This window comes from Paraburkholderia sp. A3BS-1L, from assembly GCF_051125215.1.
Taxonomy (GTDB): domain Bacteria; phylum Pseudomonadota; class Gammaproteobacteria; order Burkholderiales; family Burkholderiaceae; genus Paraburkholderia.
In genome coordinates, this window is the sequence record NZ_CP120443.1 from 1,083,669 (window position 1) to 1,141,339 (window position 57,671).

Genomic DNA, 57,671 nt, shown 5'->3' on the forward strand with positions numbered 1-57,671 from the left:
TTGGCGTCTTGCAGCACGCGTTCGCGGGGCAGAAGCACGCGGACAACTTCCTCGTGTCGACCCCCTACTCCGTGCCGGGCCCTGGCGGCGCGCTGTTTGGCAACAACGCTTCCACCACGGCCAACCAGCTGGCTGTGCAGGTCGGCATCCGCCACCTCTTCTAACGTTTCGCGGCGCGCCGGTGCGCGCGGGCCGGTGCATGCGAGCACGCGTGGCCAGGTGGGAACCTTGACGCGTGCGCCTCTGCTTGGTTATTGCGTGGCTGGGATTTATGCATGAAAATCGACCTATAATTCCACATAGGTTTCCGTGGTATACAAATAGCTCAGCGACAACCGTCAAGCTGGCAGGGCCAGCGGGATTGCCGGAGCTTATGGAGACATCTAGATGAGAGAACTTACTGCCCAGGAAGTGAGTGCGAGGTCGGGCAGCGGCTGGTATCGCAGCTGGTTTTTGCTGGTGCTGGTGCTGATCTATGCGTCGAGCTTCGTTGATCGCATCATCGTGGCGGTCGTTGGGCAGGCCGTGAAGACCGAGATGAGCCTCAGCGATCTCCAGGTCGGCCTGCTCGGCGGCCTGGCTTTCTCCATTTTTTATTCGGTGCTCGGCCTGCCAATCGCGCGTCTGGCTGACAAATTCAACCGCGTCGTACTGATCTCGATCTCGATCATCGCCTGGTCGGCGATGACTGCGCTCTGCGGCACGGCAGGCGCCTTCTGGCAGCTGATGTTGTACCGCCTCGGCGTGGGGATCGGCGAAGCGGGCAGCACACCGACCTCGCATTCGCTGATCGCGGACCAGTTTGGACCGCGCCGCCGGGCAAGCGCGCTCGCGATCTATGCGCTGGGCCCGCCCATTGGCGTGCTGGCCGGCGCGCTTGGCGGCGGCTGGATGGTGCAGCATCTCGGCTGGCGTCCGGTGTTCTATGTGGTGGGGCTGCCGGGTCTCGTGCTGGGTCTGCTGGCGTGGCTCACGCTGCGCGAGCCCAAGCGCGGCGGCGCTGATGGTGTTGCTGCCGATACGAGTACCAGTGCTCCACCGATGGGTCAGGTGTTCAAGCTGCTGATCTCCAGCCGCGCCTTCGTGCAGATGCTGCTCGGTACGGTGATCGGTGCATTTGCGCAGTACGGCATCAACCTGTTCATCCCGATGTATTTCATCCGCGCCTACGACATGAGCTTTGCTCAGGCCGGCCTGATTTTCGGTCTGGTGCTCGGCGTGGGCGGGATCATCGGCAATACTCTCGGCGGCGTGTCCGCGGACTGGGCCAGCGCCAAGGACCGCCGCTGGTATGCGCGGATCCCGGCGATCGGCACCGCGCTGGGTTTCCCGGCGCTGGCGCTGGCGTTTATCTCGAACCAGTGGCAGGTGAGCGTCGCTCTGCTATTCGTCGGTACGATCGCGCTCAACCTGTGGAACGGTCCGACCTTTGCCGTGGTGCAAAGCATTGTCGAGCCGCGCATGCGCGCTACCGCGTCGGCAATTGTCTTCCTGCTGATGAACCTGATTGGACAGGGCCTGGGTACGCCGGTGGTCGGTTTCCTGAGCGACCGTATTGCTTCGCACCTGTTCACGCAGGGCAATTTCCATGAGGTGTGCACTGTGCCGAAGGGGGTGCATGGTGCCGCGGCCACGTTGCAGGGTCCGCTCGCGATGGCCTGTCACGACGCCTCGGCTAATGGTGTGCGCTATGCCATGCTGGCGGTGACCGTGGTGCTGCTCTGGTCGGCCGTGCATTACTTCTGCGCGCAGCGTCATCTGAAGAACAGCTAAGCTTTCTCGGCGAGCATTGCCCGACGGCGTCGTGTCCAGGCACGACGCCGTTTTGCATGTTCGATCGGATGGCACTCAACATCTGGTATACCAATGGAGTATCATAGGAGTGCACGCTCGCGTGCGCATTATCTCGTTCAACTTCTCATGTTTGTGATTCTCATTCGATGAATCAGGTCCCGAAATTGAGCCGATCGGCCGAAATCAAGGCGCTTCTCGAAGCGGAAATCGAGCGCGGTGAACTGGTCCCGGGCGCGACGCTTGACGAGCGGGCGCTGGCGGCGCGCTTCAATGTGTCGCGCACGCCGATCCGCGAGGCGCTGCAGCAGCTCGCTGCCCAGCAGTACGTGCAGATCGTGCCGCGGCAGGGTGTATTCGTGAACAAAATGTCGGTGCCGCAGCTGCGTGACGTGCTCGAGCTGCTCAGCGAGCTGGAGATCGTGTCGGCGCGCCTGGCAGCGCGGCGCATGAATGACGCGCAGCGAGCAGCACTGCAAAAGGCCGTTGACCAGGGCGTGGCCGCATTGCAGGAAAATGATGCGCGAGGTTTCGCGCGCGCCAACTCGGCATTCCACGAAGTCATCTGCAATGCTTGCCATAACGATTACCTGGCCGATCAGATTCGCTCGATCCGCCGGTTGATTTCACGTTACAGGCCCAAGCCGTTTCTGGCGCCAAGCCGGCGCGAGAAGGCAATTGCCGATCACCAGAAGCTGGCGCAAGCGTTGCTGTCGGGCGACGAAGCCGCCGCCGGGGCGGCCATGGCTGAACATTCCCCGGGCGGCGATTCGGGCTTCTCGGAGTTCCTCGCCACGCTGCCGCCCGAATACTTCGCAGGCGCGCCCGCTTCGGGCCGCGATGACGCGGTTTCATCGACGGAACCTGTCTTCGAAGACGAGTGAGCGGCAGGCCCCAGGACGACAAAGCCCCCGCAAACGGGGAGGGCTTTAGCAGATGGGTGACGCCGGCTGCCCGGCGCACCCTTTACCGCGGGGTCAAAGATCGGCAAATCTGCCGTTGCTGGACGCGAGCTTCTCGAGCAGCGGCGCCGGCTTCCACCAGTAACCGTACTCTTCGTACAGACGCAAAACGTCCTGATAGATATTGGCGAGGCCGATCTGGTCGGCGTAGTACATCGGTCCGCCGCGCTTGGCGGGGAACCCGTAGCCGGTCACGTACACGATGTCGATATCGCTCGCGCGCAGCGCGATGCCTTGCTCGAGCAGCTTTGCGCCTTCGTTGATCATGCCGTACATGCAGCGCTTGATGATCTCGTCCGGTGAGATCGGGCGACGCGCGATCCCCATGCGCGCCGATTCCTCGACGATATATTGCTCGACTTCCGGATCGCGATGCGGCGTGCGCTCGCCCGCTTCATAGCGATACCAGCCCTTGCCGCTCTTCTGCCCGAGGCGCCCCCTCTCGACGAGCTTCATGATGAGATCGTTCCAGCGGCGGTCGTTTGCACGCGTGGCCATCTGCGCCTTGCGCGTCTGATAACCGACGTCGTTACCGGCCATGTCGTGCACCGCGAAGACGCCCATTGCGTAGCCGAAATCCTTGAGCGCGGCATCGACCTCGTGCGGCAGTGCGCCGTCTTCGACGAGAAAATGCGCTTCGCGGTTGTAATTGCGGAACAGCGCGTTGCCGATGAAGCCCGGATAGACGCGCGCATAGACTGACACCTTGCCCATGCGGCGGCCCAGTTCCATGAGCGTGGCCACGGCGTCGTCGGAGGTCTGGTCCGCACGCACGACTTCGAGCAGGCGCATCACGTGCGCAGGGCTGAAGAAGTGCGCGCCGACCACGTCTTGCGGGCGCTTCGTGACAGCCGCGATATCGTTGATGTCGAGGCCCGACGTATTGGTTGCAAGGATTGCGCCGGGCCTCGCGTGCAGGTCGAGCTCGCGGAAGATGCCTTGCTTGAGGCCGAGATCCTCGAACACGGCTTCGATGATGATGTCGGCGCCCTTGACGTCGGCAATCGAGGTCGAGCCCGTGATGAGCCCGAGGCGCTCGTCGCGCGTGGCAACGTCCAGCTTGCCGCGCTTGATGCTGCCGTCGTAGTTGTCGCGAATGCGCGCAAGACCGCGCGTGAGGCCATCGTCGTTGGCGTCGATCAGCGTGACCGGAATGCCGGCGGCGACGAGTGCCATGGCGATGCCGCCGCCCATCGTGCCGGCGCCGATCACGGCGGTGCGGCTGATGTCGCGCGGCTTGACGCCGGCGGGAACGGGGATCTGCGCAGCGGCTTGTTCGGCGGCTTTCACATGGGCCAGTGCCGCGGCTTCCTGCGGCGTGAGTTCTGCGGGGATACTCATGCAGGCTTTACTCCGGTTTGACGAGTTTGGCGTTACCGTCCACGAAATTCTGCAGACGGGCGGCGGTTTCGGGCGAACGCATCATGTTCGAACTCATGTACTCGAGGAACAGGCCGTCCTCGTGCGAGAGATCGTTGACACGCGGCAGCAGGTTCGTGATGCGCCAGTTGGTATCCGGCACGTTCTGCGCGATCTTCGCCGCGAGTTCCTTTGCCTTCTCGAGTGCGCCGCCTTCCGGTGTCAGGTAGGTGATGATGTGCTCGCGCTGGCCTTCCTCGGCGTTCAGCAGGCGGCCCGTGAGCATCATGTCGGCCATCAGGGTGTAGCCGACAACGCGCTGGATGCGAACCGTGCCGCCGCCGCCCACGAAGATGCCGCGCTGGCCCTCGGGCAGGCCGAAGAAGCAGGTCTTGTCGCCGACGCGTACATGAGCGGCGGTCGCCAGCTCAAGACCGCCGCCGACGACGGCCCCGTGCAGCGCTGCAACGAATGGAATCGGGCCGCGTGCGATGAGATCGAACACTTCGTGCCACGAGTGACGGCGGCGCTTTTTCGGTGGCGCGGCCTGCCCGGTGGCTCGCGACAGGGCCTCGCGCAGGTCGAGTCCGGCCGAGAAGTTTCCGCCATGGCCGTAGATGACACCGCACATGGCTTCGTCGCCGGCGCGGTTGACAGCGTCGCGCAACTGCGCAATCACGTCTTCGTTGATCGCATTGCGCTTGTCGGGACGATTCAGGCCGATCAACGCCACTGCGCCGTCGAGTTCATAGGTAACCAGAGTTTCGCTCATACGGCGCTCCGTTGGATATAAGTCCGATAATGGTCAGTCATGCTGATTGATGGGCTGAAAATGCAGTCACAGGTCGAGCACGAGGCGTTTGCTGTTGCAGCGCGAAACGCAGACCTGCATGACCTTGCCGGCGCGCTTGTCGGTGTCCGACAGGTAGGTGTCGCGATGGTCGACCTCGCCGCTGCAGACCTGGGTGGAGCACAGGCCGCAATAACCGGCGCGGCAGTCGTACATGACATCGACGCCGTTATCGAGCAATGTGTCGAGTACCGATTTGTCGGCCGGCACGCTCAGTACCTTGCCGGAGGACTTCAGCTCGACCTCGAAGGCGGTGTCGCCCTCCTGCGGTGCGGCTTCGCTAAAAAGTTCGTAATGGAGGTCGCACTCGTGCCAGCCGCGATGGCGTGCAGCGGCGAGTACCGCGTCGATCATGCCGGCCGGCCCGCACACGTAGATCGGCTGATTGACTTGCGCGTCATCGAGTAGCGTGTCGATCGACAGGCGCGTGGTGCCCTCGTCATCGGCATGCACTACGAGGCGCTTGCCCGCGAAGGCGCGCAGTTCTTCGACGAACGGCAGCGCGTCGCGCGTGCGCCCCGAAAAATGCAGCGTGTAGTCGCGGTTCTGCGCGCTCAGTTCCGCTGCCATGGCCGCCATCGGCGTGATGCCGATGCCGCCGGCAATCAGGATGACTGAAGGCGGCGCGGCGAGCGGGAAGTGGTTGACGGGTGAGCGCACCGTGAGCGTGGTGCCGGTCCGCAGCGTGTGCATGAAGCGCGAACCGCCGCGACCCTCGTCCTCGCGCCGGATGCCGAGACGGTAGGCGTGCACGCCAGAGCGCGTATCTTGCTGCGGATCCGTGTTGATCAGCGAATACGAACGCCACTGCGCGACGCCGCTGTCAGCGGCCGGAATCTCAACCTGGATATGCGCGCCCGGCTCGAAGCCCGGCAGCAACGCGCCGTCCTCGGCCTCGAGCGTGAAGGACTTGATCAGCGAGGTGGGCGCGTCAACCGACGCGATACGCAGCTTGAGAGTAGGTGCGAGCATGGTGGTCATGGCAATGGCTCTTACTGTGTATCGGTCAGGGTGCGCCAGTCGTCGCCTGCCTGCAGCACGCCGCCGAACGAGACGGCCTTCGAGTAATCGAGTTGCGGGCTGTCGGCTAGCGTCGGCGTCTTGCCGGCCATGAACTCGCGCACGGCCTTCAGCAGCAGCGCACGCACGCGCAGCACGGCACCGTCGGCCGAGCAAAGTTGCTCCTGGGTGCGGTCGTAGATCGGGCCTTGGCCGAGGAACATCGCGAAGTCTTCCGTGCCGAGGTGCTGATAAAAGCCGGTCGCGTGACCGCGTTTCATCAGGTCGCGGTTCTGGCCGAACGCTTGCTCGCGCGGGCCCGGCGGCAGCGGCGGGAAGTTCCAGACGTCCGGTGTGGCCGACATGATGGTCATGCCGAGCGGACGGTGCGGGTTGTACTGGATGAACCACGCGCGGTGCGTGAGGTCATCGACCGGTGTCGAGAAGAACACCGTCGTCGGGCCCTTCGCGTCGGGCGGGCAGATGATGCCGTACCAGGGCATCACGAAGTTGTTCACGCGCGCATAGACCTTCTCGTCCGGCATGTCGCGCAGGGCCGCGTAGCGATAGCCGTACGGGCGATCCTCGAATTCGAAGCGCGGCGCGAGCGCTTTCGTCATGATCATGCGTTCGTTGCCGCCGCCCGCGGTAATCTGCGTGGTCGACTCGTGCAGCACGCCGACGTGCGACGAATCCATCGAGGCCTCGACCGCCTGCACCCAGTTCGTCGGCACTTCGACGCTCGTCACCGAGCGGTGTTCGGGCGCGAGGTCCATGAACGGCAGTTCCGGAAACGGCGGCAGGGTTTCGCCCTTGCCGAGCCACACCCAGACCACGCCGCCGCGTTCCATGACGCGATACTGGCTCGTCTTCACGCGTTTGCAGAACTGCTCCTGGTCGCCGACCTGGTTCGGCGCCTCGACCACGGCCCCCGATGCATCGACTTTCCAGCCGTGGAAGATGCAGCGCAGGCCGTTGTTTTCGTTGCGCGCCATCATCAGCGAAGTGCGGCGGTGCGGGCACAGTTCGTCGACGACGCCGACATGGCCGTCGGTGGCGCGGAACGCCACGTAGCTGCTGCCGAGCAGGCGCACCAGCACCGGCGCGCCGTCCGCTTCCAGCGTGGCCGAGGGCACGGCGGGCATCCAGTAATGCTGGCGGATCATCTCGCCCATCGGCGCGCCGTTCTCGACGCGCGTGAGCAGTTCGTTGTCTTCGCGGCTCATTGCCATGATGAGTACTCCTCGCGTTGCGCGCGTCAGGACTTGTAGTTACGGAACGCACGTGTGTACACGCGCGTGCAGTTGCATTCGAAGATGTTCTTGCGCTGCGCTTCGGTCAGCCATTCGATGCTCTCGATCACCGGTTTCATATCGTCGTAGTCTCGGCCCAGGACCGGATCTCGCGCGCTGCCGGTGCCAGGCTTCTCGGTGCCGAACATGACGTTGTCCGTGCCGGCGACCTTGAGCAGCAGTTCGATCGAATCCTTCGAGTAGTTGCAGGTGTCGAAGTAGAGCTTCTTCAACTGATCGTCGAACGACACGGGGCTGTTGCGGCGTGCCGCCCACGCACGGAAACGGCCCATCTGGTAGGGGATGGCGCCGCCGCCGTGCGCGACCACGATCTTCAGGCTCGGATACTTCTCGAATACTTTCGATTCGAGCAGCGAAATGACGGCGATGTTCTCTTCGTTGATGAACTTCAGCGTGTACGACTCGCGCGGGTTGCAACTGCCGGCCGAGTGGATCAGCGCGGGCACGTCGAGTTCGGTCATCGCGTCATACAGCGGGTACCAGAACGGGTCGCCAAGGCCAGCCGGGGCCGGGCCTTCGCCTTCGGTCGGGTCCGGGTTCAGCAGGGTGCCCACGAAGCCGAGTTCGTTGACGCAGCGCTTGAGTTCGGCGACGCAGTGCTCGGCCGGCGACTCGTTCATGAATTGCGGCAGGCCGGCCACGCCACGGAAGCGGTCCGGGAACATGTCGACGAAGCGCTTGATCAGGTCGTTGCAGTGACGCGTCCAAAGTTGAGTCACGCGCGACGGCTTGATGGAGTGCATCTGCAGGTACGGGCGCGGCGAGATGAACTGCACGTCGGTGCCGACTGCATCCATGCTGCGCACGAGTTCCTCGGCCTGCTGGCGCACCGACTCGTCCGGGATGTTCGGGTTGGCCGACGGGTTCGCGCGGCCGCCGACCAGCTCCGCCATGTAGCGGAAGCTTTGCGGTGGCATGACGACGTGGGCGTGGGAATCGATGATCATGGTTGAGCCTCAGTTCGGTTCGGAGTGTTAAGTTCGGCGGTGAGCCAAAAGGGCTTGCGGCGCTTACGCGATCACCGCAAGGGTTTCGAGCTGGATGACCATGCCGTGCTGCAGGTCGTACACGGTCACATGGCGTGCCGGGCGATGCGCGGCATCGGGCCACAAGGCAAGCCACTGCGCGTCGATGTATTCGCGCACCGAGTCGTCCTTGACGTAGACAGCGAGTTTCACCACGTGGTCCAGCGCGGCCCCGCCTGCCGCGAGGAAGCGCCTGACGTTCTCGAACGCGAGACGCACCTGTTCTGCCGGGGTCTCGGCGAGCTTGCCGGTGGCGGGATCCTTGCCGGCGATCGCCGACGAGCACAGCACGTTGCCGATTCGCGAACCGACCGGAATCGGTACCTTGTGCGCGAGGCCTGGAACGTCGATGGATTGGGGCATGTCTCCTCCGTGGATTCGTTGAGATGGCACGGCGTGTCAGTCTTCGCCGGGATCGAAGAAGTGGCGCGGCACGGCCGCGAGGAATTCGGAGAAACCGGTGGTGCCGGCCGGGACGTGCTTCATCATGGCTTCGGCTGCCTGGGCTTCGTGGCCGTCCTGGATGGCGCGCGCGATTTCGAAGTGCTCCTGCAGCGAACGCGTGATCTGGCTGCGGTTGCGCAGGTCTGCCACGCGATAACGTGCCGAACGGCGGCGAGCGGTGCGGATCTGAGCGGCCAGGTACTGGTTGCGACTGCCTTCGTAAATCAGCTCGTGAAACTGCGTATTGGCTAGCGCATACTGGGACGCATCCCCCGCCACGGCGGCCTGCTGGCAAACCACCAGCATCTGGTCCAGCTGTTCGCGCAGCTCGTCGCTGGCGCGGCGCGCTGCGAAACGGGCACACAGTGCCTCGAGTTCGCCGATGTATTCCAGCATGGCGCGCACCTTGGCAATCGACAGTCGCGCCACCGTGATGCCCTGACGCGGCGAAACCACCACCAGCTCGCGCGCGACCAGATGCTGAAGCGCCTCGCGTACCGGCGTGCGAGACACATTGAAGCGGGCGGCCAGCGCACGCTCGTCGATCGGTGCGCCCGGGGCGAGTTCACCCAGCTCGATAGCGGCCTCCAGGGTGGCGCGAATATCGCTCGCGCGACTGGCACTACTGCGCGCGGGAGTTTCGCTGCGCTTAAGAGTGGGGTCGGCTGCAAGTTTCATTGAGGCGTGGCTGCACAGGTGTTTCGGGTGATAAAAATATACCACAAGCGTTTCATGGCATTCAATTAAGGGTTTGCATTGACGCTCGAGCCGTGCCGCTCCGCACGCTGGGAAAAGACTGAAAAACTATTATTATTCAATGTGATGTGAGAGTTTATCAGGGCTTTTGAGGCGGCTTATAGGGGAAATACCAGGGGTAGTTTTGTATGTCTGGTGTGTTGAAACAGGCGTCAGTGTATGCCAGAATCCGTACAACTACAGCGGTTCTGGTATGCCAGAGCCGGGTTCAGTCAACATCACAGGTCAGATCAGATGAGCAAAAGCCTTTTAGATGTAGCCGGCGTGCAGCCTGTCGAGCGTGTGCTCAAGCCGAAGTCGATTGCGATCGTCGGGGCATCCGCCGACCCGCGTGCTTTCGGTAACTTCGTGCTGCAGAACCTCGAGCGTTTCGGTTACGCGGGCGATATCCACCTCGTGTCGCGCAGCAGCCAGGAAATCAACGGCCGTGCCTGCGTGGACAGCGTCGAGGCGCTGCCTCAAGGCATCGATCTGGCGGTCCTGTGCATTCCGGAGTCCGGCGTGCTCGATACGGTGCGCACGCTCGGCAGGCTGAAGGCCGGCGCCGCCGTGATCTTCGCTTCGGGCTATGCCGAGGCCGGCGACGAAGGTCGCGCGAAGCAGGAGGCGCTCGCACGCGTCGCCGCGGAAGGCGGCGTCGCGTTGATCGGCCCGAATTGCATGGGTTTCACGAACTTCGAGGCCGGTGTGCCAGTGACCTTCGAAGCCGTGGCACCGTACCCGGGCGGCGGCCGCCGCGGCGTGGGTGTGGTGGCGCAAAGCGGTGCGATGGCCGCGAACCTGCGCGACGCCTTTATGGGCCGTGGCCAGCCGATGACGGCAACGGTCTCCACCGGTAACGAGGCAAGCCTCGGTATCGAAGACTATTTGGCATGGTTCATCGCCGATCCGCAAACGAGTGCAATAGCGGTCTACGCTGAACAGATCCGCCGTCCGCAGACGTTCCTGCAACTGGCACGCGAAGCGCGCGCCGCCGGCAAGCCGATCGTGATGCTGATGCCGGGCAAGAGCGCGCGTGCCCGTGAGGCCGCGCAGTCGCACACCGGCGCACTGGCCGGCGACCATGCGAGCGCGAGCGTGCTGCTGGCGCGTGAAGGCGTGGTGGTGGTCGATTCGCTGGACGAGCTATTCGACACCACGACGATCCTCGCGCGCTTCCCGGTGCCGCCAGCGGCCGGCACGGCCGTCATGACGGCTTCCGGCGCGGTCAAGAACATCACGCTCGATTTCGCCGAGGACATCGGCCTGACGCTGCCGCGCCTGACCGACCCGACCCTCCAGAAACTGACCGGGCTGCTGCCCGACTACGCCGTGGCCGACAATCCGCTCGACTACACGACGATCGGCGTGCGCAACCCGGGACTGATCGGCGAGCTGATCGACGCGGTGCTGGCCGATCCGAACATCGGCTCGCTGGTGCTCTCGATCATGGGCGGCCCGTCGATCGCACAGCGCGACAAGGCCGACCACCTCGTGCCAGCGCTTGCGCGCGCAACCAAGCCCGCGGTGCTCACGGTGATGGGCGACAACAACAAGCTCGAAGACTTCTTCACGGAAGCGATTGCCGCGAGCGGCGTGCCGTTGTTCCGTTCGCCGGACCGCGCCCTGCGTGCCTGCGCCCGCGTGGCCGCGTACGGCGAATCGCTGGCGCGCGCCGCACGTGCCCGCACCGATGCGCCGAAGGCCATCCCGCTGCCGGGCGCCGTGCCGCCGAACGGCATCTTCGCTGAATACCAGGGCAAGGGCTGGCTCGCTTCGGCAGGCCTGCCGGTGCCGAAGGGCGGCCTCGCGAGGTCGTTCGACGAAGCACTCAGGATCGCTGACGAAATCGGCTACCCGGTGGTGCTCAAGGCCCAGTCGAGCGAACTGCCGCACAAGAGCGACGTGGGTGGCGTGGTGGTCGGCCTCGCCGACGCAACGGCGTTGCGCACCGGCTGGGACAAACTGCACGCGAGCGTGAAGTCGCACCGTCCTGAACTGGTGCTCGACGGCACGCTGGTCGAGGCGATGGGCCCGCGCGGACTGGAACTCGTGGTAGGTGCCAGGCGTGACGCCGACTGGGGGCCGGTCGTGCTGGTCGGTCTTGGCGGCATCTTCATCGAAGTCCTGAAGGACGTGCGCCTCGTGCCCGCCGACATGGCAGAACAGGACATCGTCGTCGAACTGGGTCGACTCAAGGCCGCGGCGATGCTCGACGGCGTGCGCGGCGCGGCAGGCGTGGACACGAAGGCGGTGGCGAAGGCCGTGGCGGCGATCGCCGACCAGATGCGTGCCAACCCCGAAATCACGGAAATCGACGTCAACCCGCTGGTCGCCTATCCGGACCGCGTTCTGGCGCTCGACGCCCTTGTGATCTGCGGCGCCCAGGGCCCAGCCCATCACTGAGCCCCGGGTCAGAGGAGACATATCGAATGAAACTGGAATTCTCTGCCGAGGACCAGGCATTTCGCGCCGAAGTGCGCGAATTCGTGAAGCAGAACCTGTCGCCGCGCCTGAAGCGCAAGGCCGAACTCGGCCTGCGTATCGAGCGTGAAGATTACGTCGAGTGGTACACAAAACTCTACGAGAAGGGCTGGATCGCGCCGTCATGGAAGAAGGAAGATGGCGGTCCGGGCTGGACGCACGTGCAGCGCTACATCTTCGATGAGGAAACGTTGCTCGGCGGTGCGCCGCGCATCGTGGCGAGCGGCATCAACATGCTTGGCCCCGTGCTGAATACCTTTGGCACACCTGAGCAAAAAGCGAGGTACATCCCGAAGATCCTGCGCAGCGAAACCTGGTGGGCGCAAGGATTCTCGGAGCCGGGCGCGGGCTCGGACCTCGCCGCAGTGCGCACGACGGCAGTGCTTGCCACGGACGATGAAGGCGAGCATTTCGTCGTGAACGGCCACAAGGTCTGGACCTCCTATGCTCACTGGTGCGACATGATGTTCGCACTCGTGCGCACCGATCCGGCAGCAAAGCCTCAGGAAGGCATTTCGTTCCTGCTGATCGACATGCATGCGCCGGGGGTGGAAGTCCGCCCGATCAGGATGCTCGAAGGCGGCGCCGACCTCAACGAGGTCTACCTCGACAACGTGCGCGTGCCGAAGGAAAACCTCGTCGGTGAACTGAACAAGGGCTGGACCTACGGGAAGTACCTGCTCGGCCATGAGCGTACCGGCATCGCCGGTATCGGTTCGTGCAAGCAGCAACTCGCGCGCGCCCGGCACCTCGCAAAGCAGCAGGGCCTCGAAAACGATCCGCTCCTGCAGGCGCGGATCAGCCGCTTCGAGATCGAACTGATGGCCCTCGAATTCACTGGCCTGCGCATGCTGAGCGCGAATCAGGCGAGCCGCGTGCCGTCGGTCGAGGCACCGATGCTCAAGGTACGCGGGACCGAGTTGCGCCAGGGCATCTATGCACTCCTGACTGAAATCGCCGGCCCGTTCAGCGTGCCGTTCGACGAGCAGGCCATGCTCGATGTGGCCGGCTACGAAGGTCCGAGCCCGGACGAACTGATCGCGGTAGCGGCGAACTATTTCGACGCGCGCAAGGTGTCGATCTACGGCGGCACAAACGAAGTGCAGCGCAATCTGATCAGCCGCGCGTTCTTCAATGCTTGAGGCGGAAAAAAGAACATGGATTTTTCTCTGACTGAAGATCACGTCACGCTGCAGGATGCCGTGCGCCGCTTCTGCGAAGGCGAATATCCCGCACACCAGCGTGGCAACGCCGAGGACAAGGAGCTCGCCGCAAAGCGCCGCCAGGGTCTTGCCGAAATGGGCATTACCGGCCTCGTGATCGATTCCGGTCATGGCGGCGGCGGCTATGGCGCGGTGGAAACCATGCTGGTCGCGCAGCAGCTCGGCCGTGCGCTGGGCGGTGCGGGCTGGCTCGCGAGCGGCCTGCCGGCCGCGGCGCTGATCGGCTCGGCCGGCAGCGAGGAGCAGAAGGCGAGGTGGCTCGAAGCCGCGGCAACCGGCGAGAAGGTGCTGGCGCTCGCCGTCAGCGAAGCCGACGCGCGTTACGACATCACGCGGCTGGCCGTGCCTGCCGCCGAAACCGGTGACGGCTGGAAAATCACGGGCACCAAGATCATCGTGTTCGACGCCGCGACCGCCGATGCCTTCGTGGTGGCGGCGCGTACCTCGGGCCAGCGTGGCGACAGGCAAGGCCTGTCGCTCTTCCTCGTGGATGCGAAAGCCGCGGGCGTCAGCCTGCGCAACTTCGAGACGATCGATGCGCGCGAAGCCGCTCACGTCACATTCGACAACGTGGTCGTGAGCAAGGCCGATCTGATCGGCGCCGCCGGTGCGGCCCACGACCTTATCGACGCCGCACTCGACCGCGCGAACGCTGCGCTGGTGGCGGAATCGGTCGGCGCGCTCGAGGCATTGCTCGAACACACGGCCGAACACCTGACGACCCGTACGCAGTTCGGCGCGCCGCTCGCGAAATTCCAGTCGCTGCAGCACCGCGTGGCCGACATGCTGATCTCGCTCGAACAGAGCAAGTCGATGGCCTGCGCCGCCGCGATGGCCGTGGACGAGAACGATCCCGAACGCCGCCGCCGCTTCGTGTCGGCTGCGAAGGCGTACGTCGGCGATGCGTGCCGCACGGCTGGCGAATGGGGCATCCAGCTGCACGGCGGCATGGGCATGACCGAAGAGTGCCGCGTCGGCCACTACGCGAAACGCATGTTCGCGATCAACATGACCTACGGCGACGCGACATGGCATCTGCAGCGCTTCACGGCGCAGCGTCTCGCACAGGAGAAAGCTGAATGAGCTTGAACGGAGCAGCCTATATCGTCGGCGCCTACGAGCATCCGACGCGCAAGGCCAACGATCTTTCGGTGCTGCGTCTGCACGCCGACGTCGCGAAGGGCGCGCTCGAGGATGCGGGCCTGACGAAGGACGACATCGACGGCTACTTCTGCGCCGGTGACGCACCCGGCCTCGGCACCACGACGGTCGCCGAATATCTGGGCCTCGAGCTGCGCCATGTCGATTCGACCGAGTGCGGCGGGTCCGCGCCGATCCTGCACGTCGCGCACGCCGCTGAAGCGATCAAGGCCGGCCGCTGCAACGTGGCGCTGATCACGCTCGCGGGCCGTCCGCGTGCCGCGGGCGCCGCGCTGTCGCTGAAGGCGCCGGATCCCGACGCGCCCGAAGTGCAGTTCGAGCTGCCCTTCGGCCCTGCCACGCAGAACCTGTACGGCATGGTTGCGAAACGGCACATGTACGAGTTCGGCACCACGAGCGAGCAGCTCGCGTGGATCAAGGTGGCGGCGTCGCACCACGCGCAGCACAACCCGAACGCGATGCTGCGCAATGTCGTGACTGTCGAGGATGTCGTCAATTCGCCGATGGTCGCCGATCCGCTGCACCGCCTCGACTGCTGCGTGATGAGCGATGGCGGCGGCGCGCTGATCGTCGCGCGCCCGGAAATCGCGAAGCAGCTCAAGCGCCCGCTCGTCAAGGTGCGTGGTACGGGTGAAGCACCCAAGCATGCGGCAGGCGGCAAGATCGATCTCACATGGTCGGCGGCGGAATGGTCGGGTGCGGCTGCGTTCGCCGAGGCTGACCTCACGCCCCAGGACATCCGGTATGCGTCGTTGTACGACAGCTTCACGATCACGGTGCTGATGCAGCTCGAAGATCTCGGTTTCTGCAAAAAGGGCGAGGGCGGCAGGTTCGTGATGGATGGCAACCTGATCTCCGGCGTTGGCAAGCTGCCGTTCAACACCGATGGCGGTGGATTGTGCAACAACCATCCGGCCAACCGCGGCGGCGTCACCAAGGTGATCGAAGCCGTGCGCCAGCTGCGCGGCGAGGCGCATCCCGCCGTGCAGGTGAAGAACTGCGATATCGCGCTTGCGAATGGGATCGGCGGCGCGCTCGCGTCGCGTCATACCGCGGGCACGCTGATCCTGGAACGGGAGTAACCATGAGCACGAATCAAGCGATGGCTGGTGCAAGCGCTCCGGACGCCAAACCGGCTACGAAGCCAATCGGCCCGCGCCGCATTCCCGCGCCGCGCGTGCTGCCCGAGGCAATGCCGTTCTGGGAGGCGGCCAAAGACGGGCGTCTGCTCGTGAAGCGCTGCGAGGACTGCGGCGAGACGCACTACTACCCGCGCGACATCTGCCCGCACTGTATGAGCGCGAATACGGAGTGGCTCGATACGAAGGGCCTGGGCACGGTCTATTCGTTCAGCACGATGGGCAAGGACGAGGCGCGTTACACGCTGGCCTTCGTGAGCCTCGACGAGGGCGTGACGATGTTGACCAACCTCGTCGATTGCGACCCGGCCGCGGTGTCGATCGGCCAGCGCGTCAAGGTGGTGTTCAAGCCCAGCGAGGGCGCTTATCCGGTGCCGATGTTCGCGCCGATTTGAAGGAGATTGAGCATGTCTGCGGATTTCAAGCAACAGCATGGCTGGCACGATGCGAAGAAGGGGCCGCTGTCGCGCTTCACGATCCTCGATGCCTCGCGCGTGCGCGCGGGCCCTGCGGCCATGCGCGTGTTCGCGGATATGGGCGCGCGCGTGATCAAGCTGGAGATCCCGCCTGGGGCGCCAGGCGGTGACGACATGATCGGCGGGCGTGACCACAATCGCGCCGACTACGAGAACCTGCATCGCAACAAGGAAAGCCTGACGCTGAACATGAAGGACCCAGCCGGTCTCGCGATCCTGCAAGAACTCGTCAAGCGTGCCGACGTGTTTATCGAGAACTTCCGCCCGGACGTCAAGGAGCGCCTCGGCATTGGCTATGAAGCGCTGCGCGCCGTCAATCCGCGTATCGTGTACGCGAGCATCTCGGGCTTCGGCCAGGATGGCCCGTATGCGAAGTGGCCGGGTTTCGACTCGATCGCGCAGGGCATGGGCGGCCTCATGAGCCTGACCGGCAAGCCGGGCGAAGGCCCGATGCGCGTTGGCATTCCGCTTGCCGACCTGTGCGCGGGGCACTTCTGCGCCCAGGCGATCCTGGTCGCGCTGCTGGAGCGCGAAGTGTCGGGCGAAGGCCAATGGGTGCAGACCTCGCTGCTCGAGGCACAGATCGCGATGCTCGACTTCCAGGCCGCGCAATGGCTGGTGGACCGGAAGGTGCCGGAGCAGGTCGGCAACGAGCATCCGCTCACGGTGCCGACCGGCGTGTTCCCGACGAAGGATGGCTACCTGAACCTGGCCGCAATCGGCAATTCGATGTTTGCGCGCCTGTGCGAGGCGCTCGGCCTGCAGCACCTCATTGGCCAGCCCGGCTACGAATCGGACCCGGCGCGCGTAGAAAACCGCGATGCGGTCAACAAGACGGTGGGCGAGGTGTTCCTCACGCGCACCACGCGCGAGTGGACCGAGTTGCTGATCAAGGTCGGCGTGCCGTGCGGCCCGATCTACCAGGTCAACGAAGTATTCGACGATCCTCAGGTCAAGCATCTTGGCATCGCCTGGCCCGCCAACGTGCCGGGCAGGGGCGAAGTTTCGTTCGTTGGCACGCCGTTCCGTCTTTCACGATACCCGCGCGCCGAGACACCGCGCCTGGCCCCTGAGCAAGGCGAGCATACGCAGGCGATTCTGAACGAACTGGGTTATACGAATCAGCAGATTGAGCAGTGGCGCTCGGCCTTCGTGGTCTGACGCACCTTAATGGAAGGCATGGGAGAGAGACGAAATGGCACGACTGGTCGCCGGATTCGGTTCATCGCACAGCATCATGCTGGTTTGCCAGCGCGAGGACTGGCAGCACGGTTTCAAGCAGGTCGATCCGAAGAATCCGCATTACTTCGATCGACTCGGCAACCCCACGACCTATGAAGCGCTGCTCAAGATCGCGCCGCCGGATGCCGAGGCGATGGTGACGTCCGGGAAGATGGGCGAGCGTTACGATCAGGCCGAAGCGGCCATGGACGAATTGCGCGAGCGTATCCGCGCGGCGAAGCTCGACGTGCTGCTCGTGGTCGGCGATGACCAGACGGAGCTCTTTCGCACCACCAACAATCCGGCCTTCGCGATCTACTACGGCGAGACGATCCGCAACGCAAAGCGCGTGTCGAGCCCGAACGAAAGCTGGTACGCGAAGGCACGCACGATGCGCCAGGAGCCGGATGCCGACGTGCACTATCCGGTCAAGGCCGACATGGCCCGGTGGCTGATCCGCGAACTGTGCAACCGCGATTTCGACATTGCGGCAATGGACGGTCTCGAGCGCGACCAGTACGAGGGCCACGCGTTCTCGTTCATTCATCGGCGCTACCTGCAGGATATCGACCTGCCGGTGATTCCGGTCATCGTCAACACCTTTGATCCGCCGAACCAGCCCACGCCGCGCCGTTGCATCCAGCTCGGCCGCGCGCTGCGCGAGCTCATCGAGTCCTATCCGGAAGATCTGCGCGTGGGCGTGCTCGCGTCGGGAGGCCTCTCGCACTTCGTGGTGGACGAGGAGCTCGACAACGACATCATCGACGCGATCCGCCGCAAGGACAGCGACTGGCTGGCCGGGCTCGATCCGAAGCAGCTGCAGGCCGGCAGCTCGGAAATCCGCAACTGGATCATCGGCGTCGAGGCGCTCAAGGCGCTCGATCTCGAATGGGTCCGCTATGTGCCCGGCTACCGCACGGCGGCCCTGACCGGCACGGGCCTCGCGTTCGCGGCCTGGCGCACACTCGACTGAATGCGGTAGTCCCTTCCGCGTGGGGCGGGACGCATGCATGACACTTCACGTTTCTATCAGGAAAGCACAACACATCATGGCTGACCAAAACGTACAGCGCCTGCGCCGGCTCGATTGCTGCGCCGTGTCGGACGCACTCGACAAACTCAAGCTGAACGGCGTGGTGAGCGGTCTGCCGCAACGCGCCGGCTCGGGCCGCATCGCGGGCCGCGCGATCACGGTCAAGCTCGGCACGGGCGAAGCGCCCCCGGGACCGCCCGTGCACCTCGGCTGCACCGCGGTGGAGCAGGCCGATGCCGAGAGCGTGATCGTCGTCGAGCAGAAGAGCGGCGTGGAAGCGGGTTGCTGGGGCGGCTTGCTGTCGCTCGCCGCCAGGGTGCGCGGCGTGGCGGGCGTGGTGGCCGACGGCCCGGTGCGCGATATCGATGAGGCCATTGGCTACGAGCTGCCGGTGTTCAGCCGCGCGACCACGGCCCGGACCGCGCGTGCGCGCGTGGTCGAGAAGGGCACCAATGTGCCGGTGCAGATCGGCGATGTGACGGTGAACGCGGGCGACTACGTGGTGGCCGACAACAGCGCGGTGATCTTCATTCGCGCCGCCGACATCGAAGCCGTGCTCGAGACCGCCGAAATGATCGTCAACAAGGAAGCCGCAATGGCCAAGGCGATTCTGGCCGGCATGCCGGTCGGCCAGGTGATGGGCGGCAGCTACGAGCACATGCTCAAGTAAGCGCTAGCCTCCGGACATATTCAGCAAACACGCAGGAATCCGAACCATGACGAACCATGACAAGAATGTCGAGCGTGCAGCGAAGCTCGATACCGCGACGCTCTCCGACGCCCTCGACAAGCTCGGTATCGCCGGCCAGTGTTACAAGATCAAGCCCAGAAGCACCGGGTTCCGCACCGCGGGCCGTGCGTTCACGATCAAGTACGGCCCGGCCGCGAACCCGCCGGGCACCGTCGGCGACTTCATCGACGACGTGCCGGTCGGCAGCATGATCGTGCTCGACAACAACGGCCGTGAGGATGCCACGGTGTGGGGCGACATCATGACAGAGATCGCGCACCGCCGCGGCATCGCCGGCACCGTGATCAACGGCGTGTGCCGCGACGTTGCGCTGTGCCTGAAGCTTGGCTATCCGGTCTTCAGCCGCGATCACTGGATGCGCACCGGCAAGGATCGCGTGCAGGTGGAGGCGACGAACGTGCCCGTCAATATCGGCGACGCGCGCGTGCAACCCGGCGATATTCTGCGCGGCGATGCCGACGGTGTCATCGCGATCCCGAAAGAGCACGAAGACGCGGTGCTCGACGTGGCCGAAACCATTCATCGTGCCGAGGAAGCGATTCGCGAAGCGTGCCGCGGCGGGATGCGTCTGGATGAAGCGCGCAAGCAGTTCAAGTACCACCAGTTGCAGACGCGGGAGCAATGACGATGAAAGAACACAATCCGGCCACTACGGTACGCACGACGTTCGAGCGCGTGGAGACGAGCGTCGTCGAAGCCGCGCGCAGGCTGCCCGCGGCAACGCTGCACGAGGCGGGCGGCAAGATCGGCGCGTTGCCCTGGTCCATCAAGCCCATCGCGCCCCGGTTCAGGATTTGCGGCACCGCCATCACGGTGCATTCGCCGGGCGGCGACAACCTCTGGCTGCATCGTGCGCTCGTGCTCGCGCAGCCCGGCGACGTGCTCGTGGTGTACACCAATGGCGTCTACGAGCACGGCTATTGGGGCGAGGTCATGACGACGGCCGCCAGGGAGCGTGGACTGGCCGGCCTTGTGATCGACGGCGGCGTGCGCGATGCCGACCTGCTCGAGGAGATCGGCTTTCCGGTGTTCGCACGGGGCCTGTCGATCCGGGGCACGGGCAAGGACTATGGCGCGATCGGCTGGATCAACGAACCGGTGATGATCGGCAACGTCACGATCAGCGCGGGCGATCTGATCGTCGGCGACCGCGATGGCGTGGTTGCGATTCCGCGCGCGCGCGCCTCGGACGTGGTGGAGAAGGCTGTAAAGCGCGAAGCGGACGAGGCTGCCATCTGCAAGCGCATCGAAGCGGGCGAGACCACCATGCAGATCTACGACTTTCACTGAGCCGACGATGACCTCGAAACCTGCCGCACATTCGCCCGGCCTGGCGCCGTCACTCGACGTCGCCGGCGCGATCGCGACCATCACGCTGCGCCGTCCGGATATGGCGAACCGGCTCGAACTGGAAGATCTGGAGACCTTGGGGGGCTTCATTCGCGACGTCAACGCGCGACGCGAGGTGCTCGTGCTGCGACTGTGCGCGCAAGGGCGGCACTTTTGCGCAGGCTTCAACATCGGCAGCGTGGCCGACGGCAATGCGGGCGCGAGCTTCGAGGAACTCGCAAACGAGCTGGAGCGTGCACGTCCGGTGACGATCGCGGCGATCAACGGGGGCGTCTACGGTGGCGCGACTGATCTCGCGCTTGCCTGCGATTTTCGCATCGGCGTGGAGCCGACCCAGATGTTCGTGCCGGCCGCGCGGCTTGGCTTGCTGTTCTATCGCGGCGGCTTGCAGCGATATGTGTCGCGGCTCGGGTTGAATGTGGCGAAGAAGCTGCTGCTCACGGCCGCTACGTTCGACGCGGCGCAGATGCTGGCGTGTGGCTTCCTCGACACGGTCGTGGCGCCGGAGGCGCTGCATCAGGAAGTGGAGCGCCTGAGCGGCGAGCTGGCCGGCATGGCGCCGCTTGCGCTGCTCGGCATGAAGAAACATCTGAACCGCATCGCCAGCGGTACGTTCGACGAAAGCGAGTTTCGGCGCGACGTTTCCCAGTCGGATGCGTCGCATGACTTGCGCGAAGGTGCGCTCGCGTGGAAAGAAAAGCGCAAGCCCGCGTTCCGCGGCGCATAGAGCCGGATTCGATGAAGCGCGACAGCGGCTGCACAGGCGCTTCGAGATGGAGAGAGGCAATCAATGGAAATCGATCACAACCGGGTTCACGAACGGCTCTTCGGCCCGGAGGGGGCGCCGCCACCGGTGACGCAAGCGCTTGGCGGCAGGGTTGCCTCGCTGAGCGATAGGGCGCTCGAGTCCGAGTATGTCGGCGCGCCGGCGTTCCTGAATCCGGCCGGTCACATACAGGGTGGCATTCTGTCCGCGATGCTTGACGACGTGACTGCGTTGCTCGTTGTGTCCACCCTCAGTGAGGGTGAGCAGTGCGCCACCCTGAGTCTGAATACGTCGTTCTTGCGGCCGGCCAAGGTGGGCAAGCTGCTTGGACGCTCGACGCTCGTTCGCCGGGGGCGCGGCGTGTGCAACGTGTCCGGCGAGCTGTGGCAGGACGACAAGCTCGTGGCGACGGCATCGGCGGTGTGCGCGATCGTGCAGCACGACGAATCAAGGTAACTGCGCGCCGCAAGCCGGGCAGCACTTCGCACTGAAACGACATTGGCTTCTCGCTTGCCTTTATCGCCAACACCTCGCGGCCCGGTTCGTCGCGTGGCGCGAATTTGCCCGGGATGTCGATGCATGGATTGCGTTGACATCCCGGGCATGGCGCTCAGACCTTGGCTATATGGAGGAAGTTGGTCGTGCCGACCACACCAAAAGGCATCCCGGAGGCGATGACGACGAAACTGCCCGCCTGCGCGAAGGCTTCGCGTCGAGCGATCGCGCAGGCTTTGTCCACCATGTCAGGCACGTCGCTGATGCTTTCGTCGGCGTTCACGGGATGCACGCCCCAGACGAGCGCCATACGGCGCGCGGTGGCGAGTTCCGGAGTGATGCTCAGCACCGGCACCGCCGGCCGCTCCCGGGCTGCGCGCAGGCTGGTGTAACCCGATCGCGTGTAGGTGGCTATCGCCGCCACCGGCAGCAGCTTCGCGGTCTGCTGGAGGGCCAGGCAGATCGCGTCAGCGACAGCGGCCTGCGGCGCGGTGTGAGATGCGTCGATCGCGCTGCGATAGTCCGGATCGGATTCCACCTCGGCGATGATGCGGTCCATCATCGCCACCGCCTCGCGCGGGTATTTGCCGGAGGCGGACTCGGCCGACAGCATCACGGCGTCCGCGCCGTCGTACACGGCGTTGGCCACGTCCGAGGCTTCGGCCCGAGTCGGAACCGGCGCGGCGATCATCGATTCGAGCATCTGGGTCGCAACGACGACCGGCTTGCCGGCGGCCCGGCAGGCTCTGACGATCTGCTTCTGGATCCGCGGCACTTGTTCGGCCGGCAGTTCGACCCCCAGGTCGCCGCGCGCGACCATGATCGCATCCGCCGCATCGACGATCGCATCGAGCGAGTCGATCGCGGCCGGCTTCTCCAGTTTGGCCAGCACGGCTGCGCGCCCCTGGACGATCGCCTTGACCTCGTGCACGTCCTCGGCTCTTTGCACAAACGACAGCGCGACCCAATCGACGCCCAGTGTCAGGCCGAACTCGAGGTCGGCGCGATCCTTGGGTGTCATGGCCGGAATGGGCAGCAGCACCGAGGGCACGTTCACACCCTTGCGATCCGATATCGTGCCGCCGGTGATGACCTGCGTGTCGGCGAAGTCCGGTCCGAAGCGCAGTACCTTCAGGCGCACCTTGCCGTCGTCGACCAGCAATTCCGTGCCGGTTTCGAGTGCCGCGAAGATTTCCGGATGGAGCAGCGGCGCACGCGTGGCGTCGCCCGGGGTGGGGTCCAAATCGACGCGAAACGCCGCTCCGGCTTGCAGCGTGACCGGACCATCGGCGAGCGTGCCGATGCGCAGCTTCGGGCCCTGCAGATCGAGCAGCACAGCGATGGGCCGCCCCGTATCGCGCTCGACACGGCGGATGATCTCCATGCGCTCCTGATGTTGCGCATGCGTGCCATGGCTGAAGTTGAGCCGGAACACGTCGGCGCCGGCATCGAACAGGGCGCGCACGGTGCTCAGGTCGGAACTCGATGGTCCCAGTGTGGCGACGATCTTGGCATTACGTTTTCGACGCGTCATGTTCGCTCCGCTTAAAAGATGAAGTCGGTGTTGATGAACTTCGATTGATGCTCACGAACAATGGTGTTGAGGAGTGTCTTGTTCGACTCGGTCAGTTTGGCCGCGATCATCGAGCGGATTGAGAACGCACGCAGCGCGTCGCTGACCGAAAGCGTGCCTTCGGCCGAATCCTTGCGCCCGGCGAACGGGAACACGTCCGGCCCGCGCTGGCACTGGCAGTTGATATTCACGCGGCAGACCTGGTTGACGAGCGGATCCACCAGCGCACCGATCTGCGCGGTGTCGGTGCCGAAAATGCTCACCTGCTGACCGTGATCCGAGGTGATCACGTAGTCGAGGGCCTGGTCCACCGAGTCGAAGCTCATCACCGGCACGACAGGACCGAACTGTTCCTCCCGGTACAGCTTCATGCCTTCGCGCACGGGGTAGACGACAGCGGGGTCGAACAGCGTGCTGCAGAATTCACCGCCGCCCTCGTTGACGACGCGCGCGCCTTTTGCCACGGCGTCTTCGATCGCCTCCGTCATGTAGGCCGTGCGGTGCGGCCCCGGCAAGGGCGTGATATGCACGCCGGCTTCCCAGGGCATGCCCATCTTGAGCCGCGCGAGTTCGGCGGTGAAGCGCCCGAGAAACGCATCGACGACGCTGCTGTGCACGATCAGCATTTTGAGGGCTGTGCAGCGCTGTCCGTTGAACGACAGGGCGCCGAGCAGACATTCCTTGACGGCGAGATCGAGGTCGGCGTCGGGCAGCACGATGGCCGCGTTTTTCGCGTCGAGGCCCAGCACTGCGCGCAGACGGTGCGACTTGGGGTGCTGCTTCTTCAAATGGTCCGCCACGCGGCTCGAGCCAATCAATGCCAGAACGTTGATCTTGCCCGAGGCCAGCATGCGCGGCACCACCAACTGGCCCGGTGCGTAGATGGTGTTGACCACACCGGGCGGAAACGCGTCGCGAAAGACTTCGAGCAGCGGCTCGAACAGCAGCGTGCCGTATTGCGGCGGCTTTAGAACCACGGTATTGCCCATGAGCAACGCGGGGATCAGGGTGCAGAACGTCTCGTTGAGCGGATAGTTGTACGGCCCCATGCACAGAACGACACCTAGCGGCGTGCGCCGAACCTGGCCAATGGTTCCCTCGACGACCATGAATCGCGAATGGTCATTTTCCACGCCCTTCAGCGTCTCGATCGTGGCCTGGATGTATTCGATGGTGCGATCGAACTCCTTGCGCGAGTCGATCAGGCTCTTGCCGATCTCCCACATGAGCAGGTTGACGATCTGCTGGCGGCGCTCGACCATGCCTTTCACGAACGCCTGCATGCAGGCGATGCGGCCGGCGACCGTCATCGTCGGCCATTGACCCCGGCCATTGTCGTACGCGGCGACAGCGGCATCCAGGGCGGCGTCGCTCTGTGCCTCGCCCATCAACGGGTAACTACCGATCTCGACCTGGCTGACATCGCGGGTCGCCGCATCGCGTATGCAAACCGGCGAGCGTACAGTTTTACAGGGGCCATCCCATGTCAGGATCTGCCCGCCAATCAGGAAGCCGCGCTGATGAACGGGAGCGGCAAGCCGATGTTCTGATGGAATTTCGTCGACGGTGGGGAAATACCGGGCGAGTCGCGGATGGTGATCGGTCGTCATGGGCGCTCCGAAGGCAGTGGGGACATTGGCTGACAAATTAAGTAGTACTTCACATGACAATCGAGCTTGCCCCTGAATCATGACAGGGGCAACACCGAATAAAGCCACTCAATGCGGCGACGACCAGCCCTTGTAGCTGCCGATGTTGTCGCGCGTGATGAGCTGCGGCGTCATCTGGATCAGCGGATTGGCGGGCCTCTTGCCGTTCATGATGTCGTAGCCCACCTGCACGGCCGTCTGCGCCATCTTCCACGGATCCTGGCTTGCCGAGGCCTGCACCAGCGTGCTGGTCTTGAGCGCCGTTTCGATATCGGGCGCGCCGTCCACCGAGGTGATCACGATGTTGCTGCGATTGAGCTGCTTGGCGGCCAGATCGCTGCCCACGGCCTGCGGATCGTTGATGGTGAACACGCCGGCCACTTGCGGGAAGCGCGTGAGATAGCCCTGCATGGTGTTCATGCCGCCTTCGCGCGAACCCTTGCCGTCCTGGTCGTCGGAGAGGATCTTGATGCCCGGCGACTTCGCGAGCACCTGCTTGCAGCCGTTCACGCGGTCGATCACGGCCGAGACCTGCGGGCCGTTCTCGATGATCACGTTGCCCTTGCCGTTGATCTTCTTCGCCAGATATTCACACGAGATCTGGCCAGCCTTCACGTTGTCGGTCTGCACGGTGGCGTCGGCGCCCGCGGCAGCCACGTCCACCGCCACCACCACGATGCCCGCGGCGCGCGCCTTCTTCACGGCCGGCTCGATCGCCTTCGGATCGGAGGCGTTCAGCAGGATCATGTCGACGTGCGCCGAGATGAAGTTGTCGATCTGCGTGAACTGCTTGTTCAGGTCATAGTCGGCGGACACGGCGGTGACTTTCGCATTCGGATTGAGCTGCCTGGCCTTGGCTTCGGCACCCTGCACGATCGTGACGAAGTAAGGATTGCCAAGCGAGCCCACGGTGATGCCGATCGACTTCAGTTGCTTGTCGGCGGCATGCGCGCCCTGCAGCGCGAAACCGAGCGCGAGTGCGGCAGCGGCGCGAACAGCGAAAGCAGCCTTTTTCTTGAACATAACGTTGTCTCCAGAGGGGTCCGGTTGGTGTGTGTCATGCAGGGCGGGGGCAGGAGGACCGCCTGCTCCCGCTTTCAAAGCCGGTTCAAGGCCGGTCAAGCGGTTCAGGTGCGCGCCGAGCCGCGCTGGCGGTAACGGTCGAGCGCCACGGCACCGACGATCACGAGGCCCTTGATGATGTATTGCCAGATGTCCGAGACGCCCAGCAGCACGAGGCCGTTCGAGAGCACCGCGATGATGAGCGCGCCGATCAGCGTGCCGACGATCGAGCCCACGCCGCCCACGAAGCTCGTGCCGCCCAGGATCACCGCCGCGATGGCGTCGAGTTCGTACGACTGGCCGAGCTGCAGGCCGTTCGCGGCATAGAGGCGCGCGGCCGACATCACCGCGCCCAGGCCCGCGAGCAGGCCCGAGACCGCATAGACGAACATCTCGATGCCCCACACCTTGATGCCCGAGAGGCGCGCCGCTTCGGGGTTGCCGCCCACCGAGTAGATGTGCAGGCCAAGCACCGTGCGGCGCAGCACGAACCACGACACGGCCACCACCACCAGCGCGATGATCACGAGCCAGGGCACGCCGAACACCGTGCCGTTGCCGATGAAGGCGAACGAGAGTTGCGGATTGAAGACGGTGGTGTCGTGGCCGATGAGGCGGGCGATGCCGCGCACGGCCGTGAGCGAGCCGAGCGTGACGATGAACGGCGGCAGGCGCAGCAGCGAGATCAGCGCGCCGTTGACGATGCCAAAGCCAAGCCCCACGCCGAGCGCGGCGGGAATGCCCAGCCAGCCCCAGCCCGGCACGGTCGAGCACAGCATGGCCGTGACCGCCGAGGCGGCCAGTATCGAGCCCACCGAGAGGTCGATGCCGCCCGTGAGAATCACGAAGGTCATGCCGGCGGCGAGCACGATGTTGATCGACGCCTGCTGCGCGACGATCGAGAGATTCTGGAACGTGACGAAGCCATCGGTCAGGAAGCCGAAGCCGATGCATAGCAGCACGAGCACGGGCAGCATGCCTGCCGTGCGCATGAGGGATTTCATGCGGGCGCGATGGCCGTTGGGCGCAGCGCCCCCGCGCGCGGTCTGGGCCGGTTGGGCGGGCGACGCTGCAACGCCGTGGCGGGGAAGGATGTTCTTCATGATGTCGTGCTCCTCAATATCTCTTCGACTGGTGCGTCGGACGGGTGCGTCGGACGGGTTCGTCTGAATCAGGCGGCCTCGTCCAGCGCGTCCTGCGAGCCGGTGGCGAGTTCGATGATGGCTTCCTGGTTGATGGGCTTGCCGGTGTAGCCGCCCAGCTCTCCGGCGAAGACGCCTTCGCGCATGACGAGCACGCGGTCGGCCACGCCGATGATCTCGGGCAGTTCGCTCGAAATCACGATGATGCCCACGCCGGTTTTGGCGAGGTCGTTGATGATGCGGTAGATCTCCGACTTCGCGCCGATGTCCACGCCGCGTGTCGGCTCGTCGAGGATCAGCACGCGTGGTCTGGTTTCCAGCAGGCGCGAGAGCAGCACCTTCTGCTGGTTGCCGCCCGAGAGCGCGCCCACGTTCACGCGCGGGCTGGGCACGCGGATCGAGAGCGAGCGGATCGAGTCCTTCGCGCGCGACGCGCCGCGCGCGAGGTCGAGCACGCCGAAGCGCGCATCGCGCCCGGCCACGGCCACGTTGATGTTGTCGCGCACGCTCATGTCGAGAAAGAGGCCCTGATGCTTGCGGTCCTCGGTCAGATAGACGAGGCCCGCCTCAATCGCATCGCGCGGGCCATGCACATGGAGCGTGCGCCCGTCGATGGCGATCTCGCCACGCACGCGCGGCTCCGCGCCGAAGATCAGGCGTGCGAGCTCGGTGCGGCCGGCGCCCACGAGGCCGGCAATGCCGAGCACTTCGCCCGCATGCAGGTCGAGACTGCAGCCGCGCACGCGGTTGTGGTCGGCCACGTCGCGCACCGTGAGCACTGCCTTGCCGGGATCGTAGGGCGCGTGCTCCTTTTTGTAGAACCCCGAAATATCGCGGCCCACCATCATGCCCACCAGGCTTTCCGCGTTGAGCGCGTCGCGCATCAGCGTGCCCACGTAGCTGCCGTCGCGCAGCACCGACACGCGGTCGGAGAGCTCATAGATCTCGGCCATGCGGTGGCTGATGTAGATGATCGCGAGCCCTTCCTCGCGCAACTGGCGGATCAGCTTGAACAGACGCTCGGTTTCGCGCGAGGAGAGCGGCGTGGTGGGCTCGTCCATCACGATGATGCGCGCGTCGCCATGCACGGCGCGCGCGATTTCCACCAGCTGGCGTTCGGCGATGGAGAGCGAGCCCACCAGCGTCGCGGGGCCGAAGCTGGCGCCGAGACGCTTGAGTACGTCTTCGCAGCCGCGCTCCATGGCGGCCCGATCGACCATGCCGAAGCGGCGGCCGCCGCGGCGCAGCTCGCGGCCCGCGTGAATGTTTTCGGCAACCGAAAGGTTCGGCGCGAGGCTCAGCTCCTGGTAGATCACGGCCACGCCCAGCTCGCGCGCGGCGAGCGGCCCGTCGATCACGACCGTCTTGCCGTCGAGCACGATCTCGCCGCCGGCGTCGGCCTGATACGCGCCCGAGAGAATCTTCATGAGCGTGGATTTGCCCGCGCCGTTCTCGCCCATCAGCGAATGCACCTCGCCGGGCCACACCGAGAGGCGCACGTTGTCGAGCGCGCGCACGCCGGGAAACGTCTTGCTGATACCCCGCATTTCCAGCAGCGGGGGCGTCTGTTCAGAGCGCGACATGGCTCTCCTCCTGCGCTTGTACGTTGGCTTGTGCGCCGGCGCCCATCAGGATGCCCGCACGCGGCGAAAAGTTGAAGAACATGGGCAGCGTGGCGGCGCCCAGCGCGCCGGCGTCGGGGCCGAAGGTGCCGCGCACCAGCGCGGGCGTGCCGCGCGCCTCGGGCGCGGTGGCCGCCACGGCCACGCGCAGGCGCTGCATGAGCGTATCGATGAGGCCCGCGTCCACGTCGGCGTCGAGCACCACGGCCGGCACGTCGAGCACGCACAGCGCGGCGCGCAGCGCGGGCGCGAGCGCGTCGATGCAGTCGTCGAGCCATTCCCCGACGGCCGGATGGCCGCGTGCGATGCACGCCTCGATATCGGCGCGGTTGTCCACCGTCTCGCCGTGATATTGCAGATGGCGGCGCAGCGCGATGAGCGAGGCGCGCGAGAGCAGGATGTCCCACTTGCCGGCGGGCTTGTGCGCCGAGGGCAGGGCGCCCGGCGGCACGGGCATCACGGCGAAGTCGCCCGCGTTGCCGGAGAGGCCGCGCACGCAGTCGCCGTTGATGGCGATGCCGCCGCCAATGGCCGGGCCGAGGAACAGATAAAGGAAGTCGTCGCGCTGACGGCCGCAGCCGTAGAAGATTTCGGCGATGGCGGCGGCGTTGCCGTCGTTTTCGCTGAACACGGGCAGCCCGAGCGCGCGGCCCAGCTCGCCCGCGAAATCGACGTCGCTCCACACGCGGAACGCCTCGGCGGGCAGACCCAGCTCGCTCAGCCAGCTGCCAAGGTTGTACGGCTGCGCGACGCCAATGCCCGCGAGCCGGCTGCGCTCGGATTTATCCAGCAGGGCGGATAGTTCGCGGATGTCCTGCTGGACGATGTCCTGCGCCACCGAAGGTTGGGGGAGCAGCATGTCGTGCGAGCGCCGGCCGATCATCTGGCCCGCGAAGTCGACCAGCACGGTTTCGATATTGGTCCGGTCGAGCCGCACGCCGATGGCGAACGCGCCGCGCGGCGCGAGCCGCAGGAGCGAGGCGGGCTGGCCGCGTCCGCCGTCGAGGCGCCGTCCGCTCATCTCGATGAGGCCGTTTTCCGCAAGCGAGGTGATGATGCTGCCCACGGCGGTGCTGGTGAGATTGGCGAGGCGGGCGAGATCGGCCTTCGAGGCCTCGCCGGCGCGCCGCAGCGCCTGCAGCAGCAGTCGCTCGTTGAAGCGGCGGACATTGGCCGAGTTGCTGCCCTGGCCGACATGCGGACTTCTCACGTGTTTTCTCCGGTTGCGCCAGCAAAGGGTGTGACAGGGTTGGCGACTAAATAAATCAAGTTGATTTATTTAATGACGGAACGCGGCCTGTGTCAGCCTGGGGAAATCCCGGTGATGGGGTGCTCACCCGTCGGGCTGGGCGTGCCAATTGAACGCGGACGACGGCCCGCGCCGATCCCCGTCAAACCGTATCCGGCGCGACGATGCGGCAGTTATGCCAAAACATGCATTACGCAGCGTGAGCCTGACTTTTGCGTATCTTGTCCGGTATCTCGATGCGGAGTAAGCGATCGAGTTTCGAAGTGCATTGCAGGTACTGTCGACGGGAAACTGAATTTATTTGCTCATCGTAAATTCGGACGATGTCCTGGGTTAATCGCGTTGCGTCTTCGCCCAGACTCCACTCATCGGTTGCATAGGCGTGCTCGGCGGCAGCCTCTAACGCACCTTCGGCATCGCAATACAATTCGTATGCCGCATTCCCGTATCCGTCATGCCATAGCAGGTACGAAAGATAGGTCATGCGGATCAGTTGGAAAAGCTGATGCCGATTTCCCCGACCCGTGCGGCACAGCGCGAAAGCCAGATGGGCTGCGAGCGACGCGTCCCTGACGTATGCCGTGGGCAAGGGGAGCAGCATGGCCTTCTGAGATAACTTTGGATTTTGCATCGTTTCCTGAGCGGCTTTTGTCGCACGCCAATTTATGGCGTCACGATCTCGAATCGATAAGCCATTTCGACCGGCCGGCCAGGCTCGAGCGCGACCGCAGTGGGAATCCCTCTGGCATTGATCGGGTTTTGCGCCAGCGAAGGGCGGCAGCCAAGCTCGAATGCGCTCGCCACGGGCTCGACGCCGAGGCACAGGTTGCGGCCGTTCCAGGGGCTGTAGGTGCGGCCGCGATTGCTGATCCACAGCAGCAGCGACGGCAGCACGGAGGCGTCCCACGTGAGCCGGCAAGTCACCTGGGATTCCTCATTCGTCAGCGTGACTGACCCATCGACACCGCAGAGCTGAATGATCTCTTCCGTATCGTGCGCAAAGGGGAGGCGGTCGAATGCCGCCGCTCCGCCGGCGCGTAGCGGTACATGATCGAGCCGCTCGAAAACTGCGCCTGGGGCGGCACGCGATACGCCGGGCTCGGGGCCGCCCGGATGCACAACGCCAAAGCGAAACGCACCCGTATGGATTTGCATGGCTCCGGCCATCGACGGCAAAGCCAGGTTGGGATGCAGTCCAAGCGGGCGTCGCGTGCTGCGGCGCGCCTCGATCTTCACGGAGAAGTCGATTGCGGGGCTATCAGGGTCGGCACGGACCACGCGCACGACGCGGGCAATCGACGATTCGGGTGGATATTCGAGCGCAATCTCGATCGAGTGCTTCGTCTGGCGCACGAGGGTCCATTCACCCACGCAGGCATAACCGTGCAGCAGGTCGTCACTCGCATCCAGCGGACCATCGCGTTCATCGACTGAAGCGGCGAGGCTCTTTCGCCAGTTTTCCACCACCGTCTCGGCAGACCAGGGCACCCCAAACGGAACGCAGGGAAATTCGCTTCTGAGCTGACCGAGTAGTCCCGTCTGCCCGTGTGTTTCATCGTCGAGCCACGGGGCTTCGTAAAACGGTGCGACGCGCCTGCTGCCATTGCGTAGGGAAACGCCGCCGAGCATGCCGCCTCTTGAGTGAACGTTGAGGGAGCCGTGAGGCCATTCGAGATGCCAGATGTTATCCATGCTCGTGATTTTGAGAGAAAGGGGGGAGAGGGTCGTGCCTGGTCAGTTTTCTTCTTCCGGCCAGCATGTGTTGTGGCGCGCGAGCAGCGCGCTGGCCGCGGCCGGTCCCCAGGTGCCGGATGCATAGGGTTTCGGCTGGCTTGCCTGAACGGCCCAGTCTTCGATGATCGGGGCGACCCAGCGCCATGCGGCTTCCTGTTCGTCGCGCCGCACGAAGAGGGCAAGCCGTCCGCCGATCACATCGAGCAGCAAGCGCTGATAAGCCTCCATCCGGTCTTGCTGGAAGAATTGATCGAAGGCGAGATCGAGGTGCACGCCTTGCAAGGTCATGCCCATGCCCGGTTGCTTGGCGAGCGCGCTGAGGCGAATCGATTCGTCAGGCTGCAAACGGATCGTCAGCCGGTTCGAACCCGGACGCAAGGCCATCGGGCCCAGCGCCGAGTGTGGCACCGGCCGGAAATTGACGACGATTTCAGCGATGCGGCCGGCAAGTCGTTTGCCGGTGCGCAGAAAAAACGGCACACCCGCCCAGCGCCAGTTTTCCACTTCGGCTTTCAACGCGACGAACGTCTCGGTCGTGCTGCCCTGGCTGACACCCGCCTCCGCGTGATAAGCGCAGACGGACGTGTTCTTGATGGCGCCTGCGTGATATTGCCCGCGGACCACGTTCTGCCGGATCTCGTCGCCGAGCACCGGTTTGAGTGCGCGCAGCACACGCAGCTTTTCGTCGCGTACCGCGTCCGCATCCATGGACCGCGGCGGTTCCATCGCGATGATGGCAAGCAGTTGCAGCAGGTGGTTCTGCACCATGTCGCGCAACGCGCCGGTTTGATCGTAAAAATTGCCGCGACTTTCGACGCCCAGTTGCTCGGCTACCGTGATCTGGATGCTCTCGACCCATTCGCGTCGCCACAATGGTTCGAACAACGAATTGCCAAAACGCAGTGCGAGCAGGTTCTGGACGGCTTCCTTGCCCAGATAGTGGTCGATCCGGTAGATCTGGTCTTCGTCGAAAATTTCGCCGACTGCATCATTGATCGAATTGGACGAATCCAGATCGTATCCGAGCGGCTTTTCCAGCACGATGCGCGAGCCTTCGGTGAGGCCGGCCGATGCCAGTGCGCGGCAGATCGGCACGAACAGCGCAGGCCCGGTCGCCAGATAGAAAATGCGCCGCCCGCGTGTGGTATCGAGTGTTTCGCGCAGCATGGCGTACGAATCTGGCTGGCCGGCGTCGAGCATGACGTAGGCGATGCGCTCGAGAAAGCTTCGCCATACTGAATCTTCGATGGCGTCGCCCGCGATATGGGGCTTCACATGCTCGCGAACCCAGCGCAGATAGCCACTCGTATCGAGCGCTGTTTGCGCGACGGCGACAATGCGGCCGTCGGGCGCGAGCAAGCCGTCGCGGTGCGCTGCGAAGAGGGCCGGCAAGATCTTGCGCATCGCCAGATCGCCTGTTCCACCGAACAGGACGAAGGCGAATGGCGGATAATCCGGGCCGCCGCGGCTAGGGCGTTTGGTCATGGCGTTCAGTGCGTTCAGTGTTGGAGGTCGGGACAAAGGCTCGCGCAATCGGTTAGCGCAGCCACGTCGGACAGTTGCGGCGCGTAGGCGCCTTGCCGGGCGCACGTGGCCGCGGCACACGCGGCGGAAAACGCCAGATGAGCGGCCAGCGGCGCATCGGGCCGCGTGAGCAGACTCGCCAGCCATCCGCCAAAGCAGGCGTCGCCGCAGCCGACGGTGTCGACCACCTGGGTCGCGAATGCCGGCTGAAACAACACTTCCTGCGCCGTGAACAATTGCATGCCCTCGGCGCCGCGCGTCAGGAGGATTGCCGCTGCCGGGGCCCACGCGCGCAGTTGGGCGAGCGCGCGGACTTCGTCCAGTTCGGGGAACAAGCCCCGTAGATCCTCGTCGGAAACCTTGATGTAGCTGGCGAGCCCGGCCATGCGGCGCAGTGTGCTCCGGTAGGCGGGGCCGGCCATCAGATCGCGGTAGTTCGGATCGAATGAGATCTGCTTGCCGGCCGCATGCGCCGCCTGCGCAATCTCCAGAAGGTGCGCGGCCAGCGGCTGCCGGACCAGGCTGAGCGAGCCGAAGTGAACGATCTGGGCCGCGTCGAGCCAACCCGGGGGCAACGACTGCGCGTCGAACGCGAGATCGGCACTGTTCTCGCCGACAAAGAAATACTGCGGCGGATGCTTCGAAACGACCATGGCGAGAAACGGCGCACGCTCGACCTGACGGATGAAGCGCATGTCGAGTCCTGCCCGCTGGCTTTGCTGCATTAACTCGTCGCCGAAGGTGTCGCGGCTCACGGTGCCGGCGAAGCCCGTGGACACGCCAAGGCGCGCGCCCACACGGGCAACGTTCCAGCACGATCCACCGGCCGCGCTGCTCCAGCGCTGGTCGTCTGCGCGGATAAAGTCGGTCAGTGCTTCGCCGAACACGACCAGTTTGGGGAGATTCGTCGTCATTCGAATTGACCCGGTTAGTCAAATTAAAGTGTCGATGCGGAGCGCGGCTTGCGCCGCTGTCTGAAGCGGTCGATCAGAGCGCTGGTGGAACTGTCATGAGCCAGCGCGACATCCGCCTGGGCGACTTCGCCCTCGATCGTCGCAGCCAGCCGTTTGCCGAGCTCCACGCCCCATTGATCGAATGAATTGATGTTCCAGATGGCGCCTTGTACGAACACCTTGTGCTCGTACAGCGCGAGCAGGGCGCCGAGCGAAGCCGGATCGAGCTTGTCCAGGCAAATCGTGTTGGTCGGGCGGTTGCCATCGAAGTTGCGATGCGGCTCGCTCGCTGCCGGCGCGCCGTTCATCAGCGCTTCGGATTGTGCGAAGCAATTGGCGAGCAGGATTTCGTGGTGGGCGTCGAGCGCGTGATGCGGCTGCATGCAGGCGATGAAGTCCGCTGGAATCAAAGCGGTCCCCTGGTGCAGCAACTGGAAGAACGCGTGCTGGCCGTTGGTGCCGGGCTCTCCCCAGATGACGGGCCCGGTCGCATAGTCGACGCGCTCGCCCGACAGGGTGACCGACTTGCCGTTGCTCTCCATGTCGAGCTGCTGCAGGTACGCCGGCAGACGGTGCAGGTAGCGGTCGTACGGTGCAATCAGGTGGCTTGTGGCGCCGAAGAAGTTGATGTGCCAGACGCCGATCAATGCAAGCAGGACCGGCAAGTTCTGCGCGAGCGGCGCCTCGACGAAATGCCGGTCCATCGCGTGAGCGCCGCCGAGCATGGCCTCGAAGGCCTCCATGCCGATCGCGAGCGCAATGGGTAGCCCGATCGCGGACCAGAGCGAGTAACGGCCACCCACCCAGTCCCAGAACTCGAACATGTTGTCCGTATCGATGCCAAACGCGGCGACGGCTTCGGTATGCGTGGAAACGGCCACGAAGTGCTGCGCGACGGCCGTTTCGGGCGCGCCGCTCGCGAGCAGCCATGCGCGCGCGGTGCGGGCATTGACGAGTGTCTCCCGAGTGGTAAAGGTCTTCGACGCCACGATGAAGAGCGTCGTTTCCGGATCGGCGCTGCGCAATACCTCGGCGATGTCCGCGCCGTCGACGTTGGAGACGAAGTGCATCGTCAACGCTTCGTGCGCATACGGTTTGAGGGCTTCGCAGACCATGCGCGGTCCCAGGTCCGAGCCGCCAATGCCAATGTTCACCACATCGGTAATCGCGCGGCCGGAATAGCCGCGCCACATGCCCTCGCGGACGGCATCGGTGAAGCGGCGCATTTTGTCCAGTACTGCCGAGACTTGAGGGACCACGTCCTTGCCGTCGACCACGATTGGCATGGCGCTGCGTTCGCGTAGCGCAACGTGCAGGACCGGCCGGTTTTCGGTGACGTTGATCCGCTCGCCCGCAAACATCGCCCGACGCCGTTCTTCCACACCCGTCTCGCGCGCGAGCGCACACAGGAGTTCGAGCGTCTCGGCGGTGACCAGATTCTTCGAGTAATCGACATACAGGCCGGCCGCTTCCAGCGAGAAATGGACGGCGCGATCCGGATCGTTGGCGAATAGTTCACCGATCGAACCGTGCGCGAAGCTTGCACGATGTGCGGCAAGCGCACGCCATGCAGGTGACTGGGTGAGTTTCGATACGGTCAGTCTGGATTCGGAAAGGTTGGACATTTCTTACGGTATCCTGAGCGTCATGAAAAAATTAATGCATTGAATCGAGCGATTCCGTCGGCTCCGGAAGCATCTCGGCACGCGGAAGAAAGTTGAACAACATCGGCAACGTGGCTGCGCCGAGCGCGCCCGCATGCGCGCCAAATGTGCCGTGCAGGAGTCTCGGTGCACCGCGCGCCTGGGGCGCGTCGGCGGACAGCGCGACGCGCAAGCGCCGTATCAGCTTGTCGATGAGACCGGCGTCGACATCGGCGTCGACCACGATTGCCGGCACGTCGAGCACGCACACCATCGCGCGCAGGGCAGGGGCGAGTGCATCGACGCAATCGTCGAGCCATTCGTCGACCGTCGGCTGGCAGCGCGCAATGCAATCTTCAAGGCCCGCGCGATGCTCGACCGCTTCACCGCTGGCACGCAGGTGTCGCGACAGCGCGTCGAGCGAGGCGCGCGAAAGCAGGACGTCCCATCGGCCCATGGGCCGCGATGCCGATGCTAGCCGGTCAGGCGAGCTGGGCATCGCACGGGAATCGCCCGCGTGAGCGCTTGCGCCGCGCAGGCAATCACCGTCGACGGCGATGCCGCCTCCGACCGCAGGCCCGAGAAACAGATAGAGGAAATCGTCACGATGGCGTCCGCAGCCGTAAAACAATTCGGCGATCGCGGCGGCCGTTCCATCGTATTCGCTACAGACGGGCAGCGACAGCGCCCGCTCGAGTTCACCCGCAAAGCGGGTTTCATCCCATACGAGAAACGTTTCCGACGGCAGGCACGACTCGCGTTGCCGGCTTCCGGCGTTATGCGGCTGCGCGACACCTACGCCGGCGAGCCGTGTGCGTTCTTCCGCGGTAAGCACTTGCAGCAGGTGGTGAATGTCGTCCTGGACGATCTCGAGGACATCGGCTGGATGCGGCAGCGCTGCGTCGTGAACCCGACGACCCAGCAACTGGCCGGCGAAATCCACCAGCACCGTCTCAATGCGGGTGCGATCCAGGCGTGCACCGATGCCGAAGGCGCCGCGGGACGCGAGGCGTACGCGCAACGCCGGCTGGTCGCGCCGACCGTCGACATGCCGGTCGGGGAACTCGATCAGTCCAGCCCTGGCAAGCGGCGCGATATAGCTATCCACGGCCGTCGTGGTGAGGTTTGTGAGCCGCGCAAGATCCGCTTTCGAGGCTTGTCCGGTACGACGCAATGCGTGAAGCAGCCGGCGCTCGTTGCACCGGCGCACCTTTGCCGAGTGGCTGCCTGGGCCAGTATGCGGACCTTTCACGAATCTCCTCCAGCGGGTGAGCCGTCTGTGCAGCGATTAATTAATTCAAGTTGATTTATTTAAACGCGCGATCGCGCGTCTGTCAGCCCAGGGAAATCCCGGTCTGGAATCACAGGCTTGACGATGCTCAGGCGTGGCAGCGGTGCCGGCGGCTGTCGCTGCAATCAAAAACGAGCAATTGGGACGGGGGCTTTTCGCGCCGAGGTTGAACGGCGTTCGAATGGCTTGGCGATCTGCGGGAGAAGAGCGCGCCTTCTCTTGCGTCAGCGGATGACAATGATCACGGGGGGCATTTACGGCACCGTGCGGGGGGCCGGTACGTGCCATCGATGTTGCCGGGTCACGCGCTCGCCGGCCCGGCTTCGGCGCTTTCCTCGCGCGCGAAGCGCCCGTAACGTAATGCCAGTGCCGGCAGCACGATGAGGTTCAACGCAGTCGACGTGATCAGGCCGCCCAGAATGACGATCGCCATCGGCCCTTCGATTTCGTTGCCCGGCGCACCGCTCGTCACGGCGAGCGGCAGCAGCGCGAGCGCGGTCACCAGCGCGGTCATGAGGATCGGCACCAGCCGCTCTGTTGCGCCGCGCACGGCGGTGTCCATGTTCCAGGCCAGGCGGTCGACATGCACCAGGTGTTCGTAGTGGCTGATCAGCATGATCGAATTGCGCAGCGATATGCCGAGCAGTGTGACGAAGCCCACCATGCTGCCGAGCGACAGACTCGCGCCGCTCAGCACCACGCTCAGGACACCGCCCACGAGCGCGAAAGGCAGGTTGGCGAGAACCAGCATCACGGCGCGCCGGTTCTTCATGGCCAGGAACAGCAGCAGTGCGATGCCCACCAGCGCAATTGCGGCATACGCGAGCAGGTCGCGCTGCGATTGCGCGCGCGCTTCGCTCTCGCCGCTGAAAACGGCATAGGTGCCCGGCGGCATCCTGATCTCGCGGTTCACGCGCGCCTGCGCTTGCTTCACGAAGTCGGTGACCGGCCGGTTGCCGAGATTGACCGATACCGCCTGCACACGCTCGCCACCGTCATGGGTGATCTGATATCGGCCGGCGACCTGGCGGATCGTCGCGAGCGAGGCGAGCGGCACCGCAAAGCCGTCGGCATTGCGCACCATGAGCTTGCCGATGTCACCGACGGTCCGGCGCTGCGCCGGGTCCAGCACGACCGCAACGTCATAGGTGCGGTTGCCCTCGTGGATCTGCGATGCAGTCACGCCGGCGTATGCGGCCTGGATCGCATCGAGCACCTCGACAGGACGCAAGCCCGAGCGGCTCAAGGCGTCGGGGTTCAGTCTCACGTCCAGTTCGGGAATGCCGGGCGGCGAGTCCACGCGCACGCTGGCGACGCCGTGGATCGTGCCGATCAACTGTGCGATCTGCTGCGCCGTACGGTCGATGACATCGAGGTTGTTGCCGAACACATTCACGACCACGGGCGACGTCGTGCCCGAAATGGTTTCATCGATGCGTTCCTCGAGGAACGTGTTGATCGAGGTGGAGAGCCCCGGAAAGCGCGCCAGCGCCTGGCGAATCCGGTAGAGCGCCCAGTTCTGGCCCGATGCACTCATCGGCTCGAGGTCCACCTCGAACTCGGACAGTTGCACGCCGGTCGGGTCGACCACGCCGGTCGCGCGCCCCGCGCGCTGCGCCACGAGGCGCACGCCCGGCACCTGCATCAGCGCCTTCGAGACCTGCGTGCCGATGCGCATCGATTCGGCAAGCGACGTGCCGGGCGCGAGCCCCATGTGAACGGTGTAGTGCCCTTCGCGCAGTTGCGGAATAAAACTCCCGCTCAAGAAGGGCAGCGATGCGAGCGCGGCCGCGCACATCACCGCGACGACCGCCATGATCCCTTTCACGTGGCGCTCGACCTTCATCAGCAGTGCGACGTAACGTGTCTTGAGGCGGCCGATCAGGCGCGGCTCCCGCTCGGGCAAGGGACCCGTCGCCAGCAGCGCGAGCGCCATCGCCGGGGTGAGCGTCAGGGCGACGCCGAGCGATGCGAGCACGGCCAGAATGTAGGCGATGCCGAGCGGCGCAAACAGCCGCCCGCCTATACCCGTGAGCGTGAGCACGGGCAGGAAGATCAGCATCACGATGAAGGTGGCGAAGACCACGGCGCTGCGGACTTCGAGCGAAGCGCGCAGCACGACGCGAAACGCCGGAAGCGGCTCGCGCAGCGTGCGGTTCTCGCGCAGGCGCCGGTAGATGTTTTCCACGTCGATGATGGCGTCGTCCACCACTTCGCCCAGCGCGATCGCGAGCCCGCCCAGCGTCATCGTGTTCAGGCTGACGCCGAACGCAGTGAGCACGATGATCGCGATCAGCAGCGCCAGCGGAATCGCGACCGAGGAGATCACCGCGGTGCGCACATTGAGCAGGAACAGGAACAGCACGGCGATAACCAGCATGGCGCCGATGATGAGCGCCGTGCGCAGGTGTCCCACCGCGGCCTCAATGAAGTTGGCAGGCCGAAACACATTGATGTTCACGTTCACGCCTTGCCGTGCGAGCGCGGGCTCGAGTCCCGCGAGCGTCTTTTCGATGTCGCGCGTCACGGCCATCGTGTTGGTGCCGTACTGGCTTTCCATCACCACCATGACGCCGGGCTTGCCCATGATCGATGCAGCGCCAACGGCAGGCGCGTTTCCCCAGGTCACGTTGGCGACGTCGCCGAGGCGAACCGCCGCGCCGTTGCTGGACCGCAGCACGACGCCGGCGAGCTTTTGCGGTGTGGCGATCTGGCCATCGGCGTTGATGGCGATGCGCTGGTTGCTGTTTTCGATGAACCCCGCACCGCGCACGCCGGTGGCCTGGCGCGCTGCGGCAATCACGTCCTGCGTCGACAGGCCATGCTGCATCAGCCTCGCGGGGTCGACCTGGATCTGCATCTGGCGCGTCTTCCCGCCGAACACTATGACGTCGGCCACACCTCGTGTGCCGAGCAATTGCGGCTTGACGGTCCACTGGGCGATGTCGTAGAGATCCGCCAGCGAGCGTGTCTTCGACGTGAGGCCGATGGTGCGCACGACGCTCGTCGTGGTGGTGAGCGGCAGGAGCTGGGGTGCCGCGACACCCGCCGGCAGCGCGCCCGCGAGCGCGCCGATGCGCTCGGTGACGAGTTGGCGGACCTGCATCACATTCGCATGGTCTTCGAAGACGAGCGTGACCGAGGAAAGCCCCTGCATGGACCGCGAGCGAATCGATTGGAGACCGGTCATGCCGCCGAGCGCATTTTCAACCGGCTGGGTGACGAGGGTCTCGACCTGCTCGCTGGTCATGCCGGGCGCGGCCGTCTGCACGATGCTCATTGGCGGCGCGAATTCGGGAAAGACATCGAGCTTTGCGCGCGTCAGCGTAAAGAGCCCGTAGCCGGCAGCCATGACGGCCAGCGAGAAAACGACGCCGCGAAAGCGCAGCGAAAAGCGGATGATCGCGTCAAGCATGGGGCGTGGCGTTATGGGGTTCGGTACGAGGCATGCACGCGTGAGTCGTGAGTCTTGAGTCGTGGCGCAATCGCAGGGTCAGTCGTCGCACTCGGGTGGATCCTTGCACGCGGTGGCGATGCCCTGAGGCTTCAGTTCTTCGGAGAGCAGCAGTTGCGCACCCTGAGTCACGATCTGGTCGCCGGCGCGAAAGCCCGATGTCACCATGAAGCCGTGCTCGCCCTCGTTGCTGGCGTTCACGTAGCGCCGCGTAAAGCGCTCGGGCGCGGTGCGCACATATGCCCATGTTTGCCCGCCGTACCACACCACCGCCTGCTCCGGAATCAGCAGCCCGGAGACGGCCTCGCTCGAGGTCGGCACGCGCGCGCTCGTGCGCAGATTGGCTGGCAGCGCGGCATCGGCGATATAAAGCCAGGGGCTCCCCTGCACGGCGGGATCGGCGAGCGGCGAAGCGGAAAGCTTTTGGGCCGGCACCGCGTGGCCGCCACCCGTATCGACGGCGATACGCTCGGGCGGCGTCGCGCCAAAGCGCGCGGGTAAGGTGACGCGCAGCACGACCGCCTGCCCCGACTGGAGACGATGAAACAGCATCGAGGCCGGTGCGGCTGCGGCGTTCGCAAGCACGTTGCCGAACTGCTGCCGCATCGTGCCGCCAAGGCCGCCCAGCGTCGCCTGGGCCGATTGCAGTTTCGCTGCATCGGCCTGCATTGCCGATTGCGCGTCCTGCAGGCTCTTCTGCGAAATATTGCGGTCGTCGGCGAACAGGGCGCGGCTGCGATCGTACTGGGCACGCGAGCTGGCCGCCTGCGCGGTGAACGTGTCCACGTCCGCGCGCGCGCTGGCGAGGCGGTTGCGCAGATCGAAGAGCGGCTGGAGATCGAGCACGCTCGCGTCGACGCCGATGGTGGACTGGCTCGTGACAGTGCTCAGTGGCGCGACTTCGATGTGACTGGCGCGTTGCGCCTCGGGGCTCACGAGCACGACCGTTTCGCCGTTGACCGTTTGCACGGCGGGCGGCGGAGCCGTTTGTGCGGCGTCGGCCGTCGACGTGCCGGAGTCGTCGAACGACTGGTTGATGATGTACCAGCCTGCGCCGCCAGCGAGGGCCAGCGAAATCACACACAGCAGGAACAGTCGGAGTTTCATCGCGGTGTCTCTTCGCTGAGGGGATGGCTCACGGTTTCATGGCCGATGGGAGCGAGCGGCTGCTGCATCGCGTCTTCGAGTGCGCCAGCGGCCTGCTGGACCGCGATTTCGGCATCTAGCCGGGCGGTCTTGCTTGCCTGATAGTCGGCTTTCGCTTGTGTGAAGGTCAGCCGGTCCGCATTGCCGCTGGCGAAAGCCGCTGCCTGGCTGTCGAGTTGCCGGCGCGCAGTCGCCAGATGCGCGTCGGACAGGTGCAGTGCTTCGAGGCCTGAACGGTAGCGCGCCAGTGCGTGTGCGAGAGCGCCGAGGATGAGGTCCTGCAACGCCCCCGTACGGATTGCCGCTTCCTTGCGCCTGGCCTCGGCTTCTTTGATGCCGCCCTGGTTCTGGTCGAAGATCGGCAACGTGATGCCGGCCAGCCCGAAGCCGATCTTGTTCGTGCCCGTGTCGTAGGTGTAGCCGGAGCCGAGGTGGATATCCGGATACTGTTTCGCGACCTCGAGCTGAAGCGCCGATTCGGCCGCGGCGTAGTCGGCCAGCGAGGCGCGCAGATCGGCGCGGTGGAAGATCGCCGCGCGCTGCGCATCGGCGGCCGGCGGTGCGGGCGGCACCGTTTCGAAGGCCGACAGGTCGAGCGTGACGCCGTCGAGTGCGCTGGCCGGCACGCCGATGGCAGCCGCCAGTTGCGCGAGCGCGTCCTGTTCGGCGCTGCGCGCGGCGGCCAGGTTGCTCAGCGCCTGGGTGTCGGCGAGCACTGCGGAGTCGACGTCCGGCCGTGAGTACTGTCCGGCGGCGAGGCGGTGGCGGCTCATCTGCGTGATTTGTCGCTCGGCATCGGCCTTGGCGGACAGGAAGGCCGTGCGGCTGCGCGCCGCGTAGAGGGCGAGCATGGCGTCCCGGACCTGTGCGCGAACCTTCCACGCTGCGTCGACGATGTTCAGCCGCGCGGCTTCGGACAGGTGGGTCGCCTGATCGACGCGATAGCCGCGCTTGTGCGCGGTCTCGATCGGAATGTCGAGCGAAGGTCCCCAGGTGAAGGGCGCGCCTGGCCCCGGGTTAGGCGTGTTGTACTGAAACGGCAGTTGCAGGACCGGATTAGGAATCGAGCCGGCGACATCGATGCCGGCTTTGGCCGTGCTCCATTGCGCACGGGCGAGGTCGAGGGCGGGGCTGTAGTAGAACGCCGCCAGGGTGAGCATCTCGCAGTTCCAGACCGCGGGTGGCCACGGAGCGGCATCGTGGCCAGTTTCGCGCACAACGTATGCATGCAGATCCTCGCTCACCAGCGAGCGTTGTTCAAACTGTTGGGCCAGTTGCTCCGGGGCGATCGGCTGGGGATGGTAGGTCGTACAACCGGCCATCGCGGCGGAAGCCATGAAGGCAATCAATAACGCGCGGCGCATGCGGGCATTCCATCGGACACGGTGCTGCCCACCCGGGCAGCTTTCGCGGCGGATGCTACGCCACCCGTTGTGAAGTTTTCGTCAAGAAGGGCTGATGGGCCGGCTCAGGTCCGGTTTGCTACCGGCAGGTACAACGACACGCAGGTGCCCTTGCCGGGCTCGCTGTCGATCTCGATGGACCATCCGTAGCGTTCGGAGATCTTCTTGACGATCGCGAGGCCGATGCCGACGCCAGGTGTCGGGGTTCGAGGTGATCCTGCCTGGTAGAAGCGGTCAAAGACATGGGGAAGCGCCTCCGCGGGAATGCCCGGCCCGGTGTCTTCGATATGCAGCCGGTCGTTTGCGTAGCGAAACCGGAGATGTCCGCACCCCGTATGCCGGACGGCATTGTCGATGAGATTGGACAGCACGATGGCCAGCGCTGAGCGGTTTGCCATTACACAAAGGTCACGGTCCACGTCAATCGCCGTATCGAGTCCGTTGTGCGCGAGCGGGCCAGCGAAAGGCGTCAGCGCGGTTTCGATCATGTTCGCGATCGCCACTGGTTCGACGTCGCGGGCAGAATCTTCTCTCGCGAGCATCAGCAGTGCGTTCACGAGTTCGCGCATGTTGTCGGCTGCGCGCTCGATTTGATGAAGCCGCGCGCGGGACTTGCCGCTAATCGCTGCATCGTGTTCGAGCAGTTCGCAACTGGTCTTGATCGTCGTGAGCGGCGTGCGCAGTTCGTGGCTGACATTGCCCGTGAACTCCTTCTCGCGTTCGATCATGTCGGCCATCCGGCGATGGTAGTCGTTGAAGGCTTCCACGAGTCCGACGAGTTCGGTCTCGTCGTATTTGCCGGGCTGGATCGGCGCGGCTTCGCCGAGGCGGAGGCTTTTTACCTGCCGTGCGAGACCCGCCACCTGCCGCACCAGCAGGCCCGACAGTCCGAACGACAGCCAGATTGTCAGGAGCGCGAACACCCCTGTACCCGCCATCAGGGCATTGATGGCCTCCTTGAAATGTTTTTCGTAGAGGCTGAAGTCGTAAACCCGATACAGGCGCGCAGTACCCAGCGGCACGATCGTGACGTGGATCTCCTGTGCGTCGATGATGATTTCATGCGTGCCGGCCGGCAGGTCCCTGACTGTTGCAGGCAGGGAAATTGCGCGGTGGTCCGCATGCGAGACATAGCCGTTCATTCGGACATCGAATGGTGGCAACAAGGCGGGGTTGGCTTCGTAGCTCTTGAGCACGCTCGCCATGTCGTCACGAATCAGCGCGGTGATCAGTCTCTCTTCCTGTGCTTCGGCCAGTGTTCTCACGCCGAGCGCCTGGGCGAGCAGCAGCGCGATGGTCAGCACCGAAAAGAAAAGGGCAACCTTGAAGCGCAGGCTATTTCGCATCATGACCGGTCGCCACCAGCCGATAGCCGACGCCATGGAGCGTTTCGATAATGTCCGTTTCGTCAGGGCCGCAGAGTGCCCGGCGCAGCGTATAAACGTGGGTGCGCAGCGTATCGCTGTCGGGCAGTGCCTCGCCCCAGACTTCGGATTCGAGTTCCGCACGGGTGAACGTGCGGTGGGGCGACTGCATCAGGATACGCAGCAGCTGAAGACATTTGGGGGGAAGCTTGACCGGGCGTCCGGCGCGCTCGACGGCCATCGAAGACAGATTCAGCCGCACGTCCGCGAACCGCAGATCCATGGTGGCCACTTGTCCGCGATAGCGTTTGATCAGGGCGCCAAGACGCGCACCCACTTCCTTCAGGGAAAACGGCTTGACGAGGTAATCATCGGCGCCGTGCACGAAGCCCTCGAGCTTGTCGTCCAGCGCGTCTCTTGCGGTCAGCATCAGCACCGGTGTATCGCGGCCCGCATCTTCGCGCAGCCTGCGACAGAGCGTGAGTCCGTCGAGGCCCGGCAGCGACAGGTCAAGCAGGATGGCGTCCCACGAGTTGGCGAGCGCCATCTGCAGCCCCGCGTTGCCATTGGACGCTACATCGACCTCATAGCCGGTCCCCTCCAGATAGTCGTACAGGTTCGTGGCGATTGCGGAATCGTCTTCGATAATGAGCACTTTCATGGACGTCCGTTGTCACGCTCGGGCTGGACAGGAAAGCTGATGCTACCGCAGAAAATACCGAGGCTGGATTTTTCCATAACTATGGAATGCATCAATGACCTTAATGCCGGATTAGTTGCGCAAGCATCCGTTATCGGCGCCGCGTGTAGTCTTCGCAAATCCTGAAGCCACCGGCTACAGGACGGCGCCGGTACAGGCGAGCGTTCCATTCAACGGCGGCCGCGTCTGACCCGTACGGGGCGAGTCAGACGTTCCGGTTTCGTGTACCGCGCGGGCGGCACGCGTTCGCACGGCCGTTAGTGGTGTTCGAACAGCTTCGCTCTGTCGTGGTGGGCACTCTGGGATTCGCCGGCTTGCGAGCTGCCTGAGGTGCTGCTGCCCATGCCCGATGTAGACAGTGTGCCTGCCGATTCTTGAGTGGCGACTCTGGCCCCGGCTGCTTGTATATCCGCTGGGTAGTTATTGTCGCGCCGTGCCGGGTTGTATCCGGCCTTTTCGACCTGTACCAGCTGGGCGTGCACCTGCGCACGAGTCAATGAAGTAGTCGTTTGAGCAAACGAAGCCAAAGGGACGAGCAGAATGCCGATAACGGCGATTCTAGAGATTGTCGCGTTCATATAAACCTCCCGACCTTCAGGTCGTACCAAGAGAATATGAATTCCATCTTAGGACAGGATACTTATGCCAGCGTTAACGGCCATTGCGGGGCTGAGCATCGATAAACGGTACTCGACTGCACTCGCGCATCATTTTCGCAGCCCGTTTCCACATTCTTAGTTCTGCAAAAATGAACATATGTGAAACTGAAATTTATTCCTGTTGTGATGCTTGCATTGCTGCTGGCAGCCGGCGCCCATGCCGTGGATCAGTCGTGAGGAAACCGTAAGGTTACCGCCAAGCCGCGATTGTCTTCGCCGCTGCCAAGCGAGATGCGGGCGTGGTGCTGTTCGGCGATGCGCCTGACGATCGACAGCCCCAGCCCGCTGCCCGACGCGTTGTGTGCCTCGCCGCGGTAAAAGCGCTCCCATACGCGCGTGCGGTCTTCTTCGGGAATACCTGGGCCGGTATCGCGGACTTCGAGTACGGCGCAGCCGTTTTCGCGGCCGACAATGACGTCAACGCGCGCATGGGCTCCGGCGTAGCGGATGGCATTGTCGACGAGGTTGTTGAGCAGGATGCGAAGGCCGTCGGCATTGCCCCTTGTGGTGACGACATCCGCAGCAATCAGGCCCAAATCGATCTCATTGGCTTCTGCGTGCCGTATTCTGTCGCCGACCACGGCCCGTGCGAGCGCGCCCAGATTCACATCGACGAAGACCGGGGCCGGCGACTCGGGGCCAAGTTTCGCGAGTGTCAGCAACTGCTCGGCGAGATGAGCGAGGCGTGCGGTGCCGGTGCGGATCTGCCCCGTGATCGCTTCGCGTTCACGCGGGCCCGGCGCCTTTTGCAGCAGCTCAGCCTGAAGGCCGAGCCCCATGATCGGCGTGCGCAGCTCGTGCGCTGCGTCGGCGATGAACTGACGCTGGGCGGTGAACGCATGATCCAGTCGCGACAGCAGATCGTTGATCGCATCGACTAGCGGCTTGACTTCCGCAGGCATGGCCGTCGTGTCGATCTCCTGCATGTTGTCCACGCCGCGCCGTTTCAGCTTGGCCGCAACCTGCCGCAGCGGCCTCAAACCGTAGCCGATGCCGAACCAGACAAATAAGGCAAGCACTGGCACCAGCGATAGCACGGGCCAGAAAAGGGCCGCGGCAATCTCCGCCACCGCTTCCCAGTGCGCGCGTTGCGCCTGGGCGATACGGATGAGCAGTTCGCCGTCGCGCTCGACATACGTATGCCATAGCTGTCCGTTGACTTCGATGTCCGAGAAACCGACGGCCTGCGGCGGCGGCAATGACGAGTCGCGGTCGGTGCTGAACACGGGCAACGTGCCGCGCCAGACCTGAAGCAGCACGGCGTGTGACTGTTCGCCCGAGAGACGGTCTTCGTTTGCGCCCTGCATGCCCCGGAGCGCCAGATGACCATCGGGTTCGACCACGACGTGCTGTGTGATGCCCTTGAGCTGGTCGTTGAGCACCTCGTTCAGTTCCGAGAGCGCGCCCCAGTAGGTCGCGGCGCTGGCAAGCAGCCCGGTGAGCAACGTGGCGGGCAGTAACCAGATCAGCAGACGGCGGCGCAGCGATTTCAAACAATCTCTCCGATCTGGTAGCCCACGCCACGAACATTGCGAATCGCCTTTGTGCCCAGCTTGCGCCGCAAGTTGTGGATATGCACCTGGATGGTGTTGCTCTCGACTTCCTCATTCCAGCCGTAGATACGCTCTTCGAGCTGTTCCCGGGAAACGATCGTGTCCGGCTTGTGCATCAGTTCGTGAAGCAGCGCGAACTCGCGCGTGGTGAGCGGTATTTCTTCGTCATGCAGCCAGACCCGATGCTGGACCGGATCGAGCCGTAGCGGACCCGCCTGCAGCATTGTGCGCGCGTGACCGGCCTGCCGGCGATGCACGACGCGCATGCGCGCGAGCAACTCATCGAGGGCAAATGGCTTGACGATATAGTCGTCGGCGCCGCCGTCGAGTCCCGCCACCCGATCCGGAACGGCATCGCGGGCCGTGACGATGATGACGGAAGTGTCGTCGTCTCGCTCGCGCAGCCGGGCGAGCAAAGTCAGCCCATCCTGCTTTGGCAGGCCGAGGTCGAGCAGGACGAGCCCATACGACGTCGTGCGCAAAGCGAGGGCGGCGGCGTTGCCATCCCGGGCCCAGTCCACGGCGAACCCCTCGCCCTGCAGCCCTTGTTGCAACCCGCTGCCGATCAGTTCATCGTCTTCTACCAGAAGTATTCGCATACGCGCGTTCCGTTGCGCCTGTCGTTAGTGGTGGTCGTACTCGCTATTCCACGCGTGATGCGAGATGGTATGACCCGACTCCGACGTGCCGGTTGCCGTGCCGCCGTAACCCATATTCGATTGCGCTGCCACGCGGGATTCGGCTGCCTGAATGTCGGCAGGATACTGCGTTCTGCTCGGCTTGTAGCCGGCATGTTCGAGCTGGATGAGTTGTCCTTCGACCTGCGCGCGGGTCATTGGATCGTTCGATGCCTGTGCAAACGATATTGCCGGCATGGCCACGGCAAGCGAAAGGGCGAGCGCCTTGATGAGGGTATTCATGACGGTACCTCCGTAATTAGCCTATCGGGATCTGCTGGCGTTTTGTGTTCCAGCGCTTTCAGTTTGAAACGCCAGACTTAAGACACGGTTAACACGATGCTTGTCGTGAAAGCATGTTCGTGAATGCCGAAGGGCTTTGCAGTCAACGTGCCCCGTCATGAAACGGGCGATAGGTACGCACGAGTGCGGGATGCGGAAGAGGGTCAGTTCGATCGCGCGTGCCGTCTTAAGTTAAACCTAAGACTGCGAGTACTACATTGGAGTCAAGTACCCGTTGAGGCTATGCACCGTTCGCATAGCGAGGGGCTTATGCCCCATCAGCGGGCGGTCACATGAATGATTGCTATCGCACGGAGGGGAGTCATGAAGAGAAACGCATTACAGGTGGCGGTGGCCGCAGGTTTTCTCGCGGTCTCGACGGTCGCTTTGCCCGCTGAGCCGTCCACCGTGACGGTACATCTTTCCGATGGGGGCAGCAAAGGGATGTCATTGACCCTGTCGCCATCGACAATCCCGGCCGGCCCAGTCGAGTTTGCGATCACGAACGAGTCCCCCACGTTAAAGCACGAATTCATGGTCTTGCCATGGTCCGGCGCTGGCACCGCGCTGCCTTATGATCAGAAAACCCAGCAGGTAAAGGAAGAGCGCCTGGGCAATCTGCAAGGCGTGGAGGATCTCAATCCCCGGGAGACTGTCACGGCACGGTTCGTACTCAAGCCCGGCCGTTATATCGCCTTCTGTAACGAGCCCGGGCACTACCGGGATGCCATGCGGGCCACGCTGGTCGTGAACGAGGCGAAGTGATGTTGGCCAGGACCGTGACCTGACGACGCTCGCGTGCGTCCGGGGGGCAGCGAAGGCTGCCCTCGATATCGACGCTTATTTCAACCGCCCCGCAAGGAACTGCTGCAACCGTTCGCTACGCGGCGCATTGAGCACCTCCTTCGGGTCGCCTTGCTCTTCGATCTTGCCCTTGTGCAGGAACACCACGTGATTCGATACGTTGCGCGCGAACCCCATTTCGTGCGTGACGACGATCATCGTGCGGCCTTCCTCGGCGAGCGCCTGCATCACGCGCAGCACCTCGCCCACGAGCTCGGGGTCGAGCGCGGAGGTGGGCTCGTCGAACAGCATCACCTCGGGCTCCATCGCCAGCGCGCGGGCGATCGCCACGCGCTGCTGCTGGCCGCCCGAGAGATGCGACGGATACTTGTGCTCGACGCCATTCGCAAGGCCCACCTTGGCCAGATACTTGCGCGCGCGTTCCTCGGCTTCGGCGCGGCTCAGGCCCAGCACGCTCACGGGCGCCTCGATGATGTTCTCGAGCACGGTCATATGCGCCCACAGGTTGAAATGCTGGAACACCATCGAAAGGCGCGTGCGCATCGCCCGCAACTGCTTCGGATCGCTCACGCGCAGCGAACCGCTGCGGTCGGCGCTCGTGCGAATTTCCTCGCCGTTGACCGTAATGCGGCCGGAGCACGGCGATTCGAGGAAGTTAATGCAACGCAGGAAGGTGCTCTTGCCCGAGCCGCTCGAGCCGATCAGGCTGATCACGTCACCGGGTTTGGCCTTGAGCGATACGCCTTTCAAAACTTCGTTTTCGCCGAACTTCTTGTGCAGGTCGTCGACAATCAGCTTGTACATGTTCAATTCTCCATCAACGCGCGGAACGCGTTCAATGCCCTTGCGGTTTCAGATAGGCCAGCATCCGGGTTTCCATGCGGCGGAAGGCCCAGATCAGGGCGAAGACGATCGTTGCGTAAAGCACGGCGGCAATTCCGTATGCCTCGAAAGTCATGTAGGTGGCGGAGTTCGCGTCGCGCGCCACTTTCAGGATGTCGGGCACGGTTGCGGTGAACGCGAGCGTCGTGGCGTGCAGCATCAGGATCACTTCATTGCTGTATGCGGGCAGCGCACGGCGCAATGCCGAGGGCAGGATGATGCGCGTGTAGAGCTTGAACTTCGACATGCCGTAGGCGAGGCCCGCTTCGATCTCGCCAGCCGGGGTCTCGCGGATCGAGCCGGCAAAGATTTCGGTGGCGTAGGCGCATTCGTTGAGCGTGAAGGCAAGCAGCGTGCAATTCATCGCGCTCCGGAAGAATTCGCCGAGGAGGACATGCGTATGCACGTAGTTCAGGCTATAGATGCCGGTGTAGCAAAGCAGCAGCTGGACATAGAGCGGTGTGCCGCGAAACACGTAGGTGTACAGCCACACCGGCCGCGAAATCCACGGATTGCGCGAAGCGCGTGCAATCGCGAGCGGCACGGCCAATCCGAAGCCCAACACAATCGAGATGACCAGCAGCCAGAGCGTGATCACGAGGCCGCTGTAGTTGAAGCCGTCGCTATACAGATAGTTCGGCCAGTATTGCTGAAGCAGTTCGATCACAGCGCGGCCCTCCGCACACCGGTCGAGTAACGCTTTTCGAGGCGGTGCAATGCCAGGTTGGAAACAGTGGTGATGGCGAGATAGATCGCGCCGGTTGCCAGCGTGAAGAAAAAGAATTCCTGGGTGGCTTTGCCCGCGTCCTGCGAGGCTTTCACCACATCGGCGAGACCGATGATCGAGACCAGCGCAGTCGCCTTCACGAGCACCTGCCAGTTATTGCCGATGCCCGGCAACGCGAAACGCATCATCTGCGGAAACAGAATGCGCGTGAATACGCGCGTGGAGCTCATGCCGTATGCGAAGCCCGCTTCGATCTGGCCGCGCGGCACGGCAAGAAACGCGCCCCGGAACGTCTCGGTGAAGTACGCGCCGTAGATGAAGCCGAGCGTGATGACGCCGGCCACGAACGGGTCGATGTCGATCTGGTCCATGCCCATCGCGTCGGTCAGGTGGTTCAGCCAGATCTGGATGCTGTAGAACAACAGCAGCATGAGCACGAGATCGGGCACTGCGCGGATCAGCGTCGTATACGTCGTGCCGATGCGTGCGAGCACGCGGTTGGGCGAGAGCTTCGCGGCGGCGCCGATGAGGCCCAGCACGAATGCCGCGGCGAGCGACAGCAGCGAGAGCTTGATGGTTTCCCACGTGCCGGCGAGGAGGAGAGGGCCGAAGCCTTGGAAGAGCATGAGTGGACGTCCTTCAATGACGGGGCGCTTGACGCGTGCCGCGCGCTGCGCGGCAGCGGCACGGCCCCGTGTCGATGCAAATGAAGCGATTGGGCTTAGCCGCCGTACACGTCGAAGTCGAAGTACTTCGACTGGATCTTCTTGTAGGTGCCGTCCTTGATCATGTCGGCGATCGTCTTGTCGATCTTTGCCTTGAGGTCGGCGTCGTCCTTGCGCAGGCCGATGGCGGCGGCGCCCGTGGGGATCTCCGGCCCCGCGAATGCGAAGCCGGCGCCGCGCGGCGTCTTCAGGAAGCCGAGATCGGCCTGCACTTCATCCTGCAGCGCAGCGTCCAGACGGCCCGACTTCAGGTCCAGATAAACCTGGTCCTGGTTCTGGTACGTAATGACATTCACGCCCTTGGTCGCCCAGTTCTGCTTGGCGTAGGTTTCCTGGGTCGAACCCTGCTCGACGCCCACCGTCTTGCCTTTGAGCGACTCGACGGTCGGCTGCAGCGTCGAACCCTGCTTCGCGACGAGGCGCGTGGGCGTGTTGTAGAGCTTCTCCGAGAACGCGATCTGCTGCTCGCGTTGCGGCGTGACCGTGAGTGCGGAAAGCGCACCGTCGAACTTCTTGGCCTTCAGGCCCGGGATCATGCCGTCGAAATCCTGCTCGACCCACACGCACTTCGCGTTCAGGCGCTTGCAGATCTCGTTGCCGAGGTCGATGTCGAAGCCGACGAGCTTGCCATCGGGTGCCTTCGATTCGAACGGCGCGTAGCTGGCGTCGGTGCCGAAGCGGATGGTGGACCAATCTTTCGCGTAAGCGCCGCCAGCGGCTAGAGCGAGCGCGATACACAGGGCAAGTTTCTTCATGACGTCTCCGGACGGAAATTTCTGCAGAGCAATGCAGTGAGTTGTCTATACAAATTACCGATTGCAGCGGGGGGTCGGCAATCGGTGTTATTACCTGGCCCAAGTGCTTGTGCTGTAAACGAAAGGCCCCGTAATTCGGGCGTCAGGAAGCAGTTGATGAGGGTATACACGCATCGCTTTTAACTTGTATAGACAAGTCGTTTTGTGTAATCTGGCGCCATCTTGTCCATACAACTTGTTGACTGCGATGATTACACTGACCCCTGGCCATCTGACCCTCACGCAACTGCGCCAGATCGCGCGCGCAGCGGACAGCAGCAGCGTCCAGCTCCAGCTCGACCCCGCAAGCTTCGCGGCGATCGACGCGAGCGCGCGCACCGTTGCCGAGATCACGGCCAAGGGCGATCCCGCCTACGGCATCAACACGGGCTTCGGCCGCCTCGCCAGCACGCATATTCCGACCGATCAGCTCGAACTGCTGCAGCGCAATCTGGTGCTCTCGCACGCGGTGGGCGTGGGCGAGCCGATGTCGCCGCCGGTCGTGCGCCTCATGATTGCGCTGAAGCTGTCGAGCCTGGGTCGCGGTCACTCGGGCATCCGCCGCGAAGTGATGGAAATGCTCATCACGCTGTTCAACGCCGACGTGCTGCCGGTGATCCCCGTGAAGGGCTCGGTGGGCGCGTCGGGCGACCTCGCGCCGCTCTCGCATATGTCGGCGGTGCTGCTGGGCGTGGGCGACGTGTTCGCGAAGGGCGAGCGCATGAGCGCGCAAGAGGGTCTGCGCCTGGCCGGCCTCAAGCCGATAGCGCTGCAAGCGAAGGAAGGCCTCGCGCTGCTGAACGGCACGCAAGCCTCCACGGCGCTGGCGATCTACAACCTGTTCGCCATCGAAGACCTGTACCGCACCGCGCTGGTCTCGGGCGCGCTGTGCGTGGACGCGGCCGCCGGCTCGGTCAAGCCGTTCGACGCGCGCATTCACGAACTGCGTGGCCATCGCGGCCAGATCGAAGCGGCCTCGGCCTATCGCGCGCTGCTCGACGGCTCGGCGATCAATCTCTCGCACCGCGATTGCAGCAAGGTCCAGGACCCGTACTCGCTGCGCTGCCAGCCGCAGGTGATGGGCGCGTGCCTCGACCAGATGCGCCACGCCGCGCAAGTGCTGCTGATCGAAGCCAATGCGGTCTCGGACAACCCGCTGATCTTCCCGGACACCAAGGAAGTCATCTCGGGCGGCAACTTCCACGCGGAGCCGGTGGCGTTCGCAGCCGACAATCTCGCGCTGGCCGCCGCCGAAATCGGCGCGCTCGCCGAGCGCCGCATCGCGCTGCTGATCGACGCGACGCTCTCGGGCCTGCCGCCGTTCCTCGTGAAGGACGGCGGCGTGAACTCGGGCTTCATGATCGCGCACGTGACGGCGGCGGCATTGGCTTCGGAGAACAAGACGCTCGCGCATCCGGCCTCGGTGGATTCGCTGCCGACTTCGGCGAACCAGGAAGACCACGTGTCGATGGCGACCTTCGCCGCGCGCAAGCTCGCCGACATCGCCGGCAACACGGCCAACATTCTCGCGATCGAGCTGCTGGCCGCGGCCCAGGGCGTGGACCTGCGCGCGCCGCATGCGACCAGCCCGGCGCTGCAGAAGGTGATGGCTGCGGTGCGCAAGGACGTGCCGCATTACGACCTGGACCGCTACTTCGCACCCGATATCGCGGCCATGGCGGAACTCGTGCAGAACGGCGCCATCGCCGCGCACAGCCCGTTCGCGTTCGAGTCCGAGCAAGAAGCCGAAATGACTGAATAACGTAGACAAATATTTCGAGATCCTTATGAACCATCCGAACTTCACCGATCCCCGCCTCGACCCGAGCCGCACGATCCGCGCACCGCGCGGCAGCGAGAAGGTGTGCAAGACCTGGCTGGCCGAAGCCGCGTACCGCATGATCCAGAATAATCTGGACCCGGAAGTGGCCGAGCACCCGCACGCGCTGGTGGTGTACGGCGGCATTGGCCGCGCCGCGCGCAACTGGGAATGCTATGACCAGATTCTGGCGTCGCTGAAGGACCTGAACGAAGACGAAACGCTGCTGATCCAGTCGGGCAAGCCGGTGGGCGTGTTCCGCACGCATGCCGACGCGCCGCGCGTGCTGCTCGCGAACTCGAACCTCGTGCCGCACTGGGCCACGTGGGAGCACTTCCACGAACTCGACCGCAAGGGCCTCATGATGTACGGCCAGATGACGGCGGGCAGCTGGATCTACATCGGCTCGCAGGGCATCGTGCAGGGCACCTACGAGACGTTCTTCTCGGTGGCGAACCAGCACTTCAAGGGCGACCCGTCGGGCCGCTGGATCCTCACGGGCGGCCTCGGCGGCATGGGCGGCGCGCAGCCGCTGGCCGCGACGATGGCCGGCTTTTCGATGATCGCGGTGGAATGCGACGAGACGCGCATCGACTTCCGCCTGAAGACGCGCTACGTGGACCGCAAGGCCAGGACGCTCGACGAGGCGCTGGCCATCGTCGAGGAAGCGAAGAAGGCGGGCAAGCCGGTTTCGGTGGGCCTGCTGGGCAACGCGGCTGACGTGTTCGCCGAGTGCGTGGCACGCGGCATCACGCCGGACTGCGTGACGGACCAGACGAGCGCGCACGACCCGATCAACGGTTACCTGCCGCAGGGCTGGACGGTCGAGCAGTGGCGCGAGGCGCAGAAGGTGGCGCCGGAAAGCATCGTGAAGGTGGCTAAGCAGTCGATGGCGCACCAGGTGAAGGCGATGCTGACGCTGCAGGAACGCGGCGCGGCGACGCTCGACTACGGCAACAACATCCGCCAGATGGCGCTGGAAATGGGCGTGGAGAACGCGTTCGACTTCCCGGGCTTCGTGCCGGCGTACATCCGCCCGCTGTTCTGCGAGGGCAAGGGCCCGTTCCGCTGGGTGGCGCTCTCGGGCGATCCTGAGGACATCTACAAGACGGACGCGAAGGTCAAGGAGCTGATTCCGGACGATCCGCACCTGCACAACTGGCTGGACATGGCGCGCGAGCGCATCGCGTTCCAGGGTCTGCCGGCGCGGATCTGCTGGGTGGGCGTGAAGGACCGCTATCGTCTGGGCCAGGCGTTCAACGAGATGGTGAAGAACGGCGAGCTGAAGGCGCCGATCGTGATTGGCCGCGACCACCTGGACACGGGTTCGGTGGCAAGCCCGAACCGCGAGACGGAATCGATGAAGGACGGCTCGGATGCGGTGAGCGACTGGCCGCTGCTGAACGCGTTGCTGAATACGGCGGGTGGCGCGTCGTGGGTGTCGCTGCACCATGGCGGCGGAGTGGGCATGGGCTTCTCGCAGCACTCGGGCGTGGTGATCGTGGCGGACGGCACGCAGGCGGCGCACGAGCGTCTGGGCCGTGTGCTGCTGAACGATCCGGCGACGGGCGTGATGCGTCACGCGGATGCGGGCTACGAGCTTGCGCAGCGGACGGCGCGCGAAGCCGGGCTCAAGCTGCCGATGCTGGGCAAGTAAGGAGTTTGCACGCACCGCTGGCGGGGCGGTGCGTGCGGAATGGGAAAGCGCCGTGCGTCTGATTGGCCGCACGGCGCTTTTTTTGTTGCATTGACGATCAAGTCCCCGCCTTACCTCGAATCGCAAACGAAGCAAGCAAACGAGTTCAAGCCGATCAAGACCTTCACGGTCGACCAGGTATTCGGCGCGTGGCCGAAAGCACAGGCCGCGCATTTCGCCGACGGCGGGACCTTCGATCAGATTGTCGCTGACCGGAGGTAACGCGGGTTTCGGTCATGCAAAATGGCGCTTCGCGTGATTACGAAGCGCCTTTCCACTCATCGCTTCGTAAGCGCAATACCCGCAGGCTCAGCCGTCAGATACCCGACACTCGCACCAAACCGGTCCTTGTAATTCGCGCGCACAAGCGGATCGAGCGTTGCCTTTACCTTGTCGTGCAAGGGCGATTCCCAGTCGCCCGCATGCTGGAAGTTGCTCATGATGTACGTCCAGCCATTGATCTCGTCGACTGCATGCAAACCCGTGGACTCAGCGCCAGCCGGGCAGGACAGCACGCGCGCCAGCGACTTGGTGTCCACGTTGAAAGCCCACAGAAAATTATTCACGTGCATTCCCGAGTCTTCGCCGATAAACAGCGTGCGAAGTTTTTCGGAGAACTTGAGATTATCCGGATTTGCGATCTTGTCGGCGTTCGCGAGATTCCCGAGCGCGTCGGCGGCTGCCAGGTCCTCGCCAACCAGCGCATCCGGCGCGCTCATGTCGACCGGCACCCATTCGCTGTCGATAGCGGAACCCGCCGTGTCGCGCTGGCCGCCCCTCAGGTTCAGCGCATAGACCGCGCCCGCGGATATCTTCTTGTCGAGCGCGACGTCGCGCGAGACTGCGTTGCCCTTGACCATCGACGTTTCGATTCGTGACATCGCGCTGTAGACGATCTTGTCTTTCGCGTTGACAGTCGTGCCTTCGAGTTTCGTGAATGCCATGCTGGCGCCGAGCAGCGCGGCATAGCGATGCGTTTCGAGAAACGCAGCGGCCTTCTCCATGCCCGGCTTCACGCGGATCCAGTTGAACTTGCCGCCGAAATGAATCTTCGTGAAGGTCGCATCCGCGGGGTCGGCAACCGCGACGTCCATGATGTCCGATGCCTTCAGCGTGTTCGCCAGCGTTTCGATTTCGTCGCTCGTCGCGTGGCCGATGCGGATCCACGTCAGCGTCGCGGACCCCGCGCCGGCCGACGAGGTCTGCGTCCACTTCGCGACGTACAAAGTCCCCGCCGAGAGATCGGCGGCTTTGTCGGCCACGAACATGAACAGGCCGCCGTTGGTTGCGTCGTCCCCCATCATCACCGTGCGCTGGTCCGGCATCACCTGAATCAGTTCGTGCGAGATGCGGCCGAGGCAGTAATGCTTCTTCACCGTGCCCGTGCCGTCCGCGTTGACGGTGATCTCGGGCAGGTGGCCGTAGTGATACGGGTTCGCTTTCGTTGCGTCGCCGAAGGTATTCTTGCTGAACGCCATGAATTGCGCGTCGGTGGCTGCCTTCGTCGCGTCCGGCTCGTATTCCTCGCTGGAGAGGTGCGTATTCCACGGCGAGAGGCTCGCGCCGCACGTGATCCAGAGGCCATGCGCCTTCGAGGTATCGACGTTGTGGTACTTGACGAGCTTCAGCGCGCCCGTGGCCGGGTCCTGGTCTAACGTCAGCACCGCGATCGGAGAGGGCAACTGGCCGTATTGCGATGCGCTCGCCTGGTCGCGCGTCGTGTACTCGAATTGCACGACCGCGAACACGGCGTTGCCTTTCACGCCGGGCACGCTGGCGTTCTTCAGCGCGAGCAGCGAGCTGCCGTCCGGGCAGTCCGAATAGAACTGGCGCTCCTTGCCCGCCACTGAGCGATCGATGATCGGCTGATTGTCGATGTCGTAGTAGCCGCCTGCGAGGATCGTGCCGCCTTTGCCGTCCGGCACCTGGTCACCGGTCACGAAGAAGGGCTTGTACGCGAGTTTGAA

50 protein-coding genes and 3 pseudogenes (2 of these 53 cut by a window edge) are annotated in these 57,671 nt (G+C 64.3%); 20 read left to right on the top strand and 33 right to left on the bottom strand.

Going from position 1 to position 57,671, the window contains the following annotated elements; translation table 11 throughout:
• The 3 genes from P5W99_RS20100 to P5W99_RS20110 form a co-directional block, all read left to right on the top strand.
• Window positions 1-164 carry the 3' portion of a porin gene (locus P5W99_RS20100; RefSeq protein ID WP_421026870.1) on the top strand. It extends 979 nt beyond the left edge of the window, so only the last 164 of its 1,143 coding nucleotides appear in the window; its start codon lies beyond the left edge, outside the window; its stop codon occupies window positions 162-164.
• Window positions 165-459: 295 nt separating this feature from the next.
• On the top strand, window positions 460-1,773 hold the full coding sequence (locus tag P5W99_RS20105; RefSeq protein WP_434664446.1) for a spinster family MFS transporter: 1,314 nt from the start codon (window positions 460-462) through the stop codon (window positions 1,771-1,773).
• 185 nt (window positions 1,774-1,958) lie between these two features.
• A complete protein-coding gene (locus P5W99_RS20110; RefSeq protein ID WP_421026871.1) occupies window positions 1,959-2,675 on the top strand; it encodes a GntR family transcriptional regulator in 717 nt (238 codons plus the stop codon).
• A gap of 93 nt (window positions 2,676-2,768) precedes the next feature.
• On the opposite strand, the gene P5W99_RS20115 is transcribed toward P5W99_RS20110, so the two are convergent.
• The 7 genes from P5W99_RS20115 to P5W99_RS20145 all read right to left on the bottom strand — a co-directional run bounded on the left by P5W99_RS20115 (window position 2,769) and on the right by P5W99_RS20145 (window position 9,421).
• Complete coding sequence (locus P5W99_RS20115) at window positions 2,769-4,094, bottom strand: 3-hydroxyacyl-CoA dehydrogenase (RefSeq protein ID WP_421026872.1); 1,326 nt, start codon at window positions 4,092-4,094, stop codon at window positions 2,769-2,771.
• Window positions 4,095-4,101: 7 nt separating this feature from the next.
• Window positions 4,102-4,884, bottom strand: a complete 783-nt coding sequence (locus P5W99_RS20120) for a crotonase/enoyl-CoA hydratase family protein (protein ID WP_421026873.1) — start codon at window positions 4,882-4,884, stop codon at window positions 4,102-4,104.
• Between the two features lie 66 nt (window positions 4,885-4,950).
• A complete protein-coding gene (locus P5W99_RS20125; RefSeq protein WP_421026874.1) occupies window positions 4,951-5,943 on the bottom strand; it encodes a PDR/VanB family oxidoreductase in 993 nt (330 codons plus the stop codon).
• A gap of 11 nt (window positions 5,944-5,954) precedes the next feature.
• Window positions 5,955-7,193, bottom strand: coding sequence for a Rieske 2Fe-2S domain-containing protein (locus P5W99_RS20130; RefSeq protein ID WP_421026875.1), 1,239 nt, complete (start codon window positions 7,191-7,193; stop codon window positions 5,955-5,957).
• Window positions 7,194-7,219: 26 nt separating this feature from the next.
• Window positions 7,220-8,221 carry an amidohydrolase family protein gene (locus P5W99_RS20135; protein ID WP_421026876.1) on the bottom strand — a complete coding sequence of 334 codons (1,002 nt, stop codon included), beginning with the start codon at window positions 8,219-8,221 and terminating at the stop codon, window positions 7,220-7,222.
• 63 nt (window positions 8,222-8,284) lie between these two features.
• On the bottom strand, window positions 8,285-8,662 hold the full coding sequence (locus tag P5W99_RS20140; protein WP_421026877.1) for a RidA family protein: 378 nt from the start codon (window positions 8,660-8,662) through the stop codon (window positions 8,285-8,287).
• 36 nt (window positions 8,663-8,698) lie between these two features.
• On the bottom strand, window positions 8,699-9,421 hold the full coding sequence (locus tag P5W99_RS20145) for a GntR family transcriptional regulator (protein WP_421026878.1): 723 nt from the start codon (window positions 9,419-9,421) through the stop codon (window positions 8,699-8,701).
• Between the two features lie 312 nt (window positions 9,422-9,733).
• Between P5W99_RS20145 and P5W99_RS20150 the strand changes: the two genes are divergently transcribed.
• From P5W99_RS20150 to P5W99_RS20210, 13 genes and pseudogenes are all read left to right on the top strand, one after another.
• Window positions 9,734-11,884, top strand: coding sequence for an acetate--CoA ligase family protein (locus P5W99_RS20150; RefSeq protein ID WP_421026879.1), 2,151 nt, complete (start codon window positions 9,734-9,736; stop codon window positions 11,882-11,884).
• 26 nt (window positions 11,885-11,910) lie between these two features.
• A complete protein-coding gene (locus P5W99_RS20155; RefSeq protein ID WP_421026880.1) occupies window positions 11,911-13,104 on the top strand; it encodes an acyl-CoA dehydrogenase family protein in 1,194 nt (397 codons plus the stop codon).
• 15 nt (window positions 13,105-13,119) lie between these two features.
• A complete protein-coding gene (locus P5W99_RS20160) occupies window positions 13,120-14,268 on the top strand; it encodes an acyl-CoA dehydrogenase family protein (RefSeq protein ID WP_421026881.1) in 1,149 nt (382 codons plus the stop codon).
• Window positions 14,265-15,428 (top strand): thiolase domain-containing protein, encoded by a 1,164-nt coding sequence (locus P5W99_RS20165; RefSeq protein ID WP_421026882.1) that lies wholly within the window; start codon window positions 14,265-14,267, stop codon window positions 15,426-15,428. Before P5W99_RS20160 ends, P5W99_RS20165 begins: the two co-directional genes overlap by 4 nt.
• 2 nt (window positions 15,429-15,430) lie before the next feature.
• Window positions 15,431-15,880, top strand: coding sequence for a Zn-ribbon domain-containing OB-fold protein (locus tag P5W99_RS20170; RefSeq protein WP_421026883.1), 450 nt, complete (start codon window positions 15,431-15,433; stop codon window positions 15,878-15,880).
• Window positions 15,881-15,892: 12 nt separating this feature from the next.
• Entirely contained in the window at window positions 15,893-17,122 is a 1,230-nt protein-coding gene (locus tag P5W99_RS20175; RefSeq protein ID WP_421026884.1) for a CaiB/BaiF CoA transferase family protein, read from the top strand.
• Window positions 17,123-17,156: 34 nt separating this feature from the next.
• Window positions 17,157-18,155: a protocatechuate 3,4-dioxygenase gene (locus P5W99_RS20180; RefSeq protein ID WP_421026885.1), complete on the top strand. Its 999-nt coding sequence runs from the start codon at window positions 17,157-17,159 to the stop codon at window positions 18,153-18,155.
• A gap of 76 nt (window positions 18,156-18,231) precedes the next feature.
• Window positions 18,232-18,885: an RraA family protein gene (locus P5W99_RS20185; protein WP_421026886.1), complete on the top strand. Its 654-nt coding sequence runs from the start codon at window positions 18,232-18,234 to the stop codon at window positions 18,883-18,885.
• A gap of 46 nt (window positions 18,886-18,931) precedes the next feature.
• The gene (locus tag P5W99_RS20190) at window positions 18,932-19,591 is read left to right on the top strand and encodes an RraA family protein (RefSeq protein WP_421026887.1); all 660 of its coding nucleotides are present in this window, start codon (window positions 18,932-18,934) and stop codon (window positions 19,589-19,591) included.
• Window positions 19,588-20,256 (top strand): 4-carboxy-4-hydroxy-2-oxoadipate aldolase/oxaloacetate decarboxylase, encoded by a 669-nt coding sequence (locus tag P5W99_RS20195; protein ID WP_421026888.1) that lies wholly within the window; start codon window positions 19,588-19,590, stop codon window positions 20,254-20,256. The genes P5W99_RS20190 and P5W99_RS20195 overlap by 4 nt, the downstream gene beginning before the upstream one ends.
• 7 nt (window positions 20,257-20,263) lie before the next feature.
• A complete protein-coding gene (locus tag P5W99_RS20200) occupies window positions 20,264-21,043 on the top strand; it encodes an enoyl-CoA hydratase/isomerase family protein (protein WP_421026889.1) in 780 nt (259 codons plus the stop codon).
• Window positions 21,044-21,106: 63 nt separating this feature from the next.
• Complete coding sequence (locus tag P5W99_RS20205) at window positions 21,107-21,538, top strand: PaaI family thioesterase (RefSeq protein WP_421026890.1); 432 nt, start codon at window positions 21,107-21,109, stop codon at window positions 21,536-21,538.
• 16 nt (window positions 21,539-21,554) lie between these two features.
• Window positions 21,555-21,644 (top strand): annotated as a pseudogene (locus P5W99_RS20210) (IS6 family transposase); the annotation flags it as partial.
• Between the two features lie 48 nt (window positions 21,645-21,692).
• Here the strand turns inward: P5W99_RS20210 and pyk are convergent.
• From pyk to P5W99_RS20315, 21 genes and pseudogenes are all read right to left on the bottom strand, one after another.
• Window positions 21,693-23,111 carry a pyruvate kinase gene (gene pyk / locus P5W99_RS20215; protein ID WP_421026891.1) on the bottom strand — a complete coding sequence of 473 codons (1,419 nt, stop codon included), beginning with the start codon at window positions 23,109-23,111 and terminating at the stop codon, window positions 21,693-21,695.
• A gap of 11 nt (window positions 23,112-23,122) precedes the next feature.
• A complete protein-coding gene (locus tag P5W99_RS20220; RefSeq protein ID WP_421026892.1) occupies window positions 23,123-24,760 on the bottom strand; it encodes an NADP-dependent glyceraldehyde-3-phosphate dehydrogenase in 1,638 nt (545 codons plus the stop codon).
• Between the two features lie 108 nt (window positions 24,761-24,868).
• On the bottom strand, window positions 24,869-25,822 hold the full coding sequence (locus P5W99_RS20225) for an ABC transporter substrate-binding protein (protein ID WP_434662652.1): 954 nt from the start codon (window positions 25,820-25,822) through the stop codon (window positions 24,869-24,871).
• Window positions 25,823-25,926: 104 nt separating this feature from the next.
• A pseudogene (locus tag P5W99_RS20230) lies at window positions 25,927-26,883 on the bottom strand (ABC transporter permease subunit); the annotation flags it as partial.
• Window positions 26,884-27,032: 149 nt separating this feature from the next.
• Window positions 27,033-28,586, bottom strand: a complete 1,554-nt coding sequence (locus tag P5W99_RS20235) for a sugar ABC transporter ATP-binding protein (RefSeq protein ID WP_421026894.1) — start codon at window positions 28,584-28,586, stop codon at window positions 27,033-27,035.
• Window positions 28,573-29,835 carry an ROK family transcriptional regulator gene (locus P5W99_RS20240; RefSeq protein ID WP_421026895.1) on the bottom strand — a complete coding sequence of 421 codons (1,263 nt, stop codon included), beginning with the start codon at window positions 29,833-29,835 and terminating at the stop codon, window positions 28,573-28,575. The genes P5W99_RS20235 and P5W99_RS20240 overlap by 14 nt, the downstream gene beginning before the upstream one ends.
• A 229-nt stretch (window positions 29,836-30,064) precedes the next feature.
• The gene (locus tag P5W99_RS20245; RefSeq protein WP_421026896.1) at window positions 30,065-30,505 is read right to left on the bottom strand and encodes a hypothetical protein; all 441 of its coding nucleotides are present in this window, start codon (window positions 30,503-30,505) and stop codon (window positions 30,065-30,067) included.
• 32 nt (window positions 30,506-30,537) lie between these two features.
• Window positions 30,538-31,338 carry a hypothetical protein gene (locus tag P5W99_RS20250; RefSeq protein WP_421026897.1) on the bottom strand — a complete coding sequence of 267 codons (801 nt, stop codon included), beginning with the start codon at window positions 31,336-31,338 and terminating at the stop codon, window positions 30,538-30,540.
• 270 nt (window positions 31,339-31,608) lie between these two features.
• Window positions 31,609-33,093: a glucose-6-phosphate dehydrogenase gene (gene zwf, locus P5W99_RS20255; RefSeq protein WP_434662657.1), complete on the bottom strand. Its 1,485-nt coding sequence runs from the start codon at window positions 33,091-33,093 to the stop codon at window positions 31,609-31,611.
• Window positions 33,094-33,107: 14 nt separating this feature from the next.
• On the bottom strand, window positions 33,108-34,046 hold the full coding sequence (locus P5W99_RS20260) for a carbohydrate kinase family protein (RefSeq protein ID WP_421026899.1): 939 nt from the start codon (window positions 34,044-34,046) through the stop codon (window positions 33,108-33,110).
• A gap of 23 nt (window positions 34,047-34,069) precedes the next feature.
• Window positions 34,070-35,710: a glucose-6-phosphate isomerase gene (gene pgi / locus P5W99_RS20265; protein WP_421026900.1), complete on the bottom strand. Its 1,641-nt coding sequence runs from the start codon at window positions 35,708-35,710 to the stop codon at window positions 34,070-34,072.
• Window positions 35,711-35,741: 31 nt separating this feature from the next.
• Window positions 35,742-36,980 carry an ROK family transcriptional regulator gene (locus P5W99_RS20270; RefSeq protein WP_421026901.1) on the bottom strand — a complete coding sequence of 413 codons (1,239 nt, stop codon included), beginning with the start codon at window positions 36,978-36,980 and terminating at the stop codon, window positions 35,742-35,744.
• Window positions 36,981-37,320: 340 nt separating this feature from the next.
• Entirely contained in the window at window positions 37,321-40,434 is a 3,114-nt protein-coding gene (locus tag P5W99_RS20275; protein WP_421026902.1) for an efflux RND transporter permease subunit, read from the bottom strand.
• Window positions 40,435-40,512: 78 nt separating this feature from the next.
• Window positions 40,513-41,580, bottom strand: a complete 1,068-nt coding sequence (locus P5W99_RS20280) for a metal transporter (RefSeq protein ID WP_434662661.1) — start codon at window positions 41,578-41,580, stop codon at window positions 40,513-40,515.
• A complete protein-coding gene (locus tag P5W99_RS20285) occupies window positions 41,577-42,983 on the bottom strand; it encodes a TolC family protein (RefSeq protein WP_421026904.1) in 1,407 nt (468 codons plus the stop codon). The genes P5W99_RS20280 and P5W99_RS20285 overlap by 4 nt, the downstream gene beginning before the upstream one ends.
• A gap of 104 nt (window positions 42,984-43,087) precedes the next feature.
• Entirely contained in the window at window positions 43,088-44,368 is a 1,281-nt protein-coding gene (locus P5W99_RS20290; RefSeq protein WP_421027098.1) for a sensor histidine kinase, read from the bottom strand.
• Window positions 44,358-45,047 carry a response regulator transcription factor gene (locus P5W99_RS20295; protein ID WP_421026905.1) on the bottom strand — a complete coding sequence of 230 codons (690 nt, stop codon included), beginning with the start codon at window positions 45,045-45,047 and terminating at the stop codon, window positions 44,358-44,360. Before P5W99_RS20295 ends, P5W99_RS20290 begins: the two co-directional genes overlap by 11 nt.
• Before the next feature lie 296 nt (window positions 45,048-45,343).
• Entirely contained in the window at window positions 45,344-45,664 is a 321-nt protein-coding gene (locus P5W99_RS20300; protein ID WP_421026906.1) for a DUF4148 domain-containing protein, read from the bottom strand.
• Window positions 45,665-45,912: 248 nt separating this feature from the next.
• Complete coding sequence (locus P5W99_RS20305) at window positions 45,913-47,238, bottom strand: sensor histidine kinase (protein WP_434662664.1); 1,326 nt, start codon at window positions 47,236-47,238, stop codon at window positions 45,913-45,915.
• Window positions 47,235-47,897: a response regulator gene (locus P5W99_RS20310; protein ID WP_421026908.1), complete on the bottom strand. Its 663-nt coding sequence runs from the start codon at window positions 47,895-47,897 to the stop codon at window positions 47,235-47,237. Before P5W99_RS20310 ends, P5W99_RS20305 begins: the two co-directional genes overlap by 4 nt.
• A gap of 24 nt (window positions 47,898-47,921) precedes the next feature.
• Entirely contained in the window at window positions 47,922-48,218 is a 297-nt protein-coding gene (locus tag P5W99_RS20315) for a DUF4148 domain-containing protein (protein WP_421026909.1), read from the bottom strand.
• A 363-nt stretch (window positions 48,219-48,581) separates the two neighbouring features.
• Between P5W99_RS20315 and P5W99_RS20320 the strand changes: the two genes are divergently transcribed.
• Window positions 48,582-49,022 (top strand): hypothetical protein, encoded by a 441-nt coding sequence (locus P5W99_RS20320; protein ID WP_421026910.1) that lies wholly within the window; start codon window positions 48,582-48,584, stop codon window positions 49,020-49,022.
• A 75-nt stretch (window positions 49,023-49,097) separates the two neighbouring features.
• Here the strand turns inward: P5W99_RS20320 and P5W99_RS20325 are convergent, their stop codons facing one another.
• From P5W99_RS20325 to P5W99_RS20340, 4 genes are all read right to left on the bottom strand, one after another.
• The gene (locus P5W99_RS20325; protein WP_421026911.1) at window positions 49,098-49,865 is read right to left on the bottom strand and encodes an ABC transporter ATP-binding protein; all 768 of its coding nucleotides are present in this window, start codon (window positions 49,863-49,865) and stop codon (window positions 49,098-49,100) included.
• 31 nt (window positions 49,866-49,896) lie between these two features.
• Window positions 49,897-50,610, bottom strand: coding sequence for an ABC transporter permease (locus P5W99_RS20330; RefSeq protein ID WP_434662669.1), 714 nt, complete (start codon window positions 50,608-50,610; stop codon window positions 49,897-49,899).
• Window positions 50,607-51,296, bottom strand: coding sequence for an ABC transporter permease (locus P5W99_RS20335; protein ID WP_035534494.1), 690 nt, complete (start codon window positions 51,294-51,296; stop codon window positions 50,607-50,609). The genes P5W99_RS20330 and P5W99_RS20335 overlap by 4 nt, the downstream gene beginning before the upstream one ends.
• 95 nt (window positions 51,297-51,391) lie before the next feature.
• Complete coding sequence (locus tag P5W99_RS20340) at window positions 51,392-52,150, bottom strand: ABC transporter substrate-binding protein (RefSeq protein ID WP_421026912.1); 759 nt, start codon at window positions 52,148-52,150, stop codon at window positions 51,392-51,394.
• A gap of 247 nt (window positions 52,151-52,397) precedes the next feature.
• Here P5W99_RS20340 and hutH point away from each other — a divergent pair, with 247 nt between their 5' ends.
• The 3 genes and pseudogenes from hutH to P5W99_RS20355 all read left to right on the top strand — a co-directional run.
• On the top strand, window positions 52,398-53,951 hold the full coding sequence (hutH, locus tag P5W99_RS20345; protein WP_434662672.1) for a histidine ammonia-lyase: 1,554 nt from the start codon (window positions 52,398-52,400) through the stop codon (window positions 53,949-53,951).
• Between the two features lie 25 nt (window positions 53,952-53,976).
• Complete coding sequence (hutU, locus tag P5W99_RS20350) at window positions 53,977-55,665, top strand: urocanate hydratase (RefSeq protein ID WP_434662675.1); 1,689 nt, start codon at window positions 53,977-53,979, stop codon at window positions 55,663-55,665.
• A 129-nt stretch (window positions 55,666-55,794) separates the two neighbouring features.
• Window positions 55,795-55,926, top strand: a pseudogene (locus P5W99_RS20355) (sulfate ABC transporter substrate-binding protein); the annotation flags it as partial.
• 56 nt (window positions 55,927-55,982) lie between these two features.
• Here the strand turns inward: P5W99_RS20355 and P5W99_RS20360 are convergent.
• Window positions 55,983-57,671 carry the 3' portion of a PhoX family protein gene (locus tag P5W99_RS20360; protein ID WP_421026915.1) on the bottom strand. 279 nt of this gene lie beyond the right edge of the window, so the window shows 1,689 of its 1,968 coding nt (coding positions 280-1,968); its start codon lies off the right edge, out of view — the gene reads right to left on this strand; its stop codon occupies window positions 55,983-55,985.

What these genes read in the sequence shown, in the direction of transcription:
- P5W99_RS20115 (WP_421026872.1), bottom strand. Translation starts at nt 4,094, where the DNA reads ATGAGTATCCCCGCAGAACTCACGCCGCAGGAAGCCGCGGCACTGGCC.
- P5W99_RS20120 (WP_421026873.1), bottom strand. Translation starts at nt 4,884, where the DNA reads ATGAGCGAAACTCTGGTTACCTATGAACTCGACGGCGCAGTGGCGTTG.
- P5W99_RS20125 (WP_421026874.1), bottom strand. Translation starts at nt 5,943, where the DNA reads ATGACCACCATGCTCGCACCTACTCTCAAGCTGCGTATCGCGTCGGTT.
- P5W99_RS20130 (WP_421026875.1), bottom strand. Translation starts at nt 7,193, where the DNA reads ATGGCAATGAGCCGCGAAGACAACGAACTGCTCACGCGCGTCGAGAAC.
- P5W99_RS20135 (WP_421026876.1), bottom strand. Translation starts at nt 8,221, where the DNA reads ATGATCATCGATTCCCACGCCCACGTCGTCATGCCACCGCAAAGCTTC.
- P5W99_RS20140 (WP_421026877.1), bottom strand. Translation starts at nt 8,662, where the DNA reads ATGCCCCAATCCATCGACGTTCCAGGCCTCGCGCACAAGGTACCGATT.
- P5W99_RS20145 (WP_421026878.1), bottom strand. Translation starts at nt 9,421, where the DNA reads ATGAAACTTGCAGCCGACCCCACTCTTAAGCGCAGCGAAACTCCCGCG.
- P5W99_RS20150 (WP_421026879.1), top strand. Translation starts at nt 9,734, where the DNA reads ATGAGCAAAAGCCTTTTAGATGTAGCCGGCGTGCAGCCTGTCGAGCGT.
- P5W99_RS20155 (WP_421026880.1), top strand. Translation starts at nt 11,911, where the DNA reads ATGAAACTGGAATTCTCTGCCGAGGACCAGGCATTTCGCGCCGAAGTG.
- P5W99_RS20160 (WP_421026881.1), top strand. Translation starts at nt 13,120, where the DNA reads ATGGATTTTTCTCTGACTGAAGATCACGTCACGCTGCAGGATGCCGTG.
- P5W99_RS20165 (WP_421026882.1), top strand. Translation starts at nt 14,265, where the DNA reads ATGAGCTTGAACGGAGCAGCCTATATCGTCGGCGCCTACGAGCATCCG.
- P5W99_RS20170 (WP_421026883.1), top strand. Translation starts at nt 15,431, where the DNA reads ATGAGCACGAATCAAGCGATGGCTGGTGCAAGCGCTCCGGACGCCAAA.
- P5W99_RS20175 (WP_421026884.1), top strand. Translation starts at nt 15,893, where the DNA reads ATGTCTGCGGATTTCAAGCAACAGCATGGCTGGCACGATGCGAAGAAG.
- P5W99_RS20180 (WP_421026885.1), top strand. Translation starts at nt 17,157, where the DNA reads ATGGCACGACTGGTCGCCGGATTCGGTTCATCGCACAGCATCATGCTG.
- P5W99_RS20185 (WP_421026886.1), top strand. Translation starts at nt 18,232, where the DNA reads ATGGCTGACCAAAACGTACAGCGCCTGCGCCGGCTCGATTGCTGCGCC.
- P5W99_RS20190 (WP_421026887.1), top strand. Translation starts at nt 18,932, where the DNA reads ATGACGAACCATGACAAGAATGTCGAGCGTGCAGCGAAGCTCGATACC.
- P5W99_RS20195 (WP_421026888.1), top strand. Translation starts at nt 19,588, where the DNA reads ATGACGATGAAAGAACACAATCCGGCCACTACGGTACGCACGACGTTC.
- P5W99_RS20200 (WP_421026889.1), top strand. Translation starts at nt 20,264, where the DNA reads ATGACCTCGAAACCTGCCGCACATTCGCCCGGCCTGGCGCCGTCACTC.
- P5W99_RS20205 (WP_421026890.1), top strand. Translation starts at nt 21,107, where the DNA reads ATGGAAATCGATCACAACCGGGTTCACGAACGGCTCTTCGGCCCGGAG.
- pyk (WP_421026891.1), bottom strand. Translation starts at nt 23,111, where the DNA reads ATGACGCGTCGAAAACGTAATGCCAAGATCGTCGCCACACTGGGACCA.
- P5W99_RS20220 (WP_421026892.1), bottom strand. Translation starts at nt 24,760, where the DNA reads ATGACGACCGATCACCATCCGCGACTCGCCCGGTATTTCCCCACCGTC.
- P5W99_RS20225 (WP_434662652.1), bottom strand. Translation starts at nt 25,822, where the DNA reads ATGTTCAAGAAAAAGGCTGCTTTCGCTGTTCGCGCCGCTGCCGCACTC.
- P5W99_RS20235 (WP_421026894.1), bottom strand. Translation starts at nt 28,586, where the DNA reads ATGTCGCGCTCTGAACAGACGCCCCCGCTGCTGGAAATGCGGGGTATC.
- P5W99_RS20245 (WP_421026896.1), bottom strand. Translation starts at nt 30,505, where the DNA reads ATGCAAAATCCAAAGTTATCTCAGAAGGCCATGCTGCTCCCCTTGCCC.
- zwf (WP_434662657.1), bottom strand. Translation starts at nt 33,093, where the DNA reads ATGACCAAACGCCCTAGCCGCGGCGGCCCGGATTATCCGCCATTCGCC.
- P5W99_RS20260 (WP_421026899.1), bottom strand. Translation starts at nt 34,046, where the DNA reads ATGACGACGAATCTCCCCAAACTGGTCGTGTTCGGCGAAGCACTGACC.
- pgi (WP_421026900.1), bottom strand. Translation starts at nt 35,710, where the DNA reads ATGTCCAACCTTTCCGAATCCAGACTGACCGTATCGAAACTCACCCAG.
- P5W99_RS20275 (WP_421026902.1), bottom strand. Translation starts at nt 40,434, where the DNA reads ATGCTTGACGCGATCATCCGCTTTTCGCTGCGCTTTCGCGGCGTCGTT.
- P5W99_RS20280 (WP_434662661.1), bottom strand. Translation starts at nt 41,580, where the DNA reads ATGAAACTCCGACTGTTCCTGCTGTGTGTGATTTCGCTGGCCCTCGCT.
- P5W99_RS20285 (WP_421026904.1), bottom strand. Translation starts at nt 42,983, where the DNA reads ATGCGCCGCGCGTTATTGATTGCCTTCATGGCTTCCGCCGCGATGGCC.
- P5W99_RS20290 (WP_421027098.1), bottom strand. Translation starts at nt 44,368, where the DNA reads ATGCGAAATAGCCTGCGCTTCAAGGTTGCCCTTTTCTTTTCGGTGCTG.
- P5W99_RS20295 (WP_421026905.1), bottom strand. Translation starts at nt 45,047, where the DNA reads ATGAAAGTGCTCATTATCGAAGACGATTCCGCAATCGCCACGAACCTG.
- P5W99_RS20300 (WP_421026906.1), bottom strand. Translation starts at nt 45,664, where the DNA reads ATGAACGCGACAATCTCTAGAATCGCCGTTATCGGCATTCTGCTCGTC.
- P5W99_RS20310 (WP_421026908.1), bottom strand. Translation starts at nt 47,897, where the DNA reads ATGCGAATACTTCTGGTAGAAGACGATGAACTGATCGGCAGCGGGTTG.
- P5W99_RS20315 (WP_421026909.1), bottom strand. Translation starts at nt 48,218, where the DNA reads ATGAATACCCTCATCAAGGCGCTCGCCCTTTCGCTTGCCGTGGCCATG.
- P5W99_RS20320 (WP_421026910.1), top strand. Translation starts at nt 48,582, where the DNA reads ATGAAGAGAAACGCATTACAGGTGGCGGTGGCCGCAGGTTTTCTCGCG.
- P5W99_RS20325 (WP_421026911.1), bottom strand. Translation starts at nt 49,865, where the DNA reads ATGTACAAGCTGATTGTCGACGACCTGCACAAGAAGTTCGGCGAAAAC.
- P5W99_RS20335 (WP_035534494.1), bottom strand. Translation starts at nt 51,296, where the DNA reads ATGCTCTTCCAAGGCTTCGGCCCTCTCCTCCTCGCCGGCACGTGGGAA.
- P5W99_RS20340 (WP_421026912.1), bottom strand. Translation starts at nt 52,150, where the DNA reads ATGAAGAAACTTGCCCTGTGTATCGCGCTCGCTCTAGCCGCTGGCGGC.
- hutH (WP_434662672.1), top strand. Translation starts at nt 52,398, where the DNA reads ATGATTACACTGACCCCTGGCCATCTGACCCTCACGCAACTGCGCCAG.
- hutU (WP_434662675.1), top strand. Translation starts at nt 53,977, where the DNA reads ATGAACCATCCGAACTTCACCGATCCCCGCCTCGACCCGAGCCGCACG.